This window comes from Nostoc sp. (assembly GCF_036916655.1).
Lineage (GTDB): Bacteria > Cyanobacteriota > Cyanobacteriia > Cyanobacteriales > Nostocaceae > Nostoc.
The window spans coordinates 1-55,918 of sequence record NZ_JBALFY010000081.1; the positions used below are offsets into that span (position 1 = coordinate 1).

Annotated in this window: 55 protein-coding genes and 1 pseudogene; 31 read left to right on the top strand and 25 right to left on the bottom strand. The window is 42.9% G+C overall.

Features of this window, described 5'->3' with window-relative positions:
• Together V7L31_RS22945 and V7L31_RS22950 are read left to right on the top strand one after the other, a co-directional pair.
• Window positions 1-491: tetratricopeptide repeat protein (locus V7L31_RS22945; protein ID WP_334698392.1), on the top strand; the 491-nt coding region annotated here is incomplete at its 5' end.
• A gap of 436 nt (window positions 492-927) precedes the next feature.
• Window positions 928-2,280 carry a serine/threonine-protein kinase gene (locus V7L31_RS22950; protein ID WP_334698393.1) on the top strand — a complete coding sequence of 451 codons (1,353 nt, stop codon included), beginning with the start codon at window positions 928-930 and terminating at the stop codon, window positions 2,278-2,280.
• A gap of 413 nt (window positions 2,281-2,693) precedes the next feature.
• On the opposite strand, the gene V7L31_RS22955 is transcribed toward V7L31_RS22950, so the two are convergent.
• From V7L31_RS22955 to V7L31_RS22965, 3 genes are all read right to left on the bottom strand, one after another.
• Window positions 2,694-3,410 carry a pirin family protein gene (locus V7L31_RS22955; protein WP_334698394.1) on the bottom strand — a complete coding sequence of 239 codons (717 nt, stop codon included), beginning with the start codon at window positions 3,408-3,410 and terminating at the stop codon, window positions 2,694-2,696.
• A gap of 585 nt (window positions 3,411-3,995) precedes the next feature.
• Window positions 3,996-4,568 carry a DNA starvation/stationary phase protection protein Dps gene (gene dps, locus V7L31_RS22960; RefSeq protein ID WP_334698395.1) on the bottom strand — a complete coding sequence of 191 codons (573 nt, stop codon included), beginning with the start codon at window positions 4,566-4,568 and terminating at the stop codon, window positions 3,996-3,998.
• A 115-nt stretch (window positions 4,569-4,683) separates the two neighbouring features.
• The gene (locus V7L31_RS22965) at window positions 4,684-5,736 is read right to left on the bottom strand and encodes an aldo/keto reductase (RefSeq protein ID WP_334698396.1); all 1,053 of its coding nucleotides are present in this window, start codon (window positions 5,734-5,736) and stop codon (window positions 4,684-4,686) included.
• 234 nt (window positions 5,737-5,970) lie between these two features.
• Here V7L31_RS22965 and V7L31_RS22970 point away from each other — a divergent pair, with 234 nt between their 5' ends.
• The 3 genes from V7L31_RS22970 to treZ all read left to right on the top strand — a co-directional run bounded on the left by V7L31_RS22970 (window position 5,971) and on the right by treZ (window position 9,400).
• Window positions 5,971-6,561, top strand: coding sequence for a Uma2 family endonuclease (locus V7L31_RS22970; RefSeq protein ID WP_334698397.1), 591 nt, complete (start codon window positions 5,971-5,973; stop codon window positions 6,559-6,561).
• 136 nt (window positions 6,562-6,697) lie between these two features.
• Window positions 6,698-7,105, top strand: a complete 408-nt coding sequence (locus tag V7L31_RS22975; RefSeq protein ID WP_334698398.1) for a thiol-disulfide oxidoreductase DCC family protein — start codon at window positions 6,698-6,700, stop codon at window positions 7,103-7,105.
• A gap of 447 nt (window positions 7,106-7,552) precedes the next feature.
• A complete protein-coding gene (gene treZ / locus V7L31_RS22980) occupies window positions 7,553-9,400 on the top strand; it encodes a malto-oligosyltrehalose trehalohydrolase (RefSeq protein ID WP_334698399.1) in 1,848 nt (615 codons plus the stop codon).
• 55 nt (window positions 9,401-9,455) lie between these two features.
• Here the strand turns inward: treZ and V7L31_RS22985 are convergent, their stop codons facing one another.
• Complete coding sequence (locus V7L31_RS22985) at window positions 9,456-9,746, bottom strand: hypothetical protein (RefSeq protein WP_334698400.1); 291 nt, start codon at window positions 9,744-9,746, stop codon at window positions 9,456-9,458.
• Between the two features lie 318 nt (window positions 9,747-10,064).
• Between V7L31_RS22985 and treY the strand changes: the two genes are divergently transcribed.
• Window positions 10,065-12,863 (top strand): malto-oligosyltrehalose synthase, encoded by a 2,799-nt coding sequence (gene treY / locus V7L31_RS22990; protein WP_334698401.1) that lies wholly within the window; start codon window positions 10,065-10,067, stop codon window positions 12,861-12,863.
• Window positions 12,864-12,918: 55 nt separating this feature from the next.
• Window positions 12,919-14,442, top strand: coding sequence for a trehalase family glycosidase (locus V7L31_RS22995; protein WP_334698402.1), 1,524 nt, complete (start codon window positions 12,919-12,921; stop codon window positions 14,440-14,442).
• Between the two features lie 271 nt (window positions 14,443-14,713).
• Here V7L31_RS22995 and V7L31_RS23000 read toward each other — a convergent pair whose 3' ends face one another.
• The 5 genes from V7L31_RS23000 to V7L31_RS23020 form a co-directional block, all read right to left on the bottom strand.
• Window positions 14,714-15,556: a methyltransferase domain-containing protein gene (locus V7L31_RS23000; protein WP_334698403.1), complete on the bottom strand. Its 843-nt coding sequence runs from the start codon at window positions 15,554-15,556 to the stop codon at window positions 14,714-14,716.
• 518 nt (window positions 15,557-16,074) lie between these two features.
• A complete protein-coding gene (locus V7L31_RS23005; RefSeq protein WP_334698404.1) occupies window positions 16,075-16,335 on the bottom strand; it encodes a hypothetical protein in 261 nt (86 codons plus the stop codon).
• Window positions 16,336-16,545: 210 nt separating this feature from the next.
• Window positions 16,546-16,848, bottom strand: coding sequence for a dATP/dGTP diphosphohydrolase domain-containing protein (locus V7L31_RS23010; protein WP_334698405.1), 303 nt, complete (start codon window positions 16,846-16,848; stop codon window positions 16,546-16,548).
• A gap of 96 nt (window positions 16,849-16,944) precedes the next feature.
• Window positions 16,945-17,829: a hypothetical protein gene (locus V7L31_RS23015; protein WP_334698406.1), complete on the bottom strand. Its 885-nt coding sequence runs from the start codon at window positions 17,827-17,829 to the stop codon at window positions 16,945-16,947.
• A gap of 251 nt (window positions 17,830-18,080) precedes the next feature.
• Window positions 18,081-18,683: a BRO-N domain-containing protein gene (locus V7L31_RS23020; protein WP_334698407.1), complete on the bottom strand. Its 603-nt coding sequence runs from the start codon at window positions 18,681-18,683 to the stop codon at window positions 18,081-18,083.
• A gap of 234 nt (window positions 18,684-18,917) precedes the next feature.
• Between V7L31_RS23020 and V7L31_RS23025 the strand changes: the two genes are divergently transcribed.
• The gene (locus V7L31_RS23025) at window positions 18,918-19,259 is read left to right on the top strand and encodes a hypothetical protein (protein WP_334698408.1); all 342 of its coding nucleotides are present in this window, start codon (window positions 18,918-18,920) and stop codon (window positions 19,257-19,259) included.
• 84 nt (window positions 19,260-19,343) lie between these two features.
• On the opposite strand, the gene V7L31_RS23030 is transcribed toward V7L31_RS23025, so the two are convergent.
• A complete protein-coding gene (locus tag V7L31_RS23030; protein WP_334698409.1) occupies window positions 19,344-19,523 on the bottom strand; it encodes a CopG family transcriptional regulator in 180 nt (59 codons plus the stop codon).
• 195 nt (window positions 19,524-19,718) lie between these two features.
• On the opposite strand from V7L31_RS23030, the gene V7L31_RS23035 reads away from it, so the two are divergent.
• From V7L31_RS23035 to V7L31_RS23075, 9 genes are all read left to right on the top strand, one after another.
• Window positions 19,719-19,883 (top strand): hypothetical protein, encoded by a 165-nt coding sequence (locus V7L31_RS23035; RefSeq protein ID WP_334698410.1) that lies wholly within the window; start codon window positions 19,719-19,721, stop codon window positions 19,881-19,883.
• Between the two features lie 17 nt (window positions 19,884-19,900).
• Complete coding sequence (locus V7L31_RS23040) at window positions 19,901-20,848, top strand: hypothetical protein (protein ID WP_334698411.1); 948 nt, start codon at window positions 19,901-19,903, stop codon at window positions 20,846-20,848.
• Between the two features lie 536 nt (window positions 20,849-21,384).
• The gene (locus V7L31_RS23045) at window positions 21,385-22,344 is read left to right on the top strand and encodes a hypothetical protein (RefSeq protein WP_334698412.1); all 960 of its coding nucleotides are present in this window, start codon (window positions 21,385-21,387) and stop codon (window positions 22,342-22,344) included.
• 89 nt (window positions 22,345-22,433) lie between these two features.
• Window positions 22,434-22,721, top strand: a complete 288-nt coding sequence (locus V7L31_RS23050) for a hypothetical protein (RefSeq protein WP_334698413.1) — start codon at window positions 22,434-22,436, stop codon at window positions 22,719-22,721.
• The gene (locus V7L31_RS23055; protein ID WP_334698414.1) at window positions 22,718-22,942 is read left to right on the top strand and encodes a hypothetical protein; all 225 of its coding nucleotides are present in this window, start codon (window positions 22,718-22,720) and stop codon (window positions 22,940-22,942) included. Before V7L31_RS23050 ends, V7L31_RS23055 begins: the two co-directional genes overlap by 4 nt.
• Window positions 22,932-23,135: a hypothetical protein gene (locus V7L31_RS23060; protein ID WP_334698415.1), complete on the top strand. Its 204-nt coding sequence runs from the start codon at window positions 22,932-22,934 to the stop codon at window positions 23,133-23,135. The genes V7L31_RS23055 and V7L31_RS23060 overlap by 11 nt, the downstream gene beginning before the upstream one ends.
• A gap of 148 nt (window positions 23,136-23,283) precedes the next feature.
• Window positions 23,284-24,624 (top strand): hypothetical protein, encoded by a 1,341-nt coding sequence (locus V7L31_RS23065; protein WP_334698416.1) that lies wholly within the window; start codon window positions 23,284-23,286, stop codon window positions 24,622-24,624.
• An 82-nt stretch (window positions 24,625-24,706) separates the two neighbouring features.
• Window positions 24,707-25,264, top strand: a complete 558-nt coding sequence (locus V7L31_RS23070; RefSeq protein ID WP_334698417.1) for a hypothetical protein — start codon at window positions 24,707-24,709, stop codon at window positions 25,262-25,264.
• Complete coding sequence (locus V7L31_RS23075; RefSeq protein WP_334698418.1) at window positions 25,261-25,980, top strand: hypothetical protein; 720 nt, start codon at window positions 25,261-25,263, stop codon at window positions 25,978-25,980. Before V7L31_RS23070 ends, V7L31_RS23075 begins: the two co-directional genes overlap by 4 nt.
• 152 nt (window positions 25,981-26,132) lie before the next feature.
• Here the strand turns inward: V7L31_RS23075 and V7L31_RS23080 are convergent, their stop codons facing one another.
• Genes V7L31_RS23080 through V7L31_RS23105 form a run of 6 tightly spaced genes read right to left on the bottom strand, consistent with a single transcriptional unit; the run spans window position 26,133 to window position 28,344 of the window.
• Complete coding sequence (locus V7L31_RS23080; RefSeq protein ID WP_334698419.1) at window positions 26,133-26,330, bottom strand: hypothetical protein; 198 nt, start codon at window positions 26,328-26,330, stop codon at window positions 26,133-26,135.
• A 27-nt stretch (window positions 26,331-26,357) separates the two neighbouring features.
• Window positions 26,358-26,540 (bottom strand): hypothetical protein, encoded by a 183-nt coding sequence (locus V7L31_RS23085; protein ID WP_334698420.1) that lies wholly within the window; start codon window positions 26,538-26,540, stop codon window positions 26,358-26,360.
• Window positions 26,530-26,742 carry a hypothetical protein gene (locus tag V7L31_RS23090; RefSeq protein WP_334698421.1) on the bottom strand — a complete coding sequence of 71 codons (213 nt, stop codon included), beginning with the start codon at window positions 26,740-26,742 and terminating at the stop codon, window positions 26,530-26,532. Before V7L31_RS23090 ends, V7L31_RS23085 begins: the two co-directional genes overlap by 11 nt.
• Window positions 26,735-27,250 carry a hypothetical protein gene (locus V7L31_RS23095; RefSeq protein WP_334698422.1) on the bottom strand — a complete coding sequence of 172 codons (516 nt, stop codon included), beginning with the start codon at window positions 27,248-27,250 and terminating at the stop codon, window positions 26,735-26,737. Before V7L31_RS23095 ends, V7L31_RS23090 begins: the two co-directional genes overlap by 8 nt.
• 15 nt (window positions 27,251-27,265) lie before the next feature.
• Window positions 27,266-27,925, bottom strand: coding sequence for a hypothetical protein (locus V7L31_RS23100; protein WP_334698423.1), 660 nt, complete (start codon window positions 27,923-27,925; stop codon window positions 27,266-27,268).
• Between the two features lie 44 nt (window positions 27,926-27,969).
• Window positions 27,970-28,344, bottom strand: a complete 375-nt coding sequence (locus V7L31_RS23105) for a hypothetical protein (RefSeq protein WP_334698424.1) — start codon at window positions 28,342-28,344, stop codon at window positions 27,970-27,972.
• A 119-nt stretch (window positions 28,345-28,463) separates the two neighbouring features.
• On the opposite strand from V7L31_RS23105, the gene V7L31_RS23110 reads away from it, so the two are divergent.
• The 5 genes from V7L31_RS23110 (at window position 28,464) to V7L31_RS23130 (ending at window position 33,773) form a co-directional block, all read left to right on the top strand.
• Complete coding sequence (locus V7L31_RS23110) at window positions 28,464-29,249, top strand: hypothetical protein (RefSeq protein ID WP_334698425.1); 786 nt, start codon at window positions 28,464-28,466, stop codon at window positions 29,247-29,249.
• 1 nt (window position 29,250) lies between these two features.
• Complete coding sequence (locus V7L31_RS23115) at window positions 29,251-31,080, top strand: hypothetical protein (RefSeq protein WP_334698426.1); 1,830 nt, start codon at window positions 29,251-29,253, stop codon at window positions 31,078-31,080.
• A 96-nt stretch (window positions 31,081-31,176) separates the two neighbouring features.
• Window positions 31,177-32,754 (top strand): hypothetical protein, encoded by a 1,578-nt coding sequence (locus tag V7L31_RS23120; protein ID WP_334698427.1) that lies wholly within the window; start codon window positions 31,177-31,179, stop codon window positions 32,752-32,754.
• Entirely contained in the window at window positions 32,720-32,935 is a 216-nt protein-coding gene (locus V7L31_RS23125) for a hypothetical protein (protein ID WP_334698428.1), read from the top strand. Before V7L31_RS23120 ends, V7L31_RS23125 begins: the two co-directional genes overlap by 35 nt.
• A gap of 4 nt (window positions 32,936-32,939) precedes the next feature.
• Window positions 32,940-33,773, top strand: a complete 834-nt coding sequence (locus V7L31_RS23130; RefSeq protein ID WP_334698429.1) for a LamG-like jellyroll fold domain-containing protein — start codon at window positions 32,940-32,942, stop codon at window positions 33,771-33,773.
• A 125-nt stretch (window positions 33,774-33,898) separates the two neighbouring features.
• Here V7L31_RS23130 and V7L31_RS23135 read toward each other — a convergent pair whose 3' ends face one another.
• The 3 genes from V7L31_RS23135 to queA form a co-directional block, all read right to left on the bottom strand.
• Window positions 33,899-35,320 (bottom strand): site-specific integrase, encoded by a 1,422-nt coding sequence (locus V7L31_RS23135; protein WP_334698430.1) that lies wholly within the window; start codon window positions 35,318-35,320, stop codon window positions 33,899-33,901.
• A gap of 455 nt (window positions 35,321-35,775) precedes the next feature.
• Entirely contained in the window at window positions 35,776-36,879 is a 1,104-nt protein-coding gene (locus V7L31_RS23140) for a tetratricopeptide repeat protein (RefSeq protein WP_334698431.1), read from the bottom strand.
• A gap of 122 nt (window positions 36,880-37,001) precedes the next feature.
• Window positions 37,002-38,216, bottom strand: a complete 1,215-nt coding sequence (queA, locus tag V7L31_RS23145; RefSeq protein WP_334698432.1) for a tRNA preQ1(34) S-adenosylmethionine ribosyltransferase-isomerase QueA — start codon at window positions 38,214-38,216, stop codon at window positions 37,002-37,004.
• A gap of 271 nt (window positions 38,217-38,487) precedes the next feature.
• On the opposite strand from queA, the gene V7L31_RS23150 reads away from it, so the two are divergent.
• Window positions 38,488-38,877 (top strand): hypothetical protein, encoded by a 390-nt coding sequence (locus V7L31_RS23150; protein ID WP_012412259.1) that lies wholly within the window; start codon window positions 38,488-38,490, stop codon window positions 38,875-38,877.
• A gap of 69 nt (window positions 38,878-38,946) precedes the next feature.
• Here V7L31_RS23150 and V7L31_RS23155 read toward each other — a convergent pair whose 3' ends face one another.
• Entirely contained in the window at window positions 38,947-39,453 is a 507-nt protein-coding gene (locus V7L31_RS23155; RefSeq protein WP_334698433.1) for a YraN family protein, read from the bottom strand.
• Window positions 39,454-39,476: 23 nt separating this feature from the next.
• On the opposite strand from V7L31_RS23155, the gene V7L31_RS23160 reads away from it, so the two are divergent.
• A complete protein-coding gene (locus V7L31_RS23160; RefSeq protein WP_442944474.1) occupies window positions 39,477-40,073 on the top strand; it encodes a pentapeptide repeat-containing protein in 597 nt (198 codons plus the stop codon).
• A gap of 131 nt (window positions 40,074-40,204) precedes the next feature.
• Here the strand turns inward: V7L31_RS23160 and V7L31_RS23165 are convergent, their stop codons facing one another.
• Window positions 40,205-40,606: a hypothetical protein gene (locus V7L31_RS23165; protein WP_334698434.1), complete on the bottom strand. Its 402-nt coding sequence runs from the start codon at window positions 40,604-40,606 to the stop codon at window positions 40,205-40,207.
• A 370-nt stretch (window positions 40,607-40,976) separates the two neighbouring features.
• On the opposite strand from V7L31_RS23165, the pseudogene V7L31_RS23170 reads away from it, so the two are divergent.
• Window positions 40,977-41,757: pseudogene (locus V7L31_RS23170) on the top strand (Uma2 family endonuclease).
• A gap of 86 nt (window positions 41,758-41,843) precedes the next feature.
• On the opposite strand, the gene V7L31_RS23175 reads toward V7L31_RS23170, so the two are convergent.
• Both V7L31_RS23175 and V7L31_RS23180 read right to left on the bottom strand, forming a co-directional pair.
• A complete protein-coding gene (locus V7L31_RS23175; RefSeq protein WP_334698435.1) occupies window positions 41,844-41,975 on the bottom strand; it encodes a hypothetical protein in 132 nt (43 codons plus the stop codon).
• Window positions 41,972-42,244 carry a hypothetical protein gene (locus V7L31_RS23180; protein WP_334698436.1) on the bottom strand — a complete coding sequence of 91 codons (273 nt, stop codon included), beginning with the start codon at window positions 42,242-42,244 and terminating at the stop codon, window positions 41,972-41,974. Before V7L31_RS23180 ends, V7L31_RS23175 begins: the two co-directional genes overlap by 4 nt.
• Window positions 42,245-42,852: 608 nt before the next feature.
• Between V7L31_RS23180 and V7L31_RS23185 the strand changes: the two genes are divergently transcribed.
• Both V7L31_RS23185 and V7L31_RS23190 read left to right on the top strand, forming a co-directional pair.
• Entirely contained in the window at window positions 42,853-43,956 is a 1,104-nt protein-coding gene (locus V7L31_RS23185; protein ID WP_334698437.1) for a TIGR03032 family protein, read from the top strand.
• Between the two features lie 65 nt (window positions 43,957-44,021).
• The gene (locus V7L31_RS23190; RefSeq protein WP_334698438.1) at window positions 44,022-48,749 is read left to right on the top strand and encodes a beta strand repeat-containing protein; all 4,728 of its coding nucleotides are present in this window, start codon (window positions 44,022-44,024) and stop codon (window positions 48,747-48,749) included.
• A 192-nt stretch (window positions 48,750-48,941) separates the two neighbouring features.
• Here the strand turns inward: V7L31_RS23190 and V7L31_RS23195 are convergent, their stop codons facing one another.
• Window positions 48,942-49,376 (bottom strand): hypothetical protein, encoded by a 435-nt coding sequence (locus V7L31_RS23195; RefSeq protein WP_334698439.1) that lies wholly within the window; start codon window positions 49,374-49,376, stop codon window positions 48,942-48,944.
• 168 nt (window positions 49,377-49,544) lie between these two features.
• Window positions 49,545-52,529 carry a valine--tRNA ligase gene (locus tag V7L31_RS23200; protein ID WP_334698440.1) on the bottom strand — a complete coding sequence of 995 codons (2,985 nt, stop codon included), beginning with the start codon at window positions 52,527-52,529 and terminating at the stop codon, window positions 49,545-49,547.
• A 191-nt stretch (window positions 52,530-52,720) separates the two neighbouring features.
• Between V7L31_RS23200 and V7L31_RS23205 the strand changes: the two genes are divergently transcribed.
• From V7L31_RS23205 to V7L31_RS23220, 4 genes are all read left to right on the top strand, one after another.
• Window positions 52,721-53,110, top strand: a complete 390-nt coding sequence (locus V7L31_RS23205; RefSeq protein ID WP_334698441.1) for a hypothetical protein — start codon at window positions 52,721-52,723, stop codon at window positions 53,108-53,110.
• Between the two features lie 7 nt (window positions 53,111-53,117).
• On the top strand, window positions 53,118-54,380 hold the full coding sequence (locus tag V7L31_RS23210) for a glutathionylspermidine synthase family protein (protein ID WP_334698442.1): 1,263 nt from the start codon (window positions 53,118-53,120) through the stop codon (window positions 54,378-54,380).
• A gap of 30 nt (window positions 54,381-54,410) precedes the next feature.
• The gene (locus tag V7L31_RS23215; RefSeq protein WP_334698443.1) at window positions 54,411-55,658 is read left to right on the top strand and encodes an MFS transporter; all 1,248 of its coding nucleotides are present in this window, start codon (window positions 54,411-54,413) and stop codon (window positions 55,656-55,658) included.
• Between the two features lie 38 nt (window positions 55,659-55,696).
• The coding region (locus V7L31_RS23220) for a BadF/BadG/BcrA/BcrD ATPase family protein (protein WP_334698444.1) at window positions 55,697-55,918 on the top strand (222 nt) is incomplete at its 3' end.

Here is a 55,918-nt window from a genome sequence, read left to right on the forward strand (position 1 = left end):
GCGGAGAAATAGAAGAAGCGATCGCCCTTTATCAACAATCCCTCGCTATCACTGAACAAATCGGCGATGTCCAAGGCAAGGCGGCGACGTTGCACGACTTGGGATATCTCAAAGCCAATAGCGGAGAAATAGAAGAAGCGATCGCCCTTTATCAACAATCCCTCGCTATCACTGAACAAATCGGCGATGTCCAAGGCAAGGCGGCGACGTTGCACCAATTGGGCGTACTCAAAGCCGATAGGGGAGAAATAGAAGAAGCGATCGCCCTTTATCAACAATCCCTCGCTATCGAAGAACAAATCGGCAATGTCCAAGGCAAGGCAAATACTTTGTGGTGGTTAGGGCATATAGCAGAACAACAGGGCAATTACAATCAAGCACTAGATTATTTGCAACCAGCCTTGGAGATATTGCAGCGTATCCAATCTCCTAATGCTGAGAGATTAGGGCAAGTGGTGGCGAGAGTGCAAGATTTAATTCGTAATTCGTAATTCGTAGTACCCTACGGGAAGCAAGCTACGTAATTAAGAAAATCAGAATTTAATCTAGTCTTACAGGCTGGCAACTGTCGCTTATTTTGAAGAATTCCTGTAAGCGATCACCCCTTTTGCATTCAGCTGACTCATCCACAAGTCTTTGATACTCATCCACGAGTCTTTAATACTCGTCGGCGAGTCTTTGATATTCGTGGACGAGTCTTTGATATTCGTGAGCGAGTCTTTGATATTCGTGGACGAGTCTTTGATATTCGTGAGCGAGTCTTTGATATTCGTGAGCGAGTCTTTAATACTCGCGCGAGAGCCTTTGATACTCGTTCAGCAGTTTTTTAGACTTGTGGCTTAGTTGTCGGAGATTGCGATCGCTGAAATTAACCTGTATTTTTTCAGACAGAGATTATGATGGACTATCCCAAGAAAACAGCGAGTTATGAAACTCTGTCCTAATATTGGCTGTTTATATAGCCACAACCCCCAGACAACTAAAGTTTGTCTCAAATGTGGCGAACAACTTCTGCTCAATCACCGTTATCATTTATGGCGACAAGTTGGGCATGGTGGGTTTGGCATAACATTCTTAGCTGTGGATGAGCAATTTCTCTCCCAACCTAAATGCATCATCAAACAATTTAATTTTCCTGCTTCATCTGGTCGCAACTGCTATCAAGCAATGAAATTATTTCGTCAGGAAGCAGTGCGTCTTGATGAATTGCAACATCCACAAATCCCAAAACTGCTGGGGTATTTTGAACAGGAAAATCGTTTGTATCTAGTGGAAGAATGGATTCCAGGAAAGACGCTTCAAGAAGAATTGCAACAAAATGGAGTCTTTAACGAACAAAAAATTCAGCAAATACTCAAAGAATTATTGCCAGTGTTGCAATTTATTCATGACTTGCAAATTATTCACCGGGATATCAAACCAGCAAATATTATTCGTAGTTCTGTCCAGGGAAAATTAATCTTAATTGATTTTGGTGTTGCCAAACATCTCACCGCTACAGCTTTACTACAAACAGGAACTACTGTAGGTAGTCCAGAATATATCGCTCCCGAACAAACTAGGGGAAAAGCAATACCAGCCAGTGACCTTTACAGTTTAGGTGTCACCTGCATTCATTTATTAACTGATATTTCCCCTTTTGATTTGTTTGATGTGACTTGCGATCGCTGGGTCTGGCGTGATTATCTATTACCAGGGAATACTATCAGTCCACAACTCGGCACAATTCTGGACAAGCTGCTGCAAAATGCCACTTCCCAACGTTACAAATCAGCAACGGAAGTTTTGCAAGCATTAGATTCCTGTTACCACATCGTTCCACAACAGTCAGTTAATAAACTGCATTCTGAGGTCGGAGTTGACTATCATCGACTGCGCGATTTACTCGCTACCAAACAATGGCACTTAGCAGATGAAGAAACTTGGGTATTGATGTGTCAAGCTATTTCTAAACCAACTGGTAGTTATCTATTCATGAGTGATATTGTCAAGCTACCCTGTGAAGACTTACAGATAATTGACCAGTTGTGGATTAAATACAGTCAAGGGCATTTTGGTTTTAGCGTGCAGAAACAAATCTACGAAAGTCTTGACTGTGATTATGTCAGATTTTGTAGTGCCGTTGGTTGGCATTTATATAATGCTAGTTCTCCTCCCCAATGGCAATTCTCTTTTCAAAGTTCATCTCCTCTAGGACATTTACCTTCGCGTATTTGGGCAGGTGGGACTCAATGGTGGCGACACATAGGTGCGGTGGCAGAAAGATTAACAAATTGCTAATTTTCATGATGTTGTCTAAAAATAGCCCCCAGTTGGGGGCAGAGATTGTACAGTTATTGCACCAAAATCGAACGTATCAAGATGCTCATGAATTCATCTGTGTTGCCAGTTGGTTGGACGAGTCTTTGATACTCACGTGAGAGTCTTTGATACTCGTGGACGAGTCTTTGATGCTCGTTCCCTAGTTTTTTAGACTTGTGGCTTGGTTGTCGTAGGTTGCGATCGCCATAATTCACCCAAAAGCACATCCTAAACTAAAAAATCTGGATCTACACCAAGCGCTCTGATACGTTCTGCTAGCATTTCCAGGATTTTCTTTGCCTTCACAGAACCCGCAAACATACTTAATTAGTCAACGTAATATTCTGAGTAAAAGGCTCATTTAGATGAGCCTTTTACAGAGAAAGGAGATATTAGCCTAAATCGAAAAGCAAGATTTCGCCGCCGATGTTGGTGCTAATTTCTAGCTGTTCTTCGCCGTTGATTTGTACACCATCGCCGGCTCTGAGTTCTTCGCCATTTAAGTTGACTATGCCTCGCGCTATTTGTAACCAGGCGTAGCGACCAGGTTTTACTTGATAATTAACAACATCACCTGACTCTAAAACAGATGTGTATAAATCAACATCTTGGTGAATTGTCACAGCACCATCGCGTCCATCTTTAGCAGCGATTAAGCGGAGTTTACCTAGCTTTTCTTCGAGAGGAAAAGCTTTTTGTTCATATCTTGGCGTTATTCCTTCTCGATCGGGGAGAATCCAGATTTGTAGTAAGTGCAGTGGTTCAGTTGGTGAAGGATTAAATTCACTGTGGCTGATTCCAGTTCCAGCGCTCATAATTTGGGCATCACCAGGGCGAATCACCGATCCAGTACCCAAGCTGTCTTTATGCTCTACAGCACCTTCTAAGATATAAGTGAGGATTTCCATGTCACGATGGCTGTGGGTAGGGAATCCAGCACCAGGGGCGATGCGATCGTCGTTGATCACGCGCAGAGAGCGAAATCCCATCCGGTTGGGATCGTAAAAACTACCGAAGGAAAATGTGTGATAACTATCGAGCCAGCCCATTTTCGCGTGACCGCGAGCATTGCGATCGTGAATTAAGTGGGTAATTGTATTTTGAGACATAAATTTACCTCGTTGTTAATTGTTTTTAGAAGAATTTAGATTGAGAGTTCTGATTGACTAGACCTAATTTGTAACTATTTAAATAGTAAAGTATATACATATAAAATGAAAAGTACGCACTTAAAAGTGGCGTACTTACTAAAAAGATACTGTGAGATTTAACAGAGTTTTCAATTGAATGGGATACACTCTTTGAAAACTAAATTACTGCAATTTTCAATTCTTGAACAACAAGATTAGGGAACTCCAAGAAATAAATTATCCAATATTGTGGGGTGGGCGTCTCGCCTGCCATACAGACTGGGCGGGCAAGATGCCCACCCCACAAGAGTTAATTGCATATTTTTTGGAAGTCCCTTAGCTGCTAGCTAGTGGCGTGGCAAGCTTTAAATAGTGGATTAGACGCAGGTTGGGTGGAGGCAAAGCTTCCACCCAACCTACAATTTTTTTGCTTGACGCGCCGCTAGCCTGTCAAATTCATTTTGATGGTTAGAGAAACGCGAGAAATCGCCGTCTCTACAAGCAATTTATCCATCAATTATTTATTGACAGATTACTACTAAATCTAGTGTTTCTCAAAAGTGCTTATTTTACAGCAGCAGGTGTCTTTTGAGTTTTAGTAGTAGCCGCTTTGCCATTCTCTGCCTTAATTTCTACTATTTGTAGATGAGCTTCTAAGAACCAGAGTCGTTTGTCAATGGTGCGGGAAATTTCGGTGTAAAGGTCGGCAGTATCTAGGTCGCCTAATTCATCAGTTTTATCGATCGCTTCCCGGAGATGTTTACCATAGGATGCAAAGCGATCTGCCAAGGCTGTCACATGGTCTTTGCCATCCAAAATATCTAAGGGGTATTCTGGCAGGATCGAATTACTAGCTGCGGCGCGAACTGTTCCAAAAGCGTATCCGCCTAAAGCTGTGATGCGTTCAGCTACTAGATCGATGAACTCTTCCAATTCCCCAGCAATTTCATCAAATAATAGGTGTAGCTGATAGAAGTCAGTTCCTTTAACATTCCAGTGCGCTTGCTTGGCTTGGGTTTTTAGATCCGAAGTGGCTGCCAAGGTTTGGTTGAGGAGTACCACGATTTGCACTCGCGCTTCGGCGGGAATGTCAATGCGGGTAGGGTACAGACGTGATGAAATGGTGTTGTCGGTCATAGTTCTAACTTAATGCCTTTTATATCTAACTTTACTGATTTTGGGTGGCTGTGCGAAACTCTCTGGCGACAGATTATATTAACGCCTGAATGTGTTACTATTAATGAATAGTAGGTCAACTGCGATGGTTTTCTATGGTGTTAAATGTGCCACCAAAAAGCCGATCGCGAATCGAGTCATTCTGCAAAAAGTCATGGGGGAAACCCAATTCAATTTTACTCACTTCATCTAAGCGTTGCAAATGTTCTGGGGAGAGACGGACTTCTAAGGAAGCTAAGTTATCTTGAAACTGCGTTAATTTACGTGCCCCAATAATCGGAATAATCACACCACTTTGAGCGTTTAACCAAGCTAATGCTACCTGTGAGGGTGTATGGCCAATTTCTCTTGCAACTTCACTGACAACTTGAGCGATCGCTAAATTTCGTTCTGAAATAGTTCCTAAAGCTCCATTTGCTAGTCGTCCCTGTTCACCACCTGCTTGAGGGGGCTGATTATACTTACCTGTCAAGACACCAGCACCTAAAGGCGACCACGGTGTTACTGCTAAATCAAAGGCTTTGGCCAGTGGTAATAAATCTCGTTCTGGTGTTCGCTGAATTAAACTATACTCAATTTGCAAGGCGATAAATTGTGTCCATCCTTGGTAATGGGCGATGGTATTTGCTTGAGAAACGATCCAAGCAGGTGTATCAGAAATACCGATGTAAAGTACTTTACCTTGGCGGACTACATCATCAAGTGATCGCAAGACTTCTTCAATCGGCGTTGTGAAATCCCAAGCGTGCAACCAGAATAAATCAATGTAATCGGTATTCAGCCGTTTCAGACTACCTTCTAAAGACTGAATTAAATTTTTACGATGGTTTCCACTGGCGTTAGGGTCGCCTTTTTTGTCATTCATCCGCAAGGGAAAGGAATATTTTGTCGCAACTACAAAGCGTTCCCGTTCTTTAGCAATCAACTCACCGACAATTTTTTCACTGCTACCATCGGTATAACCGTTGGCGGTGTCAATGAAATTTCCCCCTGCTTCTACATAGCTATCAAAAATTTTACGACTTTCGTCAACAGATGCACCCCAGCCCCAATCTTCACCAAAGGTCATAGTTCCTAAGGAGAGTTCTGAGACTCTTAACCCGCTTTTGCCCAAGAGTTTGTATTTCATGAATATTTTCTCATTAATGAAAAAACCAAGCAAATATCCTTACAAAGGAATGATACAGCAGAATTTAGGAGTCAGAATTCAGAATTCAGGAGGAATTAAAACTTAAAAGTTGAGCCTCTGAGGGTGAAACTTCAAATTTTAACTTTCTCTACCAAATGCCTTCGCTACAATATTGAATTAAACATAACTATTGTGGGGTGGGCAACATAATCGCCCAGGTTATGCAATTTAAATATGGAGCAGCTTACCTTCGAGGAATTTATCGCCCAATATGGTGATAATACACGTTATGAATTAATCGATGGGCAATTAAGAGACATGGAACCTACAGGTCTACATGAAGCTGTTGCAGGTAGTATTGCTGGTAGAATCTATGTCGAAATTTTTAATTCTAATTTCAACTGGCTAGTTCCCAAAACTTGTCTGATTAAACCACCTGCGGCTGAAGCCACAGCACTGCGTCCTGATGTAATTGTTTTAGATAAAGCAGAACTTAGTAAAGAACCACTCTGGCAAAAAGAACCGATTATTTGTAACGGCAATACAATCAAACTTGTTGCTGAATTTGTGAGTAGTAATTGGCAAGACGATTATGCCAGAAAAGTAGAAGAATACGCCTTTCTTAACATCCCAGAATATTGGATTGTGGATTTTCGTGGCTTGGGTGGGTTGCAATTTATTGGCAATCCTAAACAACCGACATTCACCGTTTGTCAGTTAGTTAATGGTGTGTACCAGCAACAACAATATCGCTTAGGAGATAGTATTTCGTCTGATATATTGCCAAATTTACAACTTAAGCTAGACGACATTATACATATTTGATAAATAAAATTTTGCTGTCCAGATCCCCGACTTCTTTAAGAAGTCGGGGATCTAAATCCAGCGATTTTCTAAGCTAGAATACCAAAGTTGTGTTTAGACACATCTAATTTGTCATTGCTAAAGAACCGTTATTTTAATGAACTACTACGTAATCTACAACGGGAATTGTAATCTCTGCGTTACTCTAGTGCGATCGCTAGAAAACTTAGACAAGGGAAAGCTGTTTCGCTACGTTCCCATGCAAGATGAGCAGACACTTTTAGGATGGGGAATTACCGCCCAAGATTGCGAACAAGGGGTGATTTTAATTGATGGTAATGAACCTCAGAGACGTTGGCAAGGTAGTAATGCAATAGAAAAAATTGGGTGGTTATTGCCAGTCGGAAGTATATTTGTAGACGCTTATCGAGCATTACCGGGGATGAAATGGACAGGCGATCGCTTTTACGAACAAATCCGCGATAATCGCTACACGATATTTGGCAAGCGTTCCAGCACTTATGAATCGGCATATTGCGTGGATGGTAGCTGCAAGCCAACTTAAGTTAAAGGACTGACAAATAAAAAAATACTCAATTACTTCTTGTGGGGTGGACATCTTGTCCGCCCATAGCCAAGGGCGGACAAGATGTCCACCCCACAAGATTGGATAATTTATTTGTTGGAAGTCCCTAAATAAACCACAGGTTAAGGCAAGAGACGCGATGAATCGCCGTCTCTACAAGAATATGGCGATTTATTGGGTTTTGGGGATCTAGAATTTTTATCAAAAAACCTTAACCGAACCGTATTATCCTGCTTGCTTACTTGTCTTTAGACAGAGTTCTTTGCTCAGAAATTCAATCTTCCGGTGCTAGCGAAAAGTCTGCTAGACCAACCATTATGCTATCTGGCGTGTTTGTAAACATTGTGCAATCAATGACATTTGCGAGGCGGGTACGCCATCGCGCCGCAATTCGCCACAACATAGAATCTGACGGGAGGATACTGCGTGAGAATTGGTGCTAACTACTTGGGGAACGGAGAGTGTGAATTTACAGTTTGGTCTCCGCTATTAGATGGCGTTACGGTACAAGTTTTGACGCCAGAACCGCAGTTAATTCCCCTCAAGCCTCAGTCTGAAGGGTACTGGCACACGAAGGTCAACGATGTGTATCCGGGTGCGCTTTATCGTTATGTCTTGAATGGTCAAGATACTTTTGCCGATCCCGCATCGCAGTATCAACCGGAAGGGGTACATGGGCCGTCGCAAATTGTCGATCATCACTTTGAATGGACTGATGAAGGATGGGCGGGTATTCCTGTGGAGTCGATGATTTTTTATGAACTTCATGTTGGCACATTCACGCCTGAAGGAACTTTCACCGCTATCATTCCTCGTTTACCAGAACTGAGAGAACTGGGAATTAATGCGATTGAAATTATGCCTATCTCCCAATTTCCGGGAGACACTCATGTTGAGGCTGCTCTGACATATCGCAACTGGGGTTATGATGGCGTTTATCCTTTTGCTGTTCAAAATTCCTACGGTAGCCCAGCCGAACTTAAGCAACTGGTAAATGCTTGTCACCAAAATAATATCGCCGTTGTGCTGGATGTGGTGTATAACCACTTTGGCCCAGAAGGCAATTATATGAGTCAGTTCGCACCCTACTTTACTAAAACCTATAAAACACCGTGGGGTGAAGCGCTGAATTTTGATGACGCCCATAGTCAGGGTGTGCGAAATTATTTTATCCAAAATGCGCTTTACTGGTTGGGCGAGTTCCACATTGATGCATTGCGGCTGGATGCTATTCAAGCAATTTACGACTTGGGAGCCAAGCATTTTTTATGGGAATTGGGGGAAGCAATTCATCATTTTTCACAACAAGGGCAAAGATGGAAACGTCATTTAATTGCTGAAAGTGATTTAAATAATCCGCAAATCATTCGTCCAGTAGAATTGGGTGGCTATGGAATTGATGCTCAATGGGCTGATGATTTTCACCATGCACTGCACACACTCTTGACAGGCGATCGCCAAGGATATTATCAAGATTTTGGGCAGTTTGCTGATTTAGCAAAAGCTTACAATGATACTTTTGTCTACGATTGGAAATACTCGCCCGATCGCAAACGATTTCATGGCGTATCTTGCCGCGATCGCTCCCTATCACAGTTTACAGTCTGCATTCAGAATCACGATCAAATCGGCAATCAAATGAAAGGAGAACGCCTCAGTCAGCGGATCTCTTTTGAAGGATTAAAGTTAGCTGCTGGCGCTGTGTTACTATCGCCCTACTTACCCCTATTATTCATGGGAGAAGAATACGGCGAAACTGCACCCTTTATTTACTTTGTCAGTCACTCCGATCCTGATTTAATTCAAATGGTTCGAGCCGGACGCAAAGAAGAATTTGAAGCATTTCACTATGCAGAAGATCCCCCAGATCCCGAATCGGTAGAAACTTTCCTAAAATCTAAACTCAATTGGCAATTACGCAATGAAGGACAGCACAAAGTTCTGTGGGATTGGTATCGCCAGTTAATTAATTTACGGAAGACGCATCCAGCACTTCTCAATCAAGACCGCAATTTCATCGAAGCTACTAGCGATGAAGATAAACAGTTGGTCATTGTGCGGCGTTGGTGCGAATCAAGTGAGCTAATATTTGCGATGAATTTCAATTCGTCGCCAGTGACGCTGACTTTGCCGAGTCAACACGATGTTCATAAAATATTAGACTCAGCAGATACCTCATGGTCTGGCCCTGGTTCTGAAGCTGCGGAACATCTGTCTGCGGGACAAGAACTGACTGTAAAAGCTACTAGTCTAGTCCTGTATGAAGGGGGATGAGAGAGTTAACAATTCAAAATTTATAAGTAAAGGAGATGAGGGGGAAAGTTAGAACTTAAAGTTTCAGGTTCAAAGGTGCAACGTTCAAGCTAAAAGGTGCAACTTCCAAGCTAAAAGGTGCAACTCCCAGGTTCAAAGGCTCAATGTTCACCCTCAAAGGTGCAACGTTCAGGTTCAAAGGTGCAACTCCCAGGTTCAAAGGCTCAATGTTCACCCTCAAAGGTGCAACGTTCAGGTTCAAAGGTGCAACTTCCAGGCTTAAAGGTGCAACGTTCAGGTTCAAAGGCTCAATGTTCACCCTCAAAGGTTCAACGTTCAGGTTCAAAGGTTCAACGTTTATGCTCAAAACTCCCACCTCCTCATCTCCCTTATCTCTCAATACGGTTCGGTTAAGGCAAGAGACGCGATAAATCGCCGTCTCTACAAGGGACTAATTAGGGAAATCCAAGAAATAAATTATCCAATATTGTGGGGTGGGCATCTTGCCCGCCTTATGGACTGGGCGGGCAAGATGCCCACCCCACAAGAGTTAATTGAATATTTTTTATTTGGAAGTTCCTTATTGTAAAGACGGCGATTTATCGCGTCTTTGCGGTCTAGGGCGTATCATCAAAAAACCTTATCCAAACCGTATTGCCTCATTCCCACTCCCTACGAAAAAAATATGCGAATTCCTTCCGCCACTTATCGAATTCAGTTTACACCCCAGTTCGGCTTTGACAACGCCAAAGCGATCGCAGCTTATTTAGCAGATTTAGGTATTTCCGATTTATACGCTTCTCCCATTTTTAAAGCCCGATCTGGGAGTACGCACGGCTACGATATAGTCGATGCGACTCAACTTAACCCAGAATTGGGAACTAATGAATCCTTTGATGCCTTAGTTAATGAAGTTCAATCCCTTGGTATGGGCTGGTTACAAGATATTGTGCCTAACCACATGGCTTATACCAGCGAAAACCTTTACTTAATGGATATATTGGAACACGGGCCAGATTCCAGCTATACCGACTACTTCGACCTTTCTTGGAATGCTCCCTTTGGCGATCGCCAAGAGCGAATTCTCGCGCCATTACTGGGAGATTTCTATGGTGCATCCCTGGAAAACGGACACATCCAACTGCAATATGAAGAAAACGGTTTAACTGTCAACTATTACAGCTTAAAACTGCCACTCCGCTTAGAATCTTACACAAAATTTATCACTCATAATTTAGGGAAACTCACCCGTACACTGGGACGCAATCACCCTGATTTTATTAAGCTATTGGGGATTCTCTATATTCTCAAAAACGTGCCTTCAGAGGTGGCGGGTAAACAGCGACAAGACCAGATTGCATTTATCAAAGGCTTGGTTTGGGAACTCTACACCACAAATGATGCTATCCGCGAGTTTATTGATGAAAATATCGAAACTTTCAACGGAGAGCCTGGTAATTCCGAAAGCTTTAATCTCCTAGATGAATTATTGAAGGATCAATTTTACCGTCTTGCCTTCTGGAAGGTTGGCGCGGAGGAAATGAACTACCGCCGTTTCTTTACTGTCAACGAATTGATTTCGGTGAAAGTTGAAGAAGTGCGAGTTTTTAATAATACCCACAGCTTAATTCAAAAGCTGGTTGAGGAGGGCAAATTTACAGGTTTACGCATTGACCACATTGATGGACTTTATAACCCAATTCAGTATCTTGAAAGGCTGCGGGAAAAAATGGGTGATGTTTATATCACCGTTGAGAAGATTTTGGAACTCACCGAAGATTTGCCGGAAAATTGGGGAATTGAAGGTACATCGGGATATGACTTTTTAAATTACGTAAATGGTGTATTTTGTCAAACAGAAAATCAATCACAGGTTGATAAAGTTTACCAGAACTTTATTGGTTCACGGGTAGATTATGCCTCGGTGGTGAAGGATAAAAAGCACCTAATACTGGAAAAGAATTTAGCTGGTGATATTGACAATTTGGCTCTTTTATTAAAGAACATTTCCAGTAAATATCGCTATGGTAATGATTTTACGTTGAATGGACTCAAAAGAGCGATCGCAGAAGTTTTGACCCTATTCCCGATTTACCGTACCTACATTACGCCCGATGGAATTGGAGATAGCGATCGCGCTACCATTGAGAAAGTAATTCACCAAGCAAAAGAACAAACGCCTCTGTTACAGCACGAGTTAACCTTTATTGAAAAGTTAATGCTTCTAGAGTTTGATAATTCTCTAACTCAAACAGAACGCGAACAGTGGATATATTTTGTCTTGCGAATGCAGCAATACAGCGGCCCCCTCATGGCAAAAGGCGTAGAAGACACCACATTATATGTTTACAATCGCTTACTATCGCTAAATGAAGTCGGGGGTAATCCCGGTCATTTTGGGATTTCTGTAGCTGAATTCCACAGTTTTAATAAACAACACCAAGCAACTTGGCCCCACACAATGAACACCACCGCCACCCACGACACCAAACGCGGCGAAGATGTGCGGGCCAGATTGAATGTCCTCTCAGAAATTCCCGATGAGTGGGATCAGCAGGTAAATACTTGGAGTGCTATTAATCGAGGACATCGTAGCCATCGCCAAGGATTCGCCATACCCGATCGCAACGACGAGTATTTTCTCTATCAAACCCTGGTAGGGGCGTTTCCCTTTGCCGAACACGAGCATACATCCTTCGTGGAACGGGTGAAGGACTATATAATAAAGGCAATTAGAGAAGCGAAAGTGCATACAGCCTGGTTGCGACCTGATAGCGAGTATGAAGAAGCTTGTGCTTCCTTTATTGAGAAAGTACTCGATCCTGCCATCTCCGGGGAATTTCTAGAAGCCTTTCGTCCCTTTCAACAGCGAATTGCCGACTATGGGATATTTAATTCCCTTTCCCAAACTCTCCTGAAGATTTCCGCCCCCGGCGTACCCGACTTTTACCAGGGAACCGAACTTTGGGAACTAAGCCTAGTCGATCCAGACAATCGCCGTCCCGTGGATTTTGAACAGCGACGAAATTACTTAACCACCATCCGCGAACAAGCAAAAGCAGACATTCTCGGACTAATTCAGGAGTTACTAAACCACAAAACCGACGGCAGAATCAAACTGTTTTTAACGGCTCAATTACTCCAAGCGAGAACAAACTTTGTCTCATTATTCCAGGATGGCGACTATTTACCACTAGAACTTCAAGGAACCTACGCCAATCATATTATCGCCTTCGCCCGGCGAGAGGGGAATCAAACAGCGATCGCGATCGCACCTCGCTTTTTAACCAGCCTCATCCAACCAGGAGACAACCCCTTGGGCGAGTCAGTTTGGCAAGATACCCACCTCCAACTACCCCCTGGAACCCCCCACACCTGGAAAAACGTCATAACTCAGGAACCCTTACAGTCCACAGAAACCCTATCTATCGGATCGGCTCTCGCTCATTTCCCAGTTGCTTTATTAGTTAGCAGCGCCGAGTAAAAACCTCTGCGTACCTCTGCGGTTCCCTTCGCGTTCCTTTGCGTTTAAAAAAATAATGACCACTCCCCCAACACTTACCGCCACGCAGATAAACAAAGTGCGCTTCCATATCAAAAAAACGTGGAAAACCTTAACGCGATCGCACGAACACCTATTACAATCTGCCAAAGATACCAAACTAGACCACAAAACCGACACTCCCTGGATTGTCTACATTTCCCCCTTAGAAGATTATCCCAACATTCAGCGTGTGTTAGAGCGATCGCTATATCCCAAAGATATGCAACAGCTACAAATTCGCACTTTGCCGTCAGAAGTGGAAGCGATTAAAGAGCATGGCTTACTATACCTACCAGGCCCTTATGTCGTACCAGGTGGTCGATTTAACGAAATGTATGGCTGGGACAGCTACTTTATATTACTGGGACTTTTGCACGATGAAGAATGGGATCTAGCGCAAAGCCAGGTAGACCAATTATTGTACCAGGTAAAGCATTACGGTACTATCCTCAATGCCAACCGGACTTATATGCTCTCGCGATCGCAGCCTCCAGTCCTCAGTATGATGGTTTTGGCGTTATTCCAACACACCAAAGATGAAGAGTGGTTGAAAGCAACCATCCCGTTGTTAGAGCAATTTTACTATTACTGGGTAGTACCGCCTCACCTAAATCCTGCAACCGGCTTATCCAGATTTTATGCCTTTGGGGAAGGCCCCGCGCCAGAAGTTGTGTTCTCCGAGCGAGATGAGGAGGGAAAAAGCCACTACGATCGCGTCAAGGAATATTACCAAACCTTTGAGGTTGAAGATTATGATGTCAATCTTTACTACAACCGGGAAAATGACCAACTGACCAGTCTATTTTATAAGGGCGATCGCACCATGCGCGAGTCCGGTTTTGATATCACCAACCGATTTGGCCCCTTCAGTGCTGATATCCTCCACTACGCTCCTGTGTGCCTCAACAGTTTCCTATATCAGGTAGAACAAGACTTGGCACAAATTAACGCTATTTTGGGGAACGAAGAACTGGAAAAACAATGGCGCGATCGTGCAGATATCCGCCGCGATCGGATCGATAAATTTCTCTGGAATGAAGAACAAGGACTCTATTTCGACTACCACTTCCAGAGTGGAAAACGCCGCCGCTACGAATTTGCTACCACCTTCTATCCCCTGTGGCTGGGAATTGCTTCTCAAGCCCAAGCCAGGCGCGTCATGGAAAATCTGTCTTTGTTTGAAGCCCCAGGCGGAATTTTGACCAGTACTCAAGTCACCGGCAACCAGTGGGATGCCCCCTTTGGCTGGGCACCATTAACGTTAATTGCCGTCCAGGGACTTCACCGTTATGGGTTTCATACAGAAGGCGATCGCATTGCCAACAAATTCCTAGCTATGGTAGTTAAAGAATTTGAGCGTCACAATACCCTAGTTGAAAAATATGATGTTGAGCGCTGTTCTGCAAACGTTTCCGACGATATTTCCTTTGGATATAGTTCTAACGAAGTTGGTTTCGGCTGGACAAATGGAGTCATTCTGGAACTTTTAGCAGCTAGCGGGAAAAAAGTTCCCAGTTAAATCGGCGGTTAGAAGCCATAACGACACAGGTAAAACCCGCGCAGGCGGGTTAAAAAAGCTTGATTTTCTCTTAGGGACTTCCAAATAAAAAAATATCCAATATTGTGTGGTGGGCATCTTGCCCACCACACAATATTGGATATTTTATTTCTTGGAGTTCCCTAAATCGCCGCCAAAACGAAATACTGACGATTGTAAAGACGGCGATTCATCGCGTCTTTTGTCTTCACCCAACAGTATTGGCCGCAGTTTGTAACCGCCAGGGCTTAAACTACTTATTCCCACACAATAAGCCAAACCGAACTAACCCGCGCTCATAACCGCGACGCATCAACCCTAGTGATAACGCCCCTTGAATGGTAGTCCAACCGGCATTGAGTAAACCCCAAAGCGCTTGGGGAGTGAACGCCGAATCAATGACTACATTCCAAAAGGGGGCAACGGCGGTTGACCAATCGGCGGTACGAATATTGTTTAATGGAAGTTGACGGGCTATGTTTTCATATTCTGGTAGAGAAATTACATAAGGCAAACAATACACCCGATAAATATCCTGCAAATGCTTTTCTTCATCTGCCGTCAGTGGTAATTTATCAGTCGGTCGATGACACCAAGTCACCATAATTAACTTGCCACCAGGTTTCAACACTCGATAGCACTCCTGGAGAAACTTAGTTTTATCTGGCATGTGTTCGCCACTTTCTAGCGACCAAACCAAATCAAAAGAATTATCAGCAAAAGGCATTGCTTGAGCATTGGCCACCTGAAACTGAGTTGTCAGACTCAAATTCGCTTCCACAGCACGTTCCGTTGCTCTGGCAGCTTGTACAGGACTCAAAGTAATTCCTGTAGCCTTAGCATGAAACTTTTCAGCCAGGTATAAAGAACTGCCACCAATGCCACAACCCACATCGAGGATATTTTCTGCTGTTTGTACCCCTGCCCACTTGAGCAGTTCTTCGATTAAATCAATTTGAGCTTGACGACGGTCTTTTTTCTGGCTGCCATCAGCCCCGTAGTAGCCGTGGTGCATGTGTTCCCCCCAAATCTGCTCCCACAGACCAGAAGAAGCATCGTAGAACTGCTGAATTTGCTGATAAAGTGTTGCACTCATGAAAAAAGTAGTATTGAGACGAAGTAGAATTCAAAAAAAAACATACAGGTAGGCTAACAAGACAAAACCTACACAAAGTAGTACTTTCAGCTATTTTAACGCTTACAATGCTCATTCAATGCTCAAATGATTACTTGTATGTACAAATAGCCTATTTTAAGTAACTTTTAGCACTCAGCAATTATGTTCAAACAATGCTCAAATAAATGATAAGTAAAAACAGACGGACACATCATACCCCTACAAGTTTTACTTATCATTCACCCACACATAAGGAAACACCCTACTTTTTACGGTAAGGTGTGAGTTTTACTTATGTATTGTAAGTCATCGAGAAAGTGTGTTAATCGTTTTCTGTTTTACTTCGTGACAACGCTTTATAAGGTGGTCTTCTATTTCTTCCGTATAAAACCATCTCCTCTGGTGAGTAAGTGTGTTTTCGCACCAATAAGAACTATCCCCACAATGAACACTGCGAACAATCCATACATAAGTCGAGTAAATAAATTTTGTGCCAATCATTTTATTTCCCTCCCAAAAATATCTCGCTTAATCTCGTCAAAACACCACAGACAATCATCATCAGCACTAACCAATAGGCTAGTTTCGTACATTCCCTCAGATGGGTAAGGCTGATACCAACGATACGGTCTTTGTCCTGTAATCACTAGAAGCAAAGTATTGTGTGTGGTGTTTACTTCCCATATCACCCAGTTCTTACCCCAGTAATGTATGTGCTTACCAACCCGTAAATCAGTCTCCCTTGGCTTCCTTGCCATCATACCCACCTCACAACGTCTTCTATGCGCTTCTTGCCCTGCTTGACAATGTATTGGTCAACGTTGGTACGGCAAAGCTTGCAGTATATGCGTTGCACCTTTCCTGCCTTCGTTGTGTGTACCCCATTTAGCTTACAACAGTCCCAATGCTGACATTTTGGACACTGTAGATTATTTCCTCTGTTGTGATAAGTCATATTTTGAATCTCCCTATTTACTTCGTGCTTGCAAGGACAGTTCAAGGGCAAACAGTAACCTACACGCTGCATTCCCTAGATGATGCTCTGAAGTGTCACCAGCTAAGTAAGCATAAAGGTGAATTATGGCGTGATTGATATGCTCTGGTATTGGTATCAGACGCCAATTGTTATCACCATACTTATCACTACCTGCCTTCAATATCGTGCCGATACAGTAGACTGCTAGTGCTGGCACTAAATCCATGCGTGCAAGCACTTTACTTTGTTTCCCGCCGCTTTTGTTTGTCGTCGTTTCTTCTGTTGTAAATTTCATACCCTATATACCCTTATGTGTGGAGTGTTAGTTTACGGTAACAGTTTTAGTGTTACTTACAGTGTTAGTGTAGAGTAACACTTGTGGTGAACATACCTATGCCTTGCCTTTACCATGACAATTAACGCAAGTAGAGTGCCAAGGATGAATAGTTTTCACTCCCTTATTCCAGGAGTATTTCTCTTGGCGTAATTTACCACTACCACCACACCTAGCGCACGTTTCACCCTCTGCAACAAAGTCTTTAAGCATTTGTTCACCATCCTCTTTATTGGTATCTGCAAGCCTTCCTAGTAAATCGTAGTGGTCATCAAGTATCCTTTGCTGGCGTTCATCCAGTGGGATATCGAGCGATTGTTGTACTTCCCTACAATCATTAAAACCAATGGGTAACTCATGCTCACTATCACAATGGTCGCAGTAAGTGTAAGCAGGGCAAATGCTAGCAATAGCGTAAGTTATCTCACCTACAGAATCTTCCCAATCACTCCACACCTTATACACTTCCTTGGCTTGTGGATGCTCACTGCCAACACTACAGCCGTCTTCGAGGTCATCACATACAGAGGTGTTAGCGAATTCACATTCTGGTAGAAAGAAGTCTGTAGCACCCTCTGGTAAGTCTTTTTCTTCCAACTGTATTGCCTCCCCTTCTTCGTTTTCGTAGCGCACTTCTTCGCAGTATTCATTCCACTTTTCTTCAGCTTCTTTGTCCACTTGTGCGCTAAAAGCTTCCATTTCAGCATATTTTTGTTCATCCGTAATTACTGCCATCTCGTCAATGTCTACTGGTTTGATGGATGCTATACGACGGTCTAATGCAATTTCTGCAAGCTTAGAGAATGTATCTGCTAGATGACGATAGCTGTATTGTGGTTTTGAATCACCATCTATTAGTGTGTATCCTAATCTGACTTTCTTTAGTGTGTAACCTAGCTCTAGCGCTAACTCTGTGGTTTCCTTGACTGTGACCTTAACCATATTGATGTGTCCTTGTGTAATTGTTTTATTCAATGTACCAACACTAACTTAGTAACACTCATTTTGGCAATGGGTAACACTCATAAATTGCATCAATGTTACCCATGTTTTTGCTCACCACAACAAAGTACGCTCTACATAAAGCTTGTAGGCTTTTGTACATATTCACCGTGGTGAGAAACTTGTGCCTTACCCTACCCTTGTCTGTGAACTAACACTATTACCTAACACTTTTAGTGTTACCTAGAGTGTTACCTGAAACTAACACTTCTATCGAAGGGGTTATCCTTGCTTGCCCTCATCAATATGTCTTGGCAAAGTACAGCCTGTTTCATGAGGTCAGGATTTGTATCTCTGAATGCCTTAGCCTCGGTGATTAGTGCTTGTGAGACTTCCTGTAGTTTGTGTTCTTCAGTAGATAGTGTTGACCTTAATTCTGCTATCACCTTGCGTATTCTGGCTTGTTCGTTGGTAAGTTCTGTAAGTTTGGGTGAGGTAGTAGGTGGTAATTGGGGTACAGAATTAGCGATTGCTGAGTAAGTGCCTGTTTTGCGTATTGCTGGAATAACTTCTGAGGTGAGCCACTTTTTGAAACGCTTGGCTTGGGCTTTGCGACTGGTGAGAACTAGAGAGTATAAGCCTGACTCGTTAATAGTTGCTAATTCCTGTTTACCACCAAGGGTGTCGGCAATACATACACCCTTCTCATCGTCATCAAGCCTAGCCAGTGCATCCCTACTGTTTAAAATATCCAGTACCTTACAAATATCAGAAGCTACCCACCAAGGCTCATCAGCAGTACCTACAAAGCGTATATCGTGTGATTCAAAGTTAAAAACTGATAAAGTAGGCATTTGTTTGTCCTATATATAGTGTGTTGTTCAGCCTTTTAACGACGTGTTGAGGTCGATATACTTGTACCCTTACAAAAGCTGTGTGGCTGTCTGTAAGTGCTATTTGTGAGAGGTTCCTGTGCGGGTTTTGCTGTGGAATCTCTATGGAATCAAGGAATAAAATGTTGATTATTAGCGCTTTGCTATGGTGTCACTTCTCTCGTGATGCCTTTTTTAATGTGAGGGACAAACATTGTGGTAAATACTCCTGACCTAACAATTGACCAAATAAAAGCTCAGTGCAATAACTCTGTTATTTGTAACTACATATCTTCTATGCCTGACTTACCGAAAGGTGTTACTATGGCTAGTCTTTTAGGTACTTTGATGCAAGCCGCTACAGTGGCACAAAATATAGCAAATTATGACAACAAAACACCGGGTGGCAGAGGAGAGTTAATAACCTATCGCTTAGAACACACTGGAAATATAGAGAAAGATATGTTTGGGCGTCAATTCTTCCGTTCCGTTTACAAACTGAATCTAAAAACATACATAAATGACGACCATCCGATAAGATGTATTAACCAAGATTAAAAATTACTATATATACGCTAATCGTCATCACTAGGTGGCGATTTTTTTTGTTGGGCATTTTTACGACTTACCCAGGTCATAAGGTTATTCTTCTAAATCAGGGTCATATATACCTTGCTCTTTCAGGTATTTAACAATTAAGTGGACTATCATTTCTGACGCTGACCTTTGCTCTGCTTTTGCGGCTTTTTTGAATACATCCATTATTTTTGGATTAATAGTGAAAGTGAATCGTTTCTCCCTTGGCACGATGATGCTACCCATGAAAACTACAACATCATCTTGCCTTACATTATTCGCATTAGCTAAAAGTATACAACGGTGTAATCACTAGGAAATCACTTTTTATTGAATTCTAAACAATAAGTAATCACCACGATGATAAAAGGATTACACGAGGACTACCTTATATTCATGCCACCACGAACGGCTCCTCACACAAAACTCCCACTCACCACCATGACGAACAGACAAATTAAAAGAGCTATCCGTATAGGAGCTTCTTATGGTTGGAATATTCACAGCCACGGGAACGCGCTAATAGCAGACAAAGCCAACAAAGGTTTTTATTGTGAATCATCGGCATCTCTAATCACTGAAATTCGCAAGCAAGCTAAACACTAAATATCCATATAAAAACTATGACAACAGACACACAACCAGTAGTTCAATATGCAGAGATGGTAGGTTTCCTAAAAGGTCAACGATTAGCAGGTATTCACGTCCAATGCAGATTATCAGCCGATTATTCCACAGTACGTGCTGAGTACGAACGACTTATCAATGCGATACCTGAAGAAGTTGTGGAAGCTGAAATCGTAGATACAACTGACGCACTAACATTGCCACAATTCACCAACATTACAGTACTGGACTTCCCCTCTGAAAACACCGTAGAACTGCAACTCAATGATGAGGTACGTGAAGTAGAAGTTACCTGGGATAAGGACACCGATAGTGGTGTTACGGTTCACAAGGAAGTTGCAGTAACCATCGACCGCAGTAGTTCACATTACATCAATATCTGCAAGCTCGAAGTATTTCAAGTGCAAGGTGTGTACAAAGCTTATCCACTGTCAAATGAGGGCGGTAAGGTTGATTGGTTGTATCCATCAAAAAATACCAAGTTCACTCGTGTTAAAGCCTACTTATCACTGAATAGTGGGTGGAAGTGGGTAGATATTGATATGGGCAAAAGTACTCCTGAAGTACTTGTAAGTGAAGGCATTGTTATTTGTCGTGAATCACAAAGTTGCGTCCAGGGTATTCAATCTCACTTCCCAAGTACCGCAATACTTGAAAGGGTAGGTGGTAAGTGGATAGTAATGGATATCAATCCTTGCACTCAGTGGATAAGCATTGCTCAGGATGTTGTAAAGTACCAATTCAAGATTGGTGAGGTAGTCTATTTACAAAGTGAACTAGGACAACCAGTATTAGCGGCATTCCAAATAGAGAAACTTTACTACTCAAAACTGGTATTGATGGCACAATTGCGATGCTTGGTGGGCAATAAAACTTGGCATCGTGACAACACAACAGTGCAGCCAATCGTACAACTTATCAATGTAAAAAGGTTTCATTTATGAGGATAAGTATTGCAATATTGGTAGTGCTTTGGGCAATGACTGCCAACTACAAGCACTGCGATAAAGGACATGGACGGCGGGAATGTGAACCACAAGCTATAGGAGCAAAAAAGTGAGAATCAAAGTATCAAGACATGGTGATTTGTGCATAGAGATAGGTCAACTGAGAATATTTAGTATGTCACCTATACAAACAGTATTTTGCCAGCAATTGTTTGGTTGCACAGTAGTTATGTGGGAATCACAGGTAATCTTCAGGGCGTAAATATGAGTAGCGATATAACCTCTCAGGAAGTAATAGACATAGTAACTCTCGTGATGAGACGTAATAGCTTGTTCTTTATGCATTATTCACAAGGGTATTACAAAGCAATGAAAGACTCTACTTTGGAGTATTACCACATCTACAACACAAGCGATTTAGGCTGGATAGTAGAGTTCCAAATAATCAATTGATGATGATGACAACCGTTATGGTGTGACATCCACATAATGACAACGTACACACTTACTAACACACAAAGGACTACACTCTCATGGCTAACGCACCTTTTGACGCTTTTATTGGTTTTGGCAAGACATCATTCATATCTGATGACAAAACTTGGGCTGCATTGACATTCAATAAAACGGGTAGGGACGAGGGCAAGTATGATTTCAATGGCAACGAATTTACCCTGCAAGGAAGTGCTTTTGCTGGTGTTATTGATGGCGACAACTATTGGTTAATCGCAGTATTGGCGAGTGGTGCTTGTAATGGCAAAGGTGGTGTATTTGAGTTCAAGCTTTGGAAGCAGGGTGAAAACGGTGCTAAGGGTAGCTTTGACAAGGCAGCAGGCGAAGCACAGGCACTCCAATGGCAGAAAGATGGCTGTTTGGCGGCAATCAACGTCAACGATATCCCTACTCTCAAAACCTTTGTAAAGGTTGCATCAGAGTTGAGCATCATCCTCACCAACGAAACACGTGAAATTGTGGTGCGGTGTAACCCTGAAGCAGGTGAGAAAGATGCTATTGATGCACTAGAAGAAGCACTGGCAACCTATTGGGCATTCTGCTTGGGTAACGAAAATGCCGACCCTGAAGAAGGCACTCCTGAGTACAAAGCAGCAATACTTGTACAACATTCTGGACTGATGACACAACCAGCACTTACAGAGGCAATGCTACCAAGTACGCCATTGAAGTCGATTACTGGTAAGGTAACAGGGCACAAAGTAGAGTGCTTTCCGTTCACGGGAACATTGCCAAGCTACGACGCTATTACTGTGACATTGCCCAAAAAAGAAGAAAAGAAAGCTAGTAAGGGTAATTGGGGTAGCGGCGGAAGTGTTGACCCCAAAGCAGTCTTAGAAGCGCGTGAGAAGTTCTACATCTCACAGATGGCTCAAGCTGATGCAAGTATTGTGTCTCTTAAGGATGCTTTTTCTAGCATCAAAGCAAGCAAAGAATATGCGGGCTTAAGTGAATTGATTCTACAGGTAATGGGTCAATAGACACCCTTTCCACGAGAGTGTTAGTTTAAAGTAACACTCTCAGTAACACTTTTTATGTTAGTCCACGGTAACACTTTCCACACAAGGGTATGAACACAACACATGATGACGATTTAGCTTTCTGTATTTGGATGTTGGAGCGGTGGGGCTGGAGTGGCAATATCACCAACCCTTTTGAAACCTATTATTGGATACGCAATTACTTGGGACGAATGCCCTATACCAAGTTTGCAACTCCCTTAATGAAGCTGACGCCGCCAATGGAATCGTCACTGTATATTCCCACCCTCAAACTTCACATAGGGATAATCCACACACTCAAGTGCTACTTAATCCCATCTCACGAAGACAGCATACACACAAGGAAAACGGCATGATTACCACCCATAACGACAACATACGAATAGCTTTGATGGCAGAGGAACAGATAGAAGGACTGGTAATAGAGCGTGACATGAGTACAGGGCACTGGCACTGGCATTACTCGGATTATCACTCTCACCTACTCTACTCATGCTCTGATGGTTTCCCCACTAGCCTTGCCGCCTTGATACACTTCACTGGTTATATTTGTGAGGAATTGAAAAATGCTGCATGACTTGAATTTTATTTCTGGTAAGCAATACATTGCGAACGTAGATGGCAGATTGGGTATTACTGCAACATTGCTTTTTAACAGTATTCGCATATCAACCACTCGTAGCATAAGGTTTGAGTTCTACAAAGAAGATGGTGACTCTGTTCTCTTTGATGCTCAGGAAGTCATCAAGTATTTTGGGGTAGATGTTTGACATCTAACAAGAAAAGGGGAAGCAATGGCATCTTCCCCGCTCACAGACAACTCACATCTTAAAGCACATGAGCAACAAAGATTATAAAGCACAATTGAAAGCAACACTGTTCAAGGGCACAGCGCAAGCGGAGCAAGTCGCAAGCATCATGGACAAAGTAGAGCGCGACAAGGATATTGCCGATGACGTGAAACTTGAGCTTGAAAGTTACGCACGACAAATAAGCGTATTACCTGCCAGCAAAGAACTACCAACAGAAGGTAAGTCTACCAGCAGTGAGAACCGTAAACGCTTATTTCCCAAGTACGACCTTGGTGATGATTTCAGTTTCCCTTGTGGTGTGAAAGAGTTCGGTTTTAATGAGAACACTGGCAACATTGCGAAAGAGTACGGCACATGGCTAAAGGATGTCTACCTTCCTACCTTTGTGGATATGCCAGATAAAGAGCATCAATATCCCCTTGCAGTGTGTTTTATGTTGTTGAATTGCCGTGCCGTACTCAACAAAAAGCAGTGCCTACCCATCCCATATTTCCTTGGCAACAATGGTAGTGGCAAAACTGAACTCAGCAAGAGCATCGCTCAACACTACCCACGGGAACACGCTGTAGAGTTCCTTAGTGATACAACCGGGGCACACATGAGAGATAAATTAGATGCTAATTTTGGCACGGGTGAAGTAGGGTTGGCAGTATTCGATAACTTCAATCCCAGCGTATTTATGAATCGTGCTGGCAATTTCTACAACATTATCCTTGCCAACAATGAGGAAAGCGCAATAAGCCGTATCAGTGGACTGAGTAACGACTCTCACAAGGACGAATTCAAAACTTACAGCTACAAAATCATCAACAGTATATTTGACCTCAGTAGTGAAGCACAGCGCGAATTCAGCGAAATAGAACGCCGTACTATCCAACTACGTTTCAAGGAAGGCAAGGCAAAAGCAACACGCATTATCTATGATTGGGAAGCGCAAGAGCGCATATTCCAACGTATATGGGGTGAAGAGAACATGAGTACTATCAAGGCAACTTATGGCAAAGCACTTGGTACTCTCGCACGTCTCAATCCCAACAATGTACCCATACCCGCAAAACGCTGGGTGATATGCCAAGTACCCATTGCAGTAGGTGTGTACTGTGGGATATTCAAGGATATCGAAGAAGGCATAGCGCACTTTGCAAGACACTTCGAGTATCTGAAGCGTAGTGGTGGCAGCAGTATTGGTAGTGCCATGAGTATCGTGCTTCAGAAGTACATCAAGGAAGTATTACCAGAGATTGCCAATAACCCGTTCGCACCCAAGAACATCAACAGTAACAGTATTCCACAAGACACCCTAAAAGAGTATCTAAAGTCTCAGACCGGGTATGATGTGTCACAAAACCAGTTCAACGACATAATCATGTTGATGGCAAACTTTGGGTACAACTATCAGCGCATTGGCACGGTGATGGGATTTGTAAAGGATACCCCTATACCCTAGTGCCCACAGTAACACTCTGAGGTAACACTTTTAGTAACACTTTTAGTGTTACCTTGTACTAACACTCTACAGGAAAGGGTATATGGGGTACACACAGCAAAAGTACAGTGGTGTGAAACGGGTATACCACAACATCAGCACTGGATTGACGACTTATGAACGCATTGACCGTCATCAGACAAAATTCGATAGCACAAGTGAATTTAAGACTTTTATCTTGTTGGAAGAATGTTTATGTGGGGATGACTTTGAAATCGAGGTACATCCTGTCCTCAGTGTCGATGGTACAGAGTGGGAGATTGATTTTGGTATATCGGCAAATAAGGATAGTCCAATTGCGAGTCGTCAACTTGCGGCAATAGTCAACAGCGTTAATGGTACAGAATATCTGGAATTATCGCGGATATTTGTAGAATACAAAGGTTTCCAAGACAAGAACTTTATCACCAAGATGACCAACGTTGTCGTCAATGCCCCAATGTTCAGTAGAACGATAATACTGGTGAGTGAACACGTTGGCGCATTCGGTTGCTACAACAGCGTGAGAGAACGATTCCATTGTCATCCAGTGACATCAATAGGTATACTTGAGAGAATTTTACGGACTAACACTAGCAAAACGAGAGGAGTAACACTATGACACCCAAGAAGACTGAGAACATTGATGTATCGGGTTACAAGTATTTGGGTAAGCGCCACTGGAAAGATTTTGTGAGCTCTACGGGGAAGTTCGACCCCGGCAAGGCAAATTTCAAGCCACGACTTGAGATGTTGTCACCCAAGGGGATGGTGAAAAGTTTCTACGACCACAAGGCACTCACGAAAATCGATGTACATTACGATGAGGAATTCGTGTACGACTACTACTACCAACGCCTTATCCTGACGATGGGATGGATGGAAAATGGCAAAGTTGATGAAAGTATATTGCAACTGTTTTTTACCAAGTTACTCGCCTATTGCAACACTCTAGAGGAGCGTTCACAGCTTACAAAAATACGCCAACAAGCTGAACATCTTGCAGCACAATTTCCTCACAAGAGTGCTGATGATTGGGAAAAGACTTTGCTTGCTGAAATATCTGTGGCAACAGCACCACAAGAAACGGAAGTTGTGCAAGTAGCTGATGATGAAGAAGATACCGAAGAACGTGAAATAAGTATGGATGTCCACGACCCTGATGTAAAAGAAGACTGTGGCGATAGCGAGCCTATGGCGCTTGATGAGTATCCTGTGAAGAGTGAAACAATAGTGATACCACTAACAGAAAGCACGACCGAGGAAAGTACCTCAATCGTGCCATCTGTTGCCTCCAAAAAGCGTGGCAGACCACCTAAAAACGCTTCTAAGGATTGATACGCGTTTCAACCCGTATAAGCCTTTCTCTGACCTCGTGGATATCATTTGAGAGATTTTGTAGCACTGCCTGACTTTTGTCGGTGGTGCTTTTCAATTGGTCGATGGATGATGTGATTACCTCGTCCCTACGCGCTTGTTGTAGGGCAAGGTCACGGCGGTGCTTGTGAGCGTCTACCATCTCTTTCGCCTGCAAAATCAGCACTGGCATTACTATCGATATGATAAGTCCCATTGTTCCCTTGTCCATTACTTTGTTCTCCTGTTGTACCCTGGTGTTTGACATAAAAAATCCCCCACAAGAACCAATTTGGTAATGGTAGGGGTATTCTGTACGGTGTTACTTTCAAGTAACACAAAAAGTGTTACTAAAACTGTTACTCTGGAGTGTTACTCCCAGCACTAGGGGTAGGCTCTACTGGCAAGATTGATGGTTGTGGTTCATCAACAGGCTGAGGTTGTGATAGTTTCTTGAGTAACTGGTTGCTGGAATTTATGCCAGCATTGATGAACGGTACACGTTGGGTGGGGAATTGATTGTATCCAGGTCTAATTGCCATGCTCTTGTTCCTCAATGACTTGATGTGGTTGTTGTTGCTGTTGCAGTGCTTGCAGTTCTTGCAAGATTAGTCCTGAGATGCCACTTGCAATGTTGCTTGCTTGTGGTGAGATTACACCACTTTGAGCGAGGGCGGGTGCTGCTACTCCGATAAGTTCCAGTATCAGGGATATGACTGTGCGAGTGTTCTGTCCGTTAGCCATTTTTCAGTTTTATGAGCTTGTTAATGGATGTCTGAACTTTGTTGACGGATGATTGTAACTTGACTGTTTGTGCTATTTCTTGCTGAGAAAGGGCTGCCAAACTGTCGAGTGTTGCGCCGTCATTCGTGCCGATGTACTGCCAAACTTGTAGGTGAATATCTTGGATGTACCACTGCGGTGTAAATGATATCAGATACTTTGTTTCCCCAATGTTGGGAAATTTTGTGAATCTGTAAACCATGTACCGCCTTAGTATCACCCTGAACTCTTCACCCTCTGCAAAGCCAGCACTACCAAAGGGAACCGGGAAGCCTTGAAGTAGTGTGCCTGCCTTAAACCAGTGCAAGGGTGCGCTATCACTTTCTGTATAGATGCCAATAGTGTTGTGGGTAAACTGTACATCAGGTTCTATGCTACCGATGGGATTGGTGATTTTACCGTTCGCATCAAGGGTAGCCCTACGAGTTGTGTCGATGCTTTTTACCCAATCATTGCTATTGCTATACATATCAATTACTCACTACTAGACTTGTCCAGGTTCAGACTCAACGCCCGTAATGCCACTTTCAGAGATTAGTGTTTTTAACTTGGTAGCATCAGTAGCTACCGCCGCTACGGCAGCAGCATCAGCCCCAAGCTTAGTAGCAATCGGGTATCGCTTGCCTCCAGGGCTGACAAAGTAAGGGAACACTTTACCATCTTTAATAGGTTGTGCAATTGTCCCCGATGGCAGTATTAGCCCAAGTGCGTTAGAGATTATCAGATTAGTAGCCCAGCCTGGGAATCTGAATGATACTTGATGATACTTGCCAGGAACGTCATCCTTGATAAGCTTTGTAGCCTTCAACTTGACAGTTTTACTGCCTTTGCTACCTTGTGACTGCAACACCTGAGAAGCTTCTGACTCGATCTGAGTAGTACTACCACCTTGTTGTTTGTCAATAGCGCTAGTTGTTAGCTGTGTTCCATCTACTAATGTGTCGGTGCGCTTGGATGCGGCGCGGCGTAATGAGATTAATGGGTCGCCAATCTGTGTGATTAATTCTTCCATTGCCAGATAACGCGTAACACTAGCTCTGCAAGAAAAGTACCCGATATGCTTGACGCCTGCTTTCCCATTTACAATTTCCCCAGTAAGTCGTAGTAGCGGGAAACTGTCTCTTGATAAGTCCTTATCAGCCATTATTTACTCCTATAGTAGGGATGTTTCACCCTACCGATTATTGATTATACGTATGCAGCAACAGAGGTAGAAGGACTTGTGTCAGACACAACGTTGACGCTGTATGTGGAAGTGTAGAACTGGATGTTATTGGTAGTGTCGGTTTGAACAGTACCAGTTGTAGGCAGTGGGTAAGCATTTAAAGCATTACCAGCAGTACTAGCAGCAGAGTTCGCAGCATTCTTAGCAACTTGTGCAACAGAAGCAGCTTGCAAGAAAATAGCAAGAAATTCAGACAACGATACACCAGTAGGTAGTGCTGACATTGCACTAACGTATGTAGCAACAGCCGATACTGTCACTTTTGCGGCAACTTCAGATAAAGTCAAGTCGGCGGTAGCAGCCATGAGAAATACTCCATGAGTGAATGTGAACGTCACTCTAGCGCCTTCTATAAGGGCTGTCAATGCCTCTAAAAAAGTTTTTTACCATGATTTGACAAAATAGTTTTAACTGCCTTAAGGTATTTAAATCTCGTTTCTTCTGGTAAGGCAAAAATATGCTTCAAACTTTCAGCAAAACGCGCAAGGTAGCAGTAACATTGAATGCCGACAGTGGGGCAAGTATCACGCCATTGTTCACCTACACACCGTTTTCACTATCAGGCTACAGGGTAATCGATGGAAACCTTATCCTGAACAACATACAGGCAATAGCGTACATCTACTCATTACCACAAGTAGAATTTCCTGTGTTTGACCTTACTGAAAGTGACTCTCAACAACTACTGACAGCTATCAATCTGGAGTGGAGTGGTCAACGTATACAACTTGACGGGCTTGTAAGGGTAGGCAGTGGTGGTACATACCAACGCATTACCAGTAATAGCCTTACCAATCCTCATCCTTACCCATACAAGTCATTTACCATCGACAATCAAGTTCTAGGTAATGAGGATATGCTTGCTTTCCAGATACGAAATGCAGGCTTTGGACTACTACAAACTGGTGCTGGTGGTAGTGACACGGTGACAATAAGTGCTGACTTAACTACAACTATCACAGTGGAAGAAGTACCCGCAGTACCAAACATCATCAGCAATATCATCACTACCACGGCAAGCCAACTTGTTGCAGGTAATAGTAACCGCAAAAACATTACTTTCTTCAACAGTAGTACGAGTACAGTTTTTGTTGATACCGTCAATACGGTAAGCACATCGTCATACACGGTAGCGCTATCACCTGGGGATTACTACGAAGCACCACCACCAATCTACACAGGCGCTTACTATGCAGTGGTAGCAAGTGGTAGCACCTCTATCAACATTAGGGAGTACGCATAGTATGGGGTATTTCCCTGACCCTTTCAATAGCCTTAGCCGTAATACGAGTAACGCTATTCACGCGATAGAGGAAAATGCTAAACGTGCCGATGATGCACGAAAGTTCATAACAGACAAAGCATTGCAACAAATAGCGCAATTTTCACCTATCCAGTTATATGTTGACCCATGCAACTTAGTGATAAGTGTTAATGGTGCTAGCGTTACCATACGTAATCCTGCTTGCAATACTTCCAACCCACCGCCAGTAATTCCTACTTCTCCCACTCATGGCGACCCCAATCCCAAACAACCAGCTAGGTGTGCCAGAGGTGTGCAAGTATTGTGCAAAGCTCTCATTGAATCGCTGGTTATCAATGGCGATAAATCATACCACTCTACTTTTACGGTCAAACCAACTAAGTCATTGTTTCCCACTTCTGACAATACTTTTTTCCCGAACTTACCTGATGTTCGTGCTGACTTTACTATTGATGTGACGGGTAAATATGTAGAGGATTTCAACTTTGCGTACATCCAGAGAGGTGACTTAAATCCCGCCACACAACGCAGCGCTTACATTCTTAGAGGTGGACAAGTAAGTGGTGATAATTTTCACTTTCAACAAACCATTGAATACAGGATTTATTACAACACAAGCACCCACCAAATATATCCACAAATACTATCGAATGATAAGCCGAACGCTGGCAATATTCCCGACCCTGGTATTACTTTAAAGCTTACAAATGCAGCAGATTACAACGCCTTGACCAGTAATATCAATGTTTTCAATTATGACACATTACCCAACGTCAACAGGGAAACCAATGTGTTCCAGTTGTTGTTTGTTTGTGACAGCACGAACTACGTTGACCCACCCGACCCACCGAAACCACCTAAACCAAAACCCTGCGAATGTATGTGTAGTGACGACCTTCTGAAACTTGTGTTGAAACGTATTGGCAACCTACCTGCTACTGTGCCAACAAACATTGCTGATACTACTGACAAAACCACTAAGACACTTGAATCACTTGCTGAGATGATTTTCTGGCACGTAAAGCAGATGGATGCCATAAGTGGTGAGTACCCTATACCACTTACCATCAAAGCCGACCCAACCAACAAAGACAGCAAAGACACTAAACTTGAACTACCTAACATTGCTGAAACACTTGCAGAAATATTAGGACTACTGATAGCAACAAAACGTGACAGTCATGCCGGGCTTGTGGCAGGTATAAGCGCTTTGACTGAAGCGGGAATGATAAAAAATCTTGCAACTCAAACTTACGATATTGCACAAGCGAACGCCGAGTACTTGGGGTACAAACTCGACCAAACAAAACGCACCATCCCCTGTACTTTCACGCCCAACGCAAACAGCATTTCTGAAACATTAAAACCATCTAATGTTGATATCGTGAGTTACATCAACAATGACAAAGTTGACCTACAAGATGAGATAAAAAAACTTACGACGATGGCAGAAAGGTGGAATGCACAAAACTGGCGGAACTTGGGTACAACCGCAAAAGATGTCACAGCAGCACTGCAAAAAAACCTCATTACCTCACCACAGGCAACTGCGAATGTGAGCAATGCGGTGAAAGAGGAAACATTCCAGCAATTCCTAAGTGAAGTACAACAGGGATTTGTAGCAACACCTGGTGTAACTGATGTTGCCGACCCTTGGGGTGACAATCCCCTTGATGCTCCACTTGTGCGTCAAATAGGTATTATTGACCCCAATGAAACACCACCAGCACAAGTAACACCACAGCAACAAAAGCAAAACGACAATCTCAAGGTAGTCACAAACATTGCAAACCTACTCAACAGGCTATAGGGGTATGTTCGCTACAAGTAACACCCTCAAGTAACATATTTAGTGTTACTAAAAGTGTTACCTCAGACTAACACTTTTTACACAGGGGTATATCTCATGGCAAATCCATTAGTTTTCATTGCAGAGGAATTATTCAGTAAGGTTGCCAGAAGTAAAGTAGCAGCACGGGTGATTGAAGGATATGAAATTACCACCACAGGCACTAAGTCGGGAGGTAGTATTATTGAGTCAATCTTCGGTGGCTTTAGTGCCCTTGGTGGATTCCTCGTAAGCAAGGTTGGCGAATTTATCAACTTCAGTATCAATGGGCTTTGGACACTATTTGTTGTCGATTCCCAATTCCTTTGGAACTTCAACTGGAATGCCACTGATGCACAACTTGATGAAAGTATTAAAGGACAATTCCATGCACTTGCTGGGCAATTGGGGATAACAGTTGGGCAAACTCTTGGGTATATTGCTGGTGGTTTCATCCCTGGTGCAACGATATTCGTATTCAATGAAGCTTTGGGGGCACAAGTACTCACAAAAGTAACAGAGAGATTTGCGGAAGGTTTCCTTACAAACTTAGGTCTTTTGTTTCAGCAAGCGTTGGTACTTGGCAGTCAGATACTATTCACCAACACTTATAAGACTGTACGCAAAATCATCAAAGCTATCCCGTCACAATATATCAAGACTTTTTTTGGCGATAAAGTTGCGAATGCTGTAACGGCATGGGGTAAAGAAGGTAGCAAGCCCTGGTCATTCGCTATTGCTATTGATGAGGCGATTGATAATGTTTTCGGTAAGGGAAGTGAACTATCAACATTCATACATCAAACATTACTGCAAGCTGGACAATCTTTTATAGAAGCAGGGTATGTAGTAGCCAATAGTGTTGATAGTTATATCGCAAGTCAAGCAATTGCTAATCAACAAGTACCAGTACTAGGAAGTGAGAAATATGTAGAAATAACTTACGACAAATCAGTACCTAATAACAAGATTGTGCTTGCAGGGCAAGAGGAGATATTGAAAGGGAATATCATACAAACTATCGCAACAGAAAGGCAGTTCAAGGGTAGGGATGTTGGTATTGTCTATGGTCAGCTTGCAGCAGAAATACCAGAGCGTAGGTACCGTCCAGAGGTAGTACTGAAATTCTACAAGAAGCAACACACCGATAAGGAAACAAAGAAGGTTACGCCACCTTTATCGATGCAAATAAGCTTCAGATTGATGGATAAAACTGTTGCTGATTTTGCCACTGATAAGTATGCCAAACAGCTTGCTGAACTCATTTATGAAAAGTTTGCTGCTACACCCTTTACCATCAATAAAGGCGTGAATACTTTCACCTACGGTGACTTTGTAAACGGGTTCCAATTCAAGCTTGATGTAGATAACGTTGGTACAGCGGAACGTGTAGTAGAAGCTGTAATAGGTCTTACAAAGCATAAGTTCAATATAAAATACCTTCGCAAGGGAAGTAGCTTTGTTGAACCACAAGGTACACAAGAAGTGGAGATATTAGGAGTAGAGGAAGTATTGCCAACAAACAACAAAGTGGGTATAGTGACGTTCACTCACGCTTACTTGAATGTAGGCACATCTGTTCCACCAATCAACTTAGTAGATATAACAGGGAAAAAACGTAATGTACTCTATAAACCAGCCACAATACAGCATTGATGATAGTGAAGAAATACTTGTAAGGATAGGACAAAAAGTGAAGTTTTTTGATTCTCAAGGGAAAGTAAACCACGGACAAATTGTAGAAGCTGATAGTGTCAGTAACACCGTAAAAGTGGTGATTGGTGCCATCATCCAATACACTGAAACTGTTGACGCTGATAACCTAATAGAAGGATAAAAATATGCCACTTGTAAAAGCAGTAAATAGCTCAGGGTTGATATTGCCAGTAGAAACAAGAACTACTGCAATTGATGGTGATTTTGTGTTCATGATTGATGCGACTACCAACATTCCCTATCGCATAACAAAAGCAGATTTATTAGCAGGTTTATCAAGTAGCGGCACAAGTGGGAGTAGCGGTGGTAGCGGTGGTGGTACAGACTCTTATTCTTCCAATGTGGTCTTATTACTTCATGGTGACGAAACTGACGGGTCGAGCGTGATAACGAATAGCGGTAAAAACACATATTCAGTTAGCATCAGCAACCCTAATAATGGGGTGAAAAATTCTAGCACTAGGGCTAAATTCAATAACTCACTTTACTTTGATGGTAGCAGTTCACTGAACTGTGTATCGAGTAGTTTCAATGTTGGTTCACAAGATTGTACTATCGAATTCTTTGTCAACATTAACAGTACAGTCTTGTTGTTTGATATGCGTCCTGATGGGGGCAATGGTGCTTTCCCTGCACTTTACTTAAACGGTGGCAATCTCACCCTGTATTTCAACACTGTGGATGCAATTTCTACATTAGCAGCATTGACTATGAATACTTGGTACTATATCGCCGTCAAAAAGATTGGTACTACAACCCAACTTTGGCTTAATGGTACAAAGTTAGGAGAATTTGCTTCTGGGGATTGGGCATCATCAGGACGTATCAAAATTGGCGAGAATTCCTCACCAGCACCAGGAACTAATCTAAATGGTTACATAGATGAATTCAGGTTTACTCTGGGTACTGCTAGAGATGTAAGCGTTGTACCTAGTGCTGCATTTCCAACATCGGCATAGTGGGATACCCTTGCCGTAGGAGTGTTACTGTAAAGTAACACTTTTAGTGTTAGTAAAAGTGTTAGGTAAAAGTGTTACTTGGGAGGTAAGGGTATGTTATGTACTCTCACCTCCTTTTTTTGTGACTATTTGTCCTTGAGAAGCGTATCAATCAATTCTTGTTGTTTTCTGAGTTGCTCTTTCAGTAGGTCAAGTTCAGTTTGTTGCTGTGAATTCTGACTACCCATAATCGGTAAATGTGGATTTACTCTTGCGGCAAATACAGCAACATCTTGATAGTGTTTATTGGAGATTTCCAGCTTATGCCCACACCATGTAGATACAATTTTCTCATCTATTCCCAGGTCGAAAATAGCATGAGTAATGAAACTATGTCGTGTGTTGTAAGGTGATAAATACTTTGTTAACTTGCCTTGTTCAATTAATGGAGGAATGATACCCTTGTTCTGCCCCTCCCTGCCTTTCCACGCATTGCAAAAGCTAATTCTATCAATTGTTTTACCCGCCTTGGACTTAAAAACAATTTCATTAGGTTGCCCTTGAGGAATAGATTTTAGGAATTTCCAGAATTCACCATCTCTCGGCATCGGGAACTTGCGGGATTCTTTACCCTTATAAGTTTTGTCATTTTTTAGTGGATAGAACTTTTTGGTAACTCTATCGTAAGTTCTTCGTATGAGAACACGTTCGTTATCCCACTCAATGTCACACCATGTGAGTGCGATCGCTTCACCTGTCCGGCATCCTGTTAGAAATTTGAACTTAAGAAAGTTATGCCAGTGTGAACAATTTAATTCAACATAGCTGAGTATTGCTTGTGCTTCATCCCATGAGTAAGCTTTTGTTCTATCGAGAATATCGTCGTCATTCTCGGTATCAATTTCACCTTGAGTTCTACCCACAGCGCCCTTGTTCACTATTTCCTCTGCCATCCCCTCAAATGGATTATGAGTTAGCAGCTTGTTCTTCATAGCCAATTTGTAAGCTTTGGACAGGTTTGATAGTATCTCTCGAACGTGCTTTTGATTTCTGTTTTCTAACAACCAACTTCTGATTTTTATCGCGTCTTCTGACCCGGTAGCTTCAATAGCTGACTCAAGGAAGTTGGAATAGCTACCCGTGTACATATTCTTGAAAGTACTTTCTCTCAAGCTTAATTTGCGATATTCGCAGTAGTTGCCCCAAACTTCCATCAAAGATAAATCAGGCTTGGGTGGTAATTGGTCATCTGAATTAGGCTGAAGTTTGGCTAGCTTTAGTCTTGCCCTCAATCCATACTCACTTAATATGTCGTTGTAACGTCCCAACTGAAAGTTACCATCACCATCATCTAACTTTCCATCTTCCAATTCTATCTGTAGGCGTCGTTGTAATTTCGATGCTGTAGATTCCCAACCGCTAATCAATGGAATGCCAGTAGCAAGTTTTATTTGCCCTTTATTGCAGTACGACCTTGGGAAACAAGCTTTAATACTTCCTGAATCTACCCTAATGGCTACTTGCCCTTTCTTAACTTTACCCGTTGGTGTTTTAGCGCTGTTTGTCATAATGCTCAAAAAATGCTCAAAGTGTAGAGGTCAATTTTTAGTTACTGACTGTATATGCACTACATTAGCAAACATACAGGTAGGCTACCATGTATATTTTTAATTAACTAAGGGTATTTTTACTTCCAGGGACGGTAAACCAAGATTTATCCTCCTTGGAAAAATTTATCGTTTTTTATTGTAAATTCAAGGGTTTAAGACCCCTACATCTATATGTAGCATCAGTTACCCTACGGTAAGCAAACTACAGTAGGGGTTTGTCTTGAGAAATCGCTCCACTTGGGCAAAGCCCAAGACCGCGTTTCTCGCTAAATCTCCCGTTAGCGCTAGCGTTAGCGACGGAGGAACGTCAGTTGCCACAACGTGGGGAACCCGCGCAAGGCACTTCTCTTCTCTACGAGACGCTACGCGAACGTCTGAAATGTCTTTAATTTTGAATTTTGAATTTTGAATTGTTATTGTCCGGTATTCGTGGAATTAGACTGTGGTTCAGCTGATACAGGCACATTGCTAGGATTTGCCGGCGTTTCTGATTGATTTAGCGTCTGTGGCTCAGATGTTTGTACTACATTACTTGTAGAATCTGAACTCTGAGAAGGAGTAGCTGTTTGACTGGCTTGAGGTTGCTGACTTTTCTGGGCAATTTGCTGCATTAGCTGCTCAATTTTCTGGGCTTGTTCAATGTTGCCTTGCTCACGATACTCATTATGAGCGCGTTGCAAGACTCCACTGGCTTTTTTGAACTCGCCCTGATTATATAAAGTTACTCCCAAGTTATAGTAAGCGGAGGCATTTTTCGGATTTTGGCGAATAGATTGCCGATAAACAGAAATAGCCTCAGAAGCTTGACCATGCATTGCTAGCAAACTTGCCATGTTGTTGTAGGCTGTGGCATTTTTAGGATCTAGCTGCAATACTTGGCGATAAGAAGCGATCGCAGCTTCTATTTTTCCTTGTTGTTGCAAGGCGATCGCTAGGTTAAAATAAGCATTGGCATAAGTGCCATCTAGATTGATTACTTGCTGGTATGCTGCGATCGCATCCTCAACTTGTCCTTGTTCGTACAGCACCAAACCCAGATTATACAGCGCTGCCACCCTTGTGGGATCTATTACCAAGCTCTGGCGATAAGCTGTAATCGCGGCTTCTTTTTCTCCTTGTCGGTGCAACGCTAACCCTAAGTTGTAATAAGCTTCGCTAAAATTGGGATTAATCTTAATCGCCTCTGTATATTCTTGTAAAGCTATATCCAGGCGATTTTGCTCCATAAAGATATTACCCAGATAATTTCGCGCTGCCCCAAGGCTAGGATCTCGTTGCAACGCTTGGCGAAAGGCATATTCCGCACCCTGTAAGTCTTTGCGGTTATAGCGCGTCACTCCCTGCTGGAAAAAGCTAGCAGCTTCCAAATCCTGAGAAATTGCGGTTTCTGCCAGCAACTTGCTAACTGGGAAATTAGTAATTGCTGGTGTAGCCAAGACCAAAAACGCAGAACACCCAACGAGTGTTACCTGGCAAAATAAATTTAAGCCCTGAGAAAATAGGTATTTTTCAGACATGAATAATAGACCTGTACTTATTTTTAACTCCTCATAAGTCAGAGTACCCACCACGAAAGAAAAAATTCCAAATTCCCAACTTTTAACTCCTAACTCTTGTAGAGAAGCGATTAATCGCTTCTCTACTCCCCACTCTCCACTCCCACCTCTGACGGCAAAATTAGCATGGCATCGCCGAAGGAATAAAAACGATATTTAAAAGCGATCGCTTCGTTGTATATATTCAATAACCGTTGTCTGCCAATTAGCGCACTTACTAGCATCAATAAACTAGAACGCGGTAAGTGAAAATTCGTAATCAAACCATCCACTACCCGCCATTGGTAGCCGGGATAAATAAACAAGTCTGTTTTACCACAATATGCTTGTAAGTTCCCAGATTTAGCTGCACCTTCCAAAGCCCGTACTGCTGTTGTTCCTACAGCAATAATCCGACCGCCAGCAGCTTGAGTAGCGCGAATTTGCTCTACTGTGGCAGCAGAAACTTCAATCCATTCTTCATGCATTTTATGGGTAGTTACGTCCTCCACTTCCACAGGGCGGAATGTACCTACACCAACATGTAGCGTTACAAAAGCTTGATTGATTTGGCGATCGCGCAACTGTTGTAATAATTCTGGGGTAAAGTGTAATCCTGCCGTCGGTGCTGCGATCGCTCCTGGCTGTTTAGCATAAACTGTTTGATACTGCTCATCCGCAGCTTCAGAGGTCGTGATATACGGTGGTAGCGGGACTTCACCAAATACCTCTAACAGTTGCACCAAAGTCTTGCCCTCTGGTACATCAAATTGCAACAAACGCCCTCCGGTTGCTGCATCTGTTTCTAGAACCGTAGCGGTGAGTTGGGGGCTGGGGGCTGGGGATTGGGGATGGTGGGGCCCCCTCTGGGGATAAGGGGTAATGGGGACTGGGGAAGAATCTTTATAATCCTCAGTCCCTAATTGTCTGGGTTCAAAAATAATCTTCGCTCCTAGTTTGAAGCTTTTTCCTGGCTTAACTAAAGCTAACCAACAGTTATGCTGCCGTTCTTCCAACAGCAACACTTGGATTTTCGCACCAGTGGATTTATGACCATAAAGCCGCGCTGGAATGACTCTTGTATTGTTCATAATCAACAAATCACCAGAGCGTAGCAGTCCAGGCAAATCATGGAAAATATGGTGTAGGGATGATGCTTCGATGCCTGTATTAGGAGAATCAACTACCAGTAAACGCGAACTATCTCTAGGAACTGCTGGGTTTTGGGCAATGAGTTCTGGAGGTAGTTCGTAGTCATAGCCAACTACCGAGCAATCTAATGCAAAATCTTTTGCTTGTGGACGAGATGTATCTTTCAAATTACCTTGTACTAGTTTTGCTTTATTTAGTATTTATACTCTCTCAAAAAAGCTAGTTTAAGCTTTCCCTTCTAAAGGAACTTTAAGGGATCTTGGCTCAGTTTTGCCGCAAGGCTATAAGATTGTTACTATTAAGTAACATGGAAAACTTAACATAAAAATTGGGTAAACCTCCCCATCTAAAAACGGGGGCTTTTACCCTACCGGGAAGGGGCACTGATTGACGAATATAGATATGTAGGATTGGCTTTGATCCCAAGCACCAACAAACATGGAATACTTGTACTATCTGGCAAATGCCAGTCTAACCCTGAGGGTCGTTCAACACCTCCACGCTAGACCCCAGACACCAGTTTCGTTCGTCACCGTAATTCATCAAATTGATGGCTGGGTGGTTAGGATCAAACTCAAAGGTCAAGTCTCGCCCCAAGAAGATGGCGACTTTCGGGCTTTTCTGAATGAATTAGGAATTAGCTACGAACCGCCAATGAGGGTGCAAATGGCACTTTGGAGTTTGGAAGCGGGACAGTGCCCTGTGGATGTGATGCGTCGTTATCAAGTAGCGATCGTTTCTCATGGTAGCCCAGAGAGAGACGAAATTGAAGCATTTCGACAACAGTTTGTCCGAGGCTTAGGCTACTGTCCAGAAACATTGGCGTGATACTTTTGGTTGTAACGCCACTACAAAATAGTTGGTTATTGGTAATCAAGATATTTTATCTATTACCGATTAGCCATTATCAATTAAAGAGTCGAAAGCTGCCGGAATGTATTCTTGCAGCTTAAACTTATATCCGGGTACTGATGAAGTAGCTAGAGCTTCCTGGTTTGCTGTAACCCCAATCAGATTTTTTGGTATCTTTTGACAGTAGACAATAGCAACATCAAATCGACAAGAATAATCTGCCTTCTCAGGGTACTGGGCTAAAAATATTCCAGCTGTACGCCAAATTTTTGCTTGCTTTTGTGGGGTGATTGCGCTTCTTCCCCCGGCATCCCAACTACCTGAACTGCGGGTTTTGACTTCAACAAATGCCAGTAATGAGTTCTGAGTCCTGAGTTCTCCTGCTGTTTTCTCTGCTTCTCTAGCATATTCAGCAATAATATCGATTTCTCCCCAGCGGCTAGAAAAGCGACGATGGAGAATTATCCAACCTGTAGATTGCAACCATTGGGCTACTAGGTCTTCTCCTAAATGACCAATATCTGGATAATGAGATGGAGGAAGGTTAGCCATTAACTATAAATATCATGAATTCTGTGAATTCTAGGTTAAGCGATGCCTGCGGCGGACTACGCCTATGCACAGCGGATTCTACACTCGACTCATCCCCAACAAAACTGGGCTTGAAGTATCAAATAAAACATCAGGTTTGGGCGAGCATACTCGGCTTATTTCTGTGGGGAATAATTGGCATCACCGCAACAGTCGGTTTTGCTCCAACAGCTTTGGCACTGGAATATAATAAGGAAATTTTGGTTGAGGCTGATTTCTCTGGACGTGATTTAACAGACTCTAGCTTTACTAAAGCTAATCTTCGCCAAAGCAACTTCAGCCACGCTAATTTAAACGGTGTCAGCTTCTTTGCAGCAAATTTAGAGTCTGCGAATTTGGAGGGTTCTGATTTAAGAAATGCCACTTTAGACTCGGCTCGTTTAGTCAGAGCAAATTTGACAAATGCACTATTGGAAGGTGCTTTTGCTGCTAACGCTAGATTTGACGGTGCAATCATTGACGGGGCAGATTTTACCGATACGCTGCTGCGTCCCGATGAGCAAAAAAAATTGTGCAAACTTGCCAAAGGGACTAATCCCGTTACAGGGCGAGATACGCGTGACACGTTGTTTTGTCCTTAGTATATTCTATCTGGGTATTGGAAATGGGGCATTAAAAAGAGGCAGAGGGGCAGGGTGCGGGGGGCAGAGGGGAAAATTCTTCTCCCTGCTCCCTTATCCCCCTACTCCCCATTCCCTACTCCCTACTTAACCTACCAACCACGCGCACCAATCTTTTGACAAACAATTTGCATTCCTTTGCCTGGTGAAGAATCGGCTACAAAAGCTATTTCTCCTTTCTGCTGATCGTCTTGAAGTAGCTGTCCATCTGAGCTATAAATGGCAATACGATTCCGAAAAAGCCGCGATTCTTTGCACGAAGCATCAAACGTAGTTTCAAAGATGCCATCTCCATAGATTCCGTAAAGCTTATATGTAGTGCCCTGAATAGTTTTTGTGTCCAGAGCTACACTGTTTCCTAATTGATCGTGCCCTACAGTGATATATCTTTGTGCATCTTGGGCGATGGCTGCGCCAACACCTCCGGTGAACGCACTACCATTACTCAATAAAATAGCGATCGCTCCCACCATCCCGCCTATTTTAAAATACATACAGCTTCAAAATATAAGATTTCATATATTTCTATCCGCAATCAAAGGGGTTCTGGCAGGGTAAAAGCACTGAAATCAAGACAGAGCAAGGTGTTATACTGGTTAGTAACACCTTATGGGAAGCGTCAAGCACTAAATAAAACAGGAGTCAGAATACAGAATTCAGAATTCAGAATACTCTACTCATAAAGGGATAGAGTTTTCAGGTGAGAATATTTTAATTTTTTTCGCCCACCAGAGGCGAAAGCGCGTAGCGGGACGAAGTACGGTTTTAACCAATATTCATTACCCACTCGTACAGAATTCATACTGAATTCTGACTCCTGAGTTCTGAATTCTTCTTATAAATAGCTGCAATACTTTTCAAAGTATGAGTGAAACACTTGCCGATATTGGCATACCACCCCAGTTTCCCGATCACACTCAACTACCAGAGTCAGATGGTACGTTTGTGAAAAATTTTCAAGAGCATCCCGAAACCGTCATTTTGACAGACTCTAATTGCTCAAGTTTTGCAACGCTTACATCCAGATGGACAGTATTGCATTGGTCAAGATTGTGGTATTTATTGGCGAGAAACTGAACCACCAGAAAAAGGAGCAGCAGCACCAGATTGGTTTTATGTCCCTGGTGTACCACCAAGGCTAGATGGCAAAAACCGTCGCTCCTATGTTTTGTGGCGGGAATACATACCGCCATTGATTGCTATAGAACTAGCTAGCGGTAATGGCGATGAAGAACGAGATGTTACTCCTTTACCTCTAGCTGGTAGTCGAGAAGGCGCAAAACCGGGTAAATTTTGGGTATATGAGCGAATAATTAGAATTCCCTACTACGCGATTTATGAAATCAGTAATGACAAACTGGAAGTTTATCATCTGGTAGATTTTTCTTACCACAAAATGCAGCCTAATGATCGAGGCCATTACCCAATTCCTCCTTTAGGTGTAGAACTAGGGTTATGGCAGGGAAGCTACTTGAATAATCCTGAGCAATTTTGGTTGCGCTGGTGGGATTTAGAAGGGAATCTGTTACTGATTGGTCAAGAAGAAGCCCAGTTGCAAAGGCAAAAAGCCCAGCAAGCAGAACGAAGGGCTGCACAATTAGCAGAACGGCTCAGGGCAATGGGTATCGATCCAGACGTAGAGTAATTTTTAGCTATCGTAAGCCAAAAAACTTAGTAATCACGGGCAAAAGCTTACCACAGACTTCAACTAGCTTTTGAGTAGTAGGTAAATCAGCGATGTCTACGACGGGCTATGCCAACGCACCTTTCAATAACTTGAGGGTTGTTTTTGCTATCTTCTGCATTGTTCCATCTTTTGGGTTTGCCAGTGGTGCGATCGCAAAGTACAGTCTTGTGTATCACTGTGCCGTCCTGAGCAATGTACCACCAACTGCATAAACGGCATCAAAACCAATTCTTTCTCCCCAAAGTGATGCGTCAGTTTGCTTGGATTGTAATCGAAGACTCGTTTCGACTAAATCATCACCGATTTCGTAATCTCCTATTTCAACATTAATCGAGATAATTTTGCCAATGTTCTCTTGTGTCTCAACTTTGGTACGGATACTTTTTTGATAGAGATCCTTTCCACATCGGGCGACTTCTTGGCTACTGAGCGTAGGGCGGGACATAAATAAATCCCCTGTTTAAGCTGCTAAATTCTTCACTTCATTGTAGAGCAGAAGCTACATAGGTTAGAGAGCAATGCTTGGTTTTGTAAGAGGTAGGAGAGCGATCGCCTCAAAGCAGCAGAAGAAAAAAATGCTTTGAAAAACTCTAAAGTACTTTCTTAAAACTAACGACAAAATTCGCTTCTATACAAAGAAAATCTACTGATCCAGCTTGCAAATTATTAAAGTTTTAAGCAAACTATATATTCAGTATATATACAGATTTTATTTAAATAAATAGTCTCTAATATAACAATAGTTTACAAAATAAGATTTAGGGCTAGGAAATTATAAAAACTAAATTCAAAATGTCTGCAAAGTTAGATACAGTGCAGCTTTATCGTGATATGACCTGCTATCTAGGAACGATCTCTTTTGGGTTCTGTCTCTGGTGCAGGTTTGTTTATTGACAATGATGGCACGCCTAGTCGTCTTTGTCCTTAATTCCGAAAGATTCGTAGCGAGCGATTTATCGTTCAATTTCAACAAAGCTAAAGCCACTGACTATTTTTGTATTCAACTAAGTCCAAATTTCCCCAACAAAATTTGAAATTTAATTCAACTTATTTATGTTAGCCACCTCTACCACTACTGCCCCAGAAGAGAATAACTTAATTCAGTGTGATGCCGATCAGGAATTTATCTCCTGGCTGAGTCAAGCCGGAGGCTCAGTTGCCATCACCACTTACCAAGCTGGAAAACTGGCAGTTGCAGGCTGGAATGGTCAACAGATAACCATGCTGTTACGCCAATTTTCTAAACCAATGGGGTTAGCAGTTCATGGTTCACGTTTAGCACTGGCTAGCCAGCATGAAGTCTGTTTACTAGCCAATGCTCCCGCATTAGCTTATGAGTTTTTAGAAGACCAGCCCAGACGCTATGATGCCCTTTATCTGCCACGGATGACATATTTTACAGGCGACCTGAACATTCACGACCTGGAATTTGGCAGAGAAGGTCTGTGGATTGTCAACACCCGCTTTTCGTGTCTTTCCACCTTGAGTCCAGATTTTAGCTTTGTACCGCGCTGGCATCCCAAATTTATTTCCCAAGTAGTGCCAGAAGACCGCTGCCATCTAAATGGGTTAGCGATGGTGGATGGCAACCCCAAGTATGTGACTGCCCTCGGTGCGACAGATAGCGTCGGCGGGTGGCGACCAGGTAAAGCCAACGGTGGGGTCGTGGTGGAAGTGGAGAGTAATGAAATTATTGTAGATGGATTATCAATGCCCCATTCCCCCATCTGGCACGACGGATTTTTATGGCTACTCAACTCTGGTGCTGGAGAAATATGGCGCATTCACCCAGAATCAGGGGACAAACAGGTAGTTTGTGTGCTACCTGGATTTCTGCGTGGTTTATGCTGCGTGGGCTATTACGCCCTAGTGGGACTATGCCAAATTCGGGAACGGCATATTTTTGGGGGGTTGCCTATTACCCAACGGTTTGAGCGGTTGCTCTGTGGTGTGGTAGTCGTGGATTTGCGAAATGGGCAGCAAGTGGGGATGCTGAAGTTCACTACTGGTTGTCAAGAACTTTATGATGTGCAGTTTCTTGCTGGTGTACAGCGTCCGATGGTTTTGAATCAGGAACGAAAAGAAATCCGCCAAGCATTTACAGCACCAGAGTTGAACTACTGGCTGCGACCAAGTGCGGTGATTCCTAATGACTAAGGAATCTGTTTAATCAGTGCGTAATTGTTGAAATCAAATTTTTAGTTTTTAAGAGAGGTTTTTTCATGACTGAATTTCAAGTTAATAATTACATCAGCAATAGTCAATCTAATTCCACAGTAGCGATAGATCCAAATGGGAATTTTGTTATTTCTTGGCAAAGCTTTGGCCAGGATACGGATAATAACGGGATATATGCCCAACGCTACAACAGCGCTGGGGTAGCTCAAGGGAGCGAATTCAGAGTCAATAGCACCACTAGCGGCGATCAAAATAGCCCCACAATAGCCATAGATGCAGATGGGGATTTTGTCATCTCCTGGACTGGTCAAGATGCTTCTGGTAAGGGGATATATGCCCAACGCTACAACAGCGCTGGAGTAGCTCAAGGGAGCGAATTCAGAGTCAATAGCACCACCAGCGGCGATCAAAATAACTCCACCATAGCCATAGATACAGTTGGGGATTTTGTCATCTCCTGGACTGGTCAAGATGCTTCTGGTAGGGGGATATATGCCCAACGCTACAACAGTGCTGGGGTAGCTCAAGGGAGTGAATTCAGAGTCAATAGCACCACTAGCGGCGATCAAAATAGCTCCACAGTAGCGATAGATGCAGATGGGGACTTTGTTATTTCCTGGACTAGCTATGGTCAGAATGGGCAGGAGTACTATGGGATATATGCTCAACGCTACAACAGTGCTGGGGTGGCTCAAGGGAGCGAATTTCAAGTCAATACCACCACCACCACCAGCCCCTATCAACTTACTCCTACAATAGCGATGGATGCAGGTGGGGACTTTGTCATCTCCTGGACTGGTAAGGATGGGTTTGGTTATGGAATATATGCCCAACGCTACAACAGTTCTGGGGTGGCTCAAGGGAGCGAATTCCAAGTCAATAACACCACCATAGCCGATCAAAAGAACCCGACAGTAGCGATGGATGCAAATGGGGATTTTGTTATTTCATGGCAAAGCTATGGTCAGGACGGGGATAACAATGGGATATATGCCCGACGCTACAACAGTTCTGGGGTGGCTCAAGGGAGCGAATTCCAAGTCAATAACACCACCACCGATAATCAAAGTAACCCATCAGTAGCGATCGCTGCTGATGGGAACTTTGTCATTTCTTGGCAAAGCTTTGGGCAAGACACGTCTAGTGATGGAATATATGCCCAACTATACAGGAACAATGGGGCTCCCCCGATAGTCACCTCTGGTTCTGCCTCTGCTCTAGCGTACATTGAAAATGCCACTACAGCCATCGATTCAGGCATCACCGTCAGTGATGCAGACTCCGCTAACCTAGCTAGTGCTACTGTCAGCATTAGCAGTGGCTTTATTTCTGCTCAAGACACCCTCGCTTTCACCAGTCAAAATGGGATTACGGGCAGCTACAACAGCAGCACAGGTGTTTTAACCTTAACTGGCAGTTCCAGCGTTGCGAATTATCAAACCGCACTGCGTTCCATTACTTATACCAACAGTAGCGACAATCCCAGTACTACACCTCGTAGTATCAGCTTTATAGTTAATGATGGGAGTACTAATAGTACTACCGTTACCCGCAATATTAATATTACGGCGGTGAATGATGCGCCTATTGCTACTGCCACCAACTCTGCTCTGGCATACACCGAGAATGCTACTACAATCATCGACTCAGGTATAACAGTCAGCGATGTAGACTCTGCTAACCTTTCCAGTGCTACTGTCAGCATTACCAGTGGTTTCGCCTCTACTCAAGACATCCTCGCTTTCACCGGCCAGAATGGGATTACGGGCAACTACAACAGCAGCACAGGTGTTTTAACCTTAACTGGTAGTTCCAGCGTTGCGAATTATCAAGCCGCACTGCGTTCCATTACTTATACCAACAGCAGCGACAACCCCACTACTACACCTCGCACCATCAGCTTTGTAGTCAATGATGGGACTGATAATAGTACTACCGTTACCCGCAATATTAATATTACGGCGGTGAATAATGCGCCCAGTGCTACTGCCACCAACTCTGCTCTGGCATACACCGAGAACGCTACTATAGCCATTGATTCAGGTATAACAGTCAACGATGTAGACTCTGCGAACCTAGCTAGTGCCACCGTCAGAATTAGCAGTGGTTTTATTTCTGCTCAAGACACCCTCGCCTTCACCAGTCAAAATGGGATTACGGGCAGCTACAACAGCAGCACAGGTGTTTTAACCTTAACTGGCAGTTCCAGCGTTGCGAATTATCAAACCGCACTGCGTTCCATTACTTATACCAACAGTAGCGACAACCCCACTACTACACCTCGTACCGTCAGCTTTGTAGTTAATGATGGGAGTACTAATAGTACTACCGTTACCCGCAATATTAATATTACGGCGGTGAATGATGCGCCTATTGCTGTTAACGATAGCATCACCACAAACAAAAACACACCTATTATCATTAGCGCTACTACTCTGTTGAGTAATGATACAGATGCGGAAAATGACGTACTGAACATTACTGGGTTCACTCAACCTAGTCAAGGAAGCGTAATTGACAACAGCAATGGTACTTACACTTATACCCCTTCCCAAAACTATTATGGCTCCGATGGCTTCACTTACACTATAAGTGATGGACATGGAGGCACTAGCACTGCCACTGTCAACTTGACCATTAATCAAATCACCCCTCCGATTAATGGCACCTCCGGTGCAGATAACCTGACTGGTACGGTGAATATGGATATCATCTCAGGATTGCAGGGCAATGACACCCTCCAAGGACTAGGTGATAACGACACCCTTAATGGCGGTGATGGAAATGATTTATTGGATGGTGGTACAGGAGATGATAGTCTTATCGGTGGCAAAGGCAATGACACTTATGTTGTGGACAGCCTTGGTGACACTATTGTTGAATCCGCCAATGCAGGCACAGATTTAGTCAAGTCTTCAGTGAGTTGGGTGTTGGGAAATAATCTGGAGAACTTGACCCTGACTGGAAGTGGGGCAATCAATGGTACTGGTAACAGCCTGAATAATATCCTGATTGGAAATACTGGCGCTAACAGCTTAAGCGGAGAAGCTGGCAACGATAACCTCTTTGGTGATTCCGGCAATGACACATTGTTGGGTGGTGCAGGCAATGATACCTTAGATGGAGGGTTGGGAGCTGATAGTCTTGTTGGTGGACTTGGTAATGATACTTACATCGTAGACAACTTAAACGATACTATTATCGAAGCCTTAAATGCAGGCAAAGATTTAGTTAAGTCTTCAGTGACTTTCGTCTTGGCGGATAACGTGGAGAATTTGACCCTGACTGGAACCGCCGCAATCAATGGTACTGGTAACAACCTTGATAACATCCTGATTGGAAATACTGGCGCTAACTTTTTGAGCGGAGGAGATGGGAATGATAGCCTCATTGGTGGTGCAGGTAATGATACCTTGTTGGGGGGTTCCGGCAATGACACCTTGGATGGAGGTTTAGGATCTGATAGTTTCAATGGTGGAGATGGCAATGACACTTACATCGTAGACAACGCAAACGATGTTATTACTGAATCTCCTAATGCAGGCACAGATTTAGTTAAGTCTTCAGTGACTTTTGTGTTGGCAGATAACTTGGAGAATTTGACTCTGACTGGAACTGCCGCAATCAATGGTACTGGTAACAGCCTTGATAACATCCTGATAGGAAATACTGGCGCTAATTTTTTGAGCGGAGGAGATGGCAAAGACAGCCTAATTGGTGGTACAGGCAATGATACCTTGTTAGGCGGTGCAGGCGATGACACCTTGGATGGAGGTGCAGGGATTGATAGTCTCATTGGCGGAGATGGCAATGACATCTACACCGTAGACAGCCTGAACGATACTATTACTGAAGGCTTAAATGCAGGCATAGATTTAGTGAAGTCTTCGGTGACTTGGACGTTGGGAGATAACCTGGAGAATTTGACCCTGACTGGAACCGCCGCAATCAATGGTACTGGCAATAGCCTTGATAACATCCTGATAGGAAATGCTGGTGCTAACACCTTGAGCGGAGGAGATGGCAAAGACAGTCTCTTTGGTAGCTCAGGTAATGACACATTGTTGGGTGGTGCAGGCGATGACACCTTAGATGGAGGTGCAGGGATTGATAGTCTCATTGGTGGAGATGGCAATGATATCTACACCGTAGACAACGTTAGCGATATTATCACTGAAGGCTTAAATGCAGGCATAGATTCAGTTAACTCTTCGGTGACTTTTGTGTTGGCAGATAACTTGGAGAATTTGACCCTGACTGGAACTGGGGCAATCAATGGTACTGGTAATAGCCTTAATAACACCCTGATAGGAAATGCTGGTGCTAACACCTTGAGCGGAGGAGATGGTAATGATACCGTCTATGGCAACTCAGGCAATGATACCTTGTTAGGTGGTGCAGGTAACGATGTACTGATTGGTGGAATTGGTCGAGATGTGCTGACTGGTGGAACTGGGCAAGATAGCTTATATCTGACCGATACCCGCACTGGAGGCTATGATATCATCACTGATTTTACTGTTGGAGATGATACTATCTTCATTTCTAAGGCAGAATTCGGACTCAGCCAATCTCAGAATACTGTACTTGATTCCAGCTTGTTCCGACTTGGGACTATTGCGACAACCGCAAGCGATCGCTTCATCTACAATCAAACTACGGGTAACTTATTCTTTGATAAAGATGGAGTTGGTGGTACAGCCCAAGTTCAAATAGCCCAGTTCTCGAATAATGCTCTGCTTAGTAGTGCAAATATTACTGTGATTGCCTAACTTTGCTCAGACAATTAACCTAGAATCAACCTAATGTAGAGACGCGAAATTTCGCGTCTCTACACGCTTGTGGATACTGTAGCATAGGCTAATACGCTTAGGTTAAAGGCTACTGGCAACAATTTTGGGTTTTCGAGATGCGATAAATCGCCGTCTCTACAAGTGTTTTAGAGGTAACACAACTGCAAACTTTTAACTTTCCTCTTGGGTATAACCATTTTTGTCGCGTTTGAGGCTTTCTTCTAAGGCTTGAATTTGTTCGCGACGAGCTTCTAATTCCAAAGAACGCCGCGCTAAGTCTTGATTTTGCAACGTCAGGGATTGTCGCCAATGTTCTGCTCGCTCGGCCTCGTGCTGCAAAAATTCTGGGGTAATGCCGATGGTGAGGTAGCTTTGTACCAGATGAAGTATCCAGTTAGTGGCATCTTCTATTTTTTCAATATCGCCTGTAGGGGAAAGTTCCACTAAGACAAGCAAGTTTTCACTCATGATTTTTCCCTTTCCCAGAAGAATGAAAGCCTCTTCAGGAATTATCGCCCACAAGTTATCAGCTTCTTGACGCGCCAACAAGCGTAACTGGTGCTGGTCTAAAAAATCGTTTTTACGCACCTGGGCTAGATACAGCATGAGGGTCGCTTCGCTCCAATTAAAAATTAAAAATTAAAAATTAAAAAATTTAATAAAATAATAAATCCCAGAATTGATATTTGGATCTTGTTAATTGGTAATGGGTAATTGGGAATTATTGACACTCCCATTACCCATTACAGCTATCCTAAGCCACGCAGGCAATGCCTACGGCAACGCCTTAAGGCGATCGCGCAAAATTTCAGCTTGTTTCTCTGCTTCTGCTAAAGCTTCCCGCGCTCCCTGCACCACGTCGGCTCTAGCTCTATCTACAAAACTAGGATTATTTAATCTGGTACTCAGGGATTGGACTTCCGCTTCAGCTTTGCTCAAGCTTTTCTCTAGTTTGGCACGCACAGCTTCAATATCTACTACGCCGCTCAGAGGAATTAGCACTTGTATTGTACCAATTACACCTGCGATCGCATTTTCTGGTTTTTGTGGTTGTTCTAGTTCTCTCTGCGGAAAAAATCGGCTCCATAACTTAAGTCTCGCTTGAGCAGTTAGGAAATTTTGGCTAACAAACCAAGCTGTGTAACCAAAACCAACTAGTTCAAAGAAAGTTCCGATGATGGGAATTTCATCAATGGCATACCCCGCAGCTAAACCCAATCTACCAAAGATAATGGCCACAATAATTAAGCCAATTGTCTTCAAACCCCTTTGAGGTTTTTTAGCAGCAACAGTTTGGTTTTCTTGTTTGTCAGTAATGGTTAAAGTCTCAACCTTCGCCAAATCTTTAATATAATCTTGTCCAGAAGTGAGGATTTCCCGCTCTTTCTGGCTTTGGGTTTGCAAATTCGCTGTTACTTTTACCCCTGGCTTAATATCCGCCTCAGCCCGCAAATTCCGAATTGTGCGGATAGTATCAATCAGTAATTCAAACTGTTCTTCTAAAGCTTGATCGATTAAGTTTGCATCTACCTGGGGATAGAGTTGTAATGGTAAAGTTTGAGGTGAATCTGCTGATTGTTGCGTAAGAGTCTGCCAAATTTCTTCGGTAATATGAGGCATGAAGGGATGAAGCAGTTTCAAAATCCCCTCCAGAACGTAGCCGAGTGTTTGCTGTGCTACCCTACGTGATTCTGGATCTGCACCTGTTTGCAGCCTAGATTTAACCAGTTCAATATATTGATCGCAGAAATCACCCCAGATGAATTCGTAGAGTCCTTTTGCTGCTTCCCCTAAACCGTAATTATCGATGTAATTGGTGGTTTGTTTGATAACTTGATGATACCGCGAGATAATCCAGCGATCGCTCAATTCTGTGGCTACTGGATTCCCCAATTGTTGGGGTGTTTGTCCATCCAGATTCATCATCACAAACCGGGCAGCATTCCACAACTTGTTGGCAAAGTTGCGGGATGCCTCCACCGATGCTGATTCATCCTTTTTGCGATCGTATTCTAAGCGGATATCTTGGCCAGCGCCAGCCACTTCCCTAATTAGGGTATACCGCAGGGCATCAGTACCATATTTGTCAATTAATAACAACGGGTCAATCCCATTACCTTTGGTCTTAGACATCTTCTGACCTTTTTCATCCAGCACCAAGCCGTGGATGTAAACTGTTTGGAAAGGTATTTGCCCCGTAAAATGCCCAGCCATCATCGTCATTCTGGCTACCCAGAAAAAGATGATGTCAAAGCCTGTCACCAAAGTAGTAGTCGGGTAGTAAGTTGCTAAATCCTGAGTTTGTTCCGGCCAGCCCAAAGTTGAAAACGGCCAGAGTCCAGAAGAAAACCAAGTATCTAGCACATCTGGGTCTTGTTCAAGCTTGACATTTTCACCAAATTGTGATTTTGCTTTTTCCCAAGCTTCAGTTTCCGATTTTGCTACTACAAAGGGCGTGTTATCGGTAATTTGCCCACCCGTTTCACTGACAGCGTACCAAGCTGGAATTTGGTGTCCCCACCATAATTGGCGAGATATACACCAATCAGTGAGTTTTACTAGCCAATCACGATAGACTTTTGTCCAGCGTTGGGGGACAAATTCTGGAGAAGTTTGCTGGTCGAGGAATTCGAGAGTATTGTCAGCTAGGGGGCGAATTTTGACGAACCATTGAGTTGAGAGGAGAGGTTCAATAGGTACTTTACCGCGATCGCTGTAGGGAACGGTATGCTTATAATCTTCTATCTTCACCAAAAAGCCATCTGCTTCTAGGCGAGAAACCACATTTTTTCTAGCAACAAAGCGGTCTTGTCCTTGAAACTCCCCAGCATTGGCATTGAGAGTGCCGTCTTTATTCATAATGTTGATTAACGGCAGATTGTGACGCTTACCCATGTCAAAATCGTTCGGGTCATGGGCGGGAGTCACCTTTACGCAACCTGTGCCGAAAGTCGGGTCAACAAATTCATCGCCAATAATGGGAATTTCTCGTTGTAGAATGGGCAGAGTTAAAGTTTTGCCAATGAGATGTTTGTAGCGATCGTCATTGGGATTAACAGCTACAGCCGTATCGCCCAGCATTGTTTCTGGTCGAGTTGTCGCCACCTCTACAAAACCGGAACCATCGGTAAGTGGATAGCGGAAATGCCAGAGATTTCCATTCACCTCTTGGTTTTCTACTTCCACATCAGACACAGCCGACTGAGAAGCGGGACACCAGTTAACTAAATATTCACCACGATAAATTAAGCCTTCCTCGTAGAGACGAGTAAACGCCTCGACAACTGCTTTAGATAAACCCTCATCCAGGGTAAACCTTTCCCGCGACCAGTCCACCGAGACACCCAAGCGTCGTAGCTGATTCAGAATTGTTCCTTCAGACTCGGCCTTCCATTGCCAAGCGCGTTCTAGGAATTTCTCGCGCCCCAACTCGTAGCGAGTCTTACCCTCTTTTTTGAGTTGATTTTCCAGCATAGTATGCACAGCAATGCTGGCGTGGTCAGTTCCGGGTAGCCATAGGGTATTGCGCCCCTGCATCCGGTGGTAGCGCACGAGGGTATCAATCAACGCACTTTCAAAAGCGTGACCTATATGTAAGTTACCGGTGACATTCGGCGGTGGAATGACGATGCAGTAGGGTTCGCCGCCTTTGTTGGGGTCAGCTTTGTAAACTTGGTTGTCTTCCCAGAATTTTTGCCACTTGGCTTCAGTGGAAAAAGGGTCGTAAAGACTGGGGAGATTGGGAATAATTGCGGTCATGCTGGGAAAACTAACTATGGAAGGACTCTAATAAATTTTGCCACAGGGTTGGAGGCTGGTTTGTTTAGCAATTCTCGAAATCGTGGGTGTACCCCTTAAAAAATCTGGAAATGCGAAATCTATTCTTGACCCTTGTAGCTATCTTGGTAAATTCCGTAGCTGACATCTGTAATATTCGCTCAGAAAGACTCATGAAATTGAAACCAGGTTTATTTCAACTCATCGTGTTCGTTATGACTGTATCGTTACTTGCTTCTTGTGCGACAACCCCAGAAGCAAAACAGTCAGATTGCATCTCCAAAACGTCGCCGAACCCTAAACAACAACCTAATAACTGTCCACCCTCATCTACTAATAGTAGCGGCACAAGCGGTTACTCTGGTGGCAGTAGCAATAGTAGCGGCACAAGCGGTTACTCTGGTGGCAATAGCATTAGAAGCGGCACAAGTGGTTACTCTGGGGGCAATAGCATTAGAAAAACCAGTTTTGGTGATTCATCAGAGGTCGGTACTTCCAGCAGTTCTTCCAAGGGTCGTAGTGGTTTTGGTAGTTTTGGTCGCGGTGGTCATGCGGGTGGATAAAAGAGTTATGAATATTTTCAACAGTCCTCAACGAAAGCGTCTATTTCAGTCCATGAAAATGGGTTGGTACAACTTTGCTCCTATTGAAGAAGGAACAGGTATACCTCTAACTGACCAAGAAACACCTTACGCTCTTTATTATTGCCATCAAGTTTTACCACAGACGATACAAGAAATCCGGCAAGCATCGGAATTAGTCGGTAGTGTTTTAACCCAAGCGTGGGGAATTATCCGCACTCTTGATGAGGATACACTACTTTACTATGGATTTCCTGAAGATACCATCAAGTTAGTTAAATATGACTTCCTCGCACCATTTTGTATGCGTCTTGACTGGTGCTGGAATCCAGAAACAGGGATAAAAAAAGTAGTAGAAACTAATCCCCAAACTCCTAGCTTTTGGTTTGAGTGTACGGACGGAAATAACAAAGTTGCCCGACATTTTGGATTGCAACAACCAGATTTATATGCTCAAAAAATCTTAAAAAGAACACTCAATCAGCATATAAATAGAGCCGCATTAAATTTGGGTAAACCAATTACAGACTGTCGTGTGGCATTTACAGCTTTGAATAATGCCGAAGATTTAGGGACTATGCGATGGTTGAGTAAGAATTTGGAGTCCAAAAGTGCCATTTTACCCTTAGAATATCTTGGCATTAAAGATGGTGAATATCTATTTGACCAGAGAACAAAAAAACCAATAGATATCCTCTTTCTGTGGTATCCAGTGGAATGGTTAATCCATGATACTGATGAAAAAGGTGAAAGATTATGGCCGGCTCTAGAACAACTAATTTTTGAGAATAAAATTGTGATTGTGAACTTTGGTTCTGCCTTTGCACTGCAACCAAAGAGTGTATTTGCCCTAATTACAGATTTGGGATATGACTTTTTTGCTGAGAAAGATGCAGGGACAGTCTGGGAATATTTTCCTAAAACATCATTGAGTGCAACAGGAATAGGTAATTCATACTTTGCTAAACCTATTTTAGGAAGAGAAGGTGAAGGAGGATTTGCAGTTAATTCAGGAAATATCTCTGCGCGTAGTAATAATAATGACCCTTGGTATACACAACAAAATTATGTGTATCAAGAGTTATTAGAGTTTCCTAAACTAGAAATTGATGGTAAGTCAATGACTCAGGTTTGGGGAGCATGGCTATATAACAATGGTAATGACAAGTTTATATCTGGAGGTGTAGGAATGCGTCTTTCGGAAGGGGAAATTACAGATAATTTATCCTATTGGTGTCCGATTGGATGCTAATTTTAATAGCATCGATAATTAGAGGCAAACATGAAACCTCAAACCACCACCCCTTCGCCCTGGACATACATACCCACCCTATATTTCACCTCCGGCATACCTTACGTCATCATCAACACAGTTTCCGTAATCTTTTACAAAAAACTCGGAATCGATAACGCCCAAATTGCCCTTTGGACAAGTTTTCTCTATCTACCTTGGGTCATCAAAATGTTTTGGGGCCCAATTGTCGATATTTACTCTAGCAAACGCAAATGGATACTTTATACCCAATTTGCCATGTTTGGTTGTTTGGGTTTGATAGCCTTCTCCTTACAACTGCCAAATTTCTTTTTCATCTCCCTCACAGCATTAACAATGGGAGCATTTATTTCTGCGACTTATGACATTGCTACAGATGGCTTCTATCTGCTGGCTTTATCTCCAGAACAACAAGCCTTTTTTGTGGGCATTCGCTCACTATTTTATCGAATGGCTGTCATTTTTGGTTCTGGAATACTAGTAGTCTTAGCAGGTCAGCTTGAAGTATATCTCAATAATATTCCTTTAAGCTGGACTATAGCTATTGGCTTCTCAGCTTTAATTTTAGCAATTTTGTTTATTTACCATCGCCTAATTTTACCCTTACCCGAATCAGACAACCAACGACAAATACAAGCTAGGGAAAATATACCTTTTTGGGCAATCATTAGCTCATATTTTGCTCAGGATAAAATTATCAATATTTTGGCATTTATCTTACTCTACAGATTTGGCGAAGCAATGCTTGTGAAAATAGCCTCTTTATTTTTATTGGATAAACCAGAAGTAGGTGGTTTAGGGCTATCAACGTCAGATGTCGGATTAGTCTACGGAACATTTGGGGTAATCTCCCTAATCTGTGGAGGAATTTTAGGAGGTTTGTTAATTTCAAAATATGGATTAAAAAAGTGCTTATTTCCTATGGCTTTAGCTTTGAATTTACCTGATATATTTTACGTATATATGGCTTACACCAAGCCTTCACTAACATTAGTGTATCCGTTGGTTTCTTTGGAGCAATTTGGTTATGGTTTTGGATTTACAGCTTTTAGTGTTTATTTAATGTATATCTGCCAAGGCGAATATAAAACTTCTCATTTTGCTATCTCCACTGGCTTTATGGCTTTAGGCATGATGCTACCAGGTTTAATTAGCGGTTATCTGCAAAAAACTTTTGGCTATCCATTATTTTTTATCTTGGTTTGTTTATTAACTATTCCTGGGATGATTGCTCTGTTTTTTATACCTTTAAAATAAGAAGCGAAACGTCAAAATAATTAACATTATTACAGTTCATGAGTTATGTTTTGGGAATAGATGGTGGTGGTAGCAAAACTGTTTGTGTTTTGATGGATAATTCGCGTCAATTGCTAGGTCGTGGTGAAGCAGGGCCATCTAATTATCAAAGTATAGGTATCGAAGCAGAAATGTTGAATCCTAATACAAAACTTTACATATTTAGTTACACTAACTCTAAAAAGCCTAAAATAGTCAACATGACATCATCTCCTCAAACC

What these genes read in the sequence shown, in the direction of transcription:
- V7L31_RS22970 (WP_334698397.1), top strand. Translation starts at nt 5,971, where the DNA reads ATGGAGCAGCTTACCTTCGAGGAATTTATCGCCCAATATGGTGATAAT.
- V7L31_RS23065 (WP_334698416.1), top strand. Translation starts at nt 23,284, where the DNA reads ATGGACAAAGTAGAGCGCGACAAGGATATTGCCGATGACGTGAAACTT.
- V7L31_RS22975 (WP_334698398.1), top strand. Translation starts at nt 6,698, where the DNA reads ATGAACTACTACGTAATCTACAACGGGAATTGTAATCTCTGCGTTACT.
- V7L31_RS23110 (WP_334698425.1), top strand. Translation starts at nt 28,464, where the DNA reads ATGCTTCAAACTTTCAGCAAAACGCGCAAGGTAGCAGTAACATTGAAT.
- V7L31_RS23185 (WP_334698437.1), top strand. Translation starts at nt 42,853, where the DNA reads ATGTTAGCCACCTCTACCACTACTGCCCCAGAAGAGAATAACTTAATT.
- V7L31_RS23020 (WP_334698407.1), bottom strand. Translation starts at nt 18,683, where the DNA reads ATGCCTACTTTATCAGTTTTTAACTTTGAATCACACGATATACGCTTT.
- V7L31_RS23140 (WP_334698431.1), bottom strand. Translation starts at nt 36,879, where the DNA reads ATGTCTGAAAAATACCTATTTTCTCAGGGCTTAAATTTATTTTGCCAG.
- V7L31_RS23035 (WP_334698410.1), top strand. Translation starts at nt 19,719, where the DNA reads ATGACGAACAGACAAATTAAAAGAGCTATCCGTATAGGAGCTTCTTAT.
- V7L31_RS23190 (WP_334698438.1), top strand. Translation starts at nt 44,022, where the DNA reads ATGACTGAATTTCAAGTTAATAATTACATCAGCAATAGTCAATCTAAT.
- V7L31_RS23040 (WP_334698411.1), top strand. Translation starts at nt 19,901, where the DNA reads ATGACAACAGACACACAACCAGTAGTTCAATATGCAGAGATGGTAGGT.
- V7L31_RS23115 (WP_334698426.1), top strand. Translation starts at nt 29,251, where the DNA reads ATGGGGTATTTCCCTGACCCTTTCAATAGCCTTAGCCGTAATACGAGT.
- V7L31_RS23075 (WP_334698418.1), top strand. Translation starts at nt 25,261, where the DNA reads ATGACACCCAAGAAGACTGAGAACATTGATGTATCGGGTTACAAGTAT.
- V7L31_RS22965 (WP_334698396.1), bottom strand. Translation starts at nt 5,736, where the DNA reads ATGAAATACAAACTCTTGGGCAAAAGCGGGTTAAGAGTCTCAGAACTC.
- V7L31_RS22955 (WP_334698394.1), bottom strand. Translation starts at nt 3,410, where the DNA reads ATGTCTCAAAATACAATTACCCACTTAATTCACGATCGCAATGCTCGC.
- V7L31_RS23070 (WP_334698417.1), top strand. Translation starts at nt 24,707, where the DNA reads ATGGGGTACACACAGCAAAAGTACAGTGGTGTGAAACGGGTATACCAC.
- treY (WP_334698401.1), top strand. Translation starts at nt 10,065, where the DNA reads ATGCGAATTCCTTCCGCCACTTATCGAATTCAGTTTACACCCCAGTTC.
- V7L31_RS23150 (WP_012412259.1), top strand. Translation starts at nt 38,488, where the DNA reads ATGGAATACTTGTACTATCTGGCAAATGCCAGTCTAACCCTGAGGGTC.
- V7L31_RS23180 (WP_334698436.1), bottom strand. Translation starts at nt 42,244, where the DNA reads ATGTCCCGCCCTACGCTCAGTAGCCAAGAAGTCGCCCGATGTGGAAAG.
- V7L31_RS23210 (WP_334698442.1), top strand. Translation starts at nt 53,118, where the DNA reads ATGAATATTTTCAACAGTCCTCAACGAAAGCGTCTATTTCAGTCCATG.
- V7L31_RS23120 (WP_334698427.1), top strand. Translation starts at nt 31,177, where the DNA reads ATGGCAAATCCATTAGTTTTCATTGCAGAGGAATTATTCAGTAAGGTT.
- V7L31_RS23100 (WP_334698423.1), bottom strand. Translation starts at nt 27,925, where the DNA reads ATGGCTGATAAGGACTTATCAAGAGACAGTTTCCCGCTACTACGACTT.
- dps (WP_334698395.1), bottom strand. Translation starts at nt 4,568, where the DNA reads ATGACCGACAACACCATTTCATCACGTCTGTACCCTACCCGCATTGAC.
- V7L31_RS23005 (WP_334698404.1), bottom strand. Translation starts at nt 16,335, where the DNA reads ATGGCAAGGAAGCCAAGGGAGACTGATTTACGGGTTGGTAAGCACATA.
- V7L31_RS23000 (WP_334698403.1), bottom strand. Translation starts at nt 15,556, where the DNA reads ATGAGTGCAACACTTTATCAGCAAATTCAGCAGTTCTACGATGCTTCT.
- V7L31_RS22995 (WP_334698402.1), top strand. Translation starts at nt 12,919, where the DNA reads ATGACCACTCCCCCAACACTTACCGCCACGCAGATAAACAAAGTGCGC.
- V7L31_RS23215 (WP_334698443.1), top strand. Translation starts at nt 54,411, where the DNA reads ATGAAACCTCAAACCACCACCCCTTCGCCCTGGACATACATACCCACC.
- V7L31_RS23135 (WP_334698430.1), bottom strand. Translation starts at nt 35,320, where the DNA reads ATGACAAACAGCGCTAAAACACCAACGGGTAAAGTTAAGAAAGGGCAA.
- V7L31_RS23060 (WP_334698415.1), top strand. Translation starts at nt 22,932, where the DNA reads ATGCTGCATGACTTGAATTTTATTTCTGGTAAGCAATACATTGCGAAC.
- V7L31_RS23155 (WP_334698433.1), bottom strand. Translation starts at nt 39,453, where the DNA reads ATGGCTAACCTTCCTCCATCTCATTATCCAGATATTGGTCATTTAGGA.
- V7L31_RS23130 (WP_334698429.1), top strand. Translation starts at nt 32,940, where the DNA reads ATGCCACTTGTAAAAGCAGTAAATAGCTCAGGGTTGATATTGCCAGTA.
- V7L31_RS23095 (WP_334698422.1), bottom strand. Translation starts at nt 27,250, where the DNA reads ATGTATAGCAATAGCAATGATTGGGTAAAAAGCATCGACACAACTCGT.
- V7L31_RS23165 (WP_334698434.1), bottom strand. Translation starts at nt 40,606, where the DNA reads ATGTATTTTAAAATAGGCGGGATGGTGGGAGCGATCGCTATTTTATTG.
- V7L31_RS23010 (WP_334698405.1), bottom strand. Translation starts at nt 16,848, where the DNA reads ATGAAATTTACAACAGAAGAAACGACGACAAACAAAAGCGGCGGGAAA.
- V7L31_RS23055 (WP_334698414.1), top strand. Translation starts at nt 22,718, where the DNA reads ATGATTACCACCCATAACGACAACATACGAATAGCTTTGATGGCAGAG.
- V7L31_RS23205 (WP_334698441.1), top strand. Translation starts at nt 52,721, where the DNA reads ATGAAATTGAAACCAGGTTTATTTCAACTCATCGTGTTCGTTATGACT.
- V7L31_RS23030 (WP_334698409.1), bottom strand. Translation starts at nt 19,523, where the DNA reads ATGGGTAGCATCATCGTGCCAAGGGAGAAACGATTCACTTTCACTATT.
- V7L31_RS23045 (WP_334698412.1), top strand. Translation starts at nt 21,385, where the DNA reads ATGGCTAACGCACCTTTTGACGCTTTTATTGGTTTTGGCAAGACATCA.
- V7L31_RS23090 (WP_334698421.1), bottom strand. Translation starts at nt 26,742, where the DNA reads ATGGCTAACGGACAGAACACTCGCACAGTCATATCCCTGATACTGGAA.
- V7L31_RS23050 (WP_334698413.1), top strand. Translation starts at nt 22,434, where the DNA reads ATGAACACAACACATGATGACGATTTAGCTTTCTGTATTTGGATGTTG.
- V7L31_RS23085 (WP_334698420.1), bottom strand. Translation starts at nt 26,540, where the DNA reads ATGGCAATTAGACCTGGATACAATCAATTCCCCACCCAACGTGTACCG.
- V7L31_RS23200 (WP_334698440.1), bottom strand. Translation starts at nt 52,529, where the DNA reads ATGACCGCAATTATTCCCAATCTCCCCAGTCTTTACGACCCTTTTTCC.
- V7L31_RS23195 (WP_334698439.1), bottom strand. Translation starts at nt 49,376, where the DNA reads ATGCTGTATCTAGCCCAGGTGCGTAAAAACGATTTTTTAGACCAGCAC.
- V7L31_RS23125 (WP_334698428.1), top strand. Translation starts at nt 32,720, where the DNA reads ATGTACTCTATAAACCAGCCACAATACAGCATTGATGATAGTGAAGAA.
- V7L31_RS22950 (WP_334698393.1), top strand. Translation starts at nt 928, where the DNA reads ATGAAACTCTGTCCTAATATTGGCTGTTTATATAGCCACAACCCCCAG.
- V7L31_RS23015 (WP_334698406.1), bottom strand. Translation starts at nt 17,829, where the DNA reads ATGGTTAAGGTCACAGTCAAGGAAACCACAGAGTTAGCGCTAGAGCTA.